The sequence below is a fragment of the Streptomyces sp. TRM68416 genome (assembly GCF_014596915.1).
In the GTDB taxonomy this organism is placed as follows: domain Bacteria; phylum Actinomycetota; class Actinomycetes; order Streptomycetales; family Streptomycetaceae; genus Streptomyces.
On record NZ_JACVWU010000031.1, the window covers coordinates 57672 to 100110 of the forward strand.

General features: G+C 70.8%; 30 protein-coding genes (1 of these 30 running past the window's edge). 21 read left to right on the plus strand and 9 right to left on the minus strand.

The annotated features are described in order from the left end of the window. Both ICC28_RS35290 and ICC28_RS35295 read right to left on the minus strand, forming a co-directional pair. Window positions 1-182, minus strand: partial view of a trypsin-like serine peptidase gene (locus tag ICC28_RS35290; protein WP_188292899.1) — the beginning only. Its footprint begins 1027 nt before the window's first position; the window shows 182 of its 1209 coding nt (coding positions 1-182); the start codon lies at window positions 180-182; the stop codon falls past the left edge of the window. Between the two features lie 193 nt (window positions 183-375). Continuing rightward, on the minus strand, window positions 376-1602 hold the full coding sequence (locus ICC28_RS35295; protein ID WP_188292900.1) for a trypsin-like serine peptidase: 1227 nt from the start codon (window positions 1600-1602) through the stop codon (window positions 376-378). Window positions 1603-2170: 568 nt separating this feature from the next. On the opposite strand from ICC28_RS35295, the gene ICC28_RS35300 reads away from it, so the two are divergent. Beyond that, window positions 2171-3283 (plus strand): hypothetical protein, encoded by a 1113-nt coding sequence (locus ICC28_RS35300; protein ID WP_188292901.1) that lies wholly within the window; start codon window positions 2171-2173, stop codon window positions 3281-3283. Between the two features lie 505 nt (window positions 3284-3788). Here the strand turns inward: ICC28_RS35300 and ICC28_RS35305 are convergent. Next, window positions 3789-4355, minus strand: coding sequence for a hypothetical protein (locus tag ICC28_RS35305; protein WP_223190349.1), 567 nt, complete (start codon window positions 4353-4355; stop codon window positions 3789-3791). Between the two features lie 572 nt (window positions 4356-4927). Here ICC28_RS35305 and ICC28_RS35310 point away from each other — a divergent pair. The 4 genes from ICC28_RS35310 (at window position 4928) to ICC28_RS35325 (ending at window position 11998) form a co-directional block, all read left to right on the plus strand. Further along, the gene (locus ICC28_RS35310) at window positions 4928-6328 is read left to right on the plus strand and encodes an aminotransferase class III-fold pyridoxal phosphate-dependent enzyme (RefSeq protein ID WP_317454154.1); all 1401 of its coding nucleotides are present in this window, start codon (window positions 4928-4930) and stop codon (window positions 6326-6328) included. 463 nt (window positions 6329-6791) lie between these two features. Continuing rightward, on the plus strand, window positions 6792-8756 hold the full coding sequence (locus ICC28_RS35315; RefSeq protein WP_188292902.1) for an IucA/IucC family protein: 1965 nt from the start codon (window positions 6792-6794) through the stop codon (window positions 8754-8756). Between the two features lie 116 nt (window positions 8757-8872). Beyond that, window positions 8873-9676, plus strand: a complete 804-nt coding sequence (locus ICC28_RS35320) for a GNAT family N-acetyltransferase (RefSeq protein ID WP_188292903.1) — start codon at window positions 8873-8875, stop codon at window positions 9674-9676. 333 nt (window positions 9677-10009) lie between these two features. After that, window positions 10010-11998, plus strand: coding sequence for an ATP-dependent DNA helicase (locus ICC28_RS35325; RefSeq protein WP_188292904.1), 1989 nt, complete (start codon window positions 10010-10012; stop codon window positions 11996-11998). A gap of 148 nt (window positions 11999-12146) precedes the next feature. Here the strand turns inward: ICC28_RS35325 and lexA are convergent, their stop codons facing one another. Further along, window positions 12147-12926 (minus strand): transcriptional repressor LexA, encoded by a 780-nt coding sequence (gene lexA, locus ICC28_RS35330; RefSeq protein ID WP_093720509.1) that lies wholly within the window; start codon window positions 12924-12926, stop codon window positions 12147-12149. 576 nt (window positions 12927-13502) lie between these two features. On the opposite strand from lexA, the gene nrdR reads away from it, so the two are divergent. Further along, window positions 13503-14063: a transcriptional regulator NrdR gene (gene nrdR / locus ICC28_RS35335; RefSeq protein ID WP_188292905.1), complete on the plus strand. Its 561-nt coding sequence runs from the start codon at window positions 13503-13505 to the stop codon at window positions 14061-14063. A 162-nt stretch (window positions 14064-14225) separates the two neighbouring features. Beyond that, complete coding sequence (locus tag ICC28_RS35340) at window positions 14226-17123, plus strand: vitamin B12-dependent ribonucleotide reductase (protein ID WP_188292906.1); 2898 nt, start codon at window positions 14226-14228, stop codon at window positions 17121-17123. Window positions 17124-17228: 105 nt separating this feature from the next. Here ICC28_RS35340 and ICC28_RS35345 read toward each other — a convergent pair whose 3' ends face one another. Next, a complete protein-coding gene (locus ICC28_RS35345) occupies window positions 17229-17762 on the minus strand; it encodes a TerD family protein (RefSeq protein ID WP_188292930.1) in 534 nt (177 codons plus the stop codon). Window positions 17763-17916: 154 nt separating this feature from the next. Between ICC28_RS35345 and ICC28_RS35350 the strand changes: the two genes are divergently transcribed. The 3 genes from ICC28_RS35350 to ICC28_RS35360 all read left to right on the plus strand — a co-directional run bounded on the left by ICC28_RS35350 (window position 17917) and on the right by ICC28_RS35360 (window position 20217). Continuing rightward, window positions 17917-18522 carry a YdbC family protein gene (locus tag ICC28_RS35350; RefSeq protein WP_188292907.1) on the plus strand — a complete coding sequence of 202 codons (606 nt, stop codon included), beginning with the start codon at window positions 17917-17919 and terminating at the stop codon, window positions 18520-18522. A 111-nt stretch (window positions 18523-18633) separates the two neighbouring features. After that, entirely contained in the window at window positions 18634-19293 is a 660-nt protein-coding gene (locus ICC28_RS35355) for a histidine phosphatase family protein (RefSeq protein ID WP_188292908.1), read from the plus strand. Window positions 19294-19305: 12 nt separating this feature from the next. Continuing rightward, entirely contained in the window at window positions 19306-20217 is a 912-nt protein-coding gene (locus tag ICC28_RS35360) for an ADP-ribosylglycohydrolase family protein (protein ID WP_188292909.1), read from the plus strand. A gap of 385 nt (window positions 20218-20602) precedes the next feature. Here the strand turns inward: ICC28_RS35360 and ICC28_RS35365 are convergent, their stop codons facing one another. Continuing rightward, window positions 20603-22150 (minus strand): MFS transporter, encoded by a 1548-nt coding sequence (locus ICC28_RS35365; RefSeq protein ID WP_188292910.1) that lies wholly within the window; start codon window positions 22148-22150, stop codon window positions 20603-20605. A 184-nt stretch (window positions 22151-22334) separates the two neighbouring features. On the opposite strand from ICC28_RS35365, the gene ICC28_RS35370 reads away from it, so the two are divergent. From ICC28_RS35370 to ICC28_RS35380, 3 genes are all read left to right on the plus strand, one after another. Further along, on the plus strand, window positions 22335-22958 hold the full coding sequence (locus ICC28_RS35370) for a TetR/AcrR family transcriptional regulator (protein WP_188292911.1): 624 nt from the start codon (window positions 22335-22337) through the stop codon (window positions 22956-22958). Window positions 22959-23041: 83 nt separating this feature from the next. Continuing rightward, window positions 23042-23743 (plus strand): ribonuclease HII, encoded by a 702-nt coding sequence (locus tag ICC28_RS35375; protein WP_188292912.1) that lies wholly within the window; start codon window positions 23042-23044, stop codon window positions 23741-23743. Window positions 23744-23811: 68 nt separating this feature from the next. Continuing rightward, complete coding sequence (locus tag ICC28_RS35380) at window positions 23812-24450, plus strand: hypothetical protein (RefSeq protein ID WP_188292913.1); 639 nt, start codon at window positions 23812-23814, stop codon at window positions 24448-24450. Between the two features lie 312 nt (window positions 24451-24762). Here the strand turns inward: ICC28_RS35380 and ICC28_RS35385 are convergent, their stop codons facing one another. Together ICC28_RS35385 and ICC28_RS35390 are read right to left on the minus strand one after the other, a co-directional pair. Further along, complete coding sequence (locus tag ICC28_RS35385; RefSeq protein WP_188292914.1) at window positions 24763-25389, minus strand: hypothetical protein; 627 nt, start codon at window positions 25387-25389, stop codon at window positions 24763-24765. 432 nt (window positions 25390-25821) lie between these two features. Then, window positions 25822-27987, minus strand: a complete 2166-nt coding sequence (locus ICC28_RS35390) for a RecQ family ATP-dependent DNA helicase (protein ID WP_188292915.1) — start codon at window positions 27985-27987, stop codon at window positions 25822-25824. 118 nt (window positions 27988-28105) lie between these two features. Here ICC28_RS35390 and ICC28_RS35395 point away from each other — a divergent pair, with 118 nt between their 5' ends. From ICC28_RS35395 to ICC28_RS35425, 7 genes are all read left to right on the plus strand, one after another. Then, complete coding sequence (locus tag ICC28_RS35395) at window positions 28106-29698, plus strand: DUF4192 domain-containing protein (RefSeq protein ID WP_188292916.1); 1593 nt, start codon at window positions 28106-28108, stop codon at window positions 29696-29698. An 827-nt stretch (window positions 29699-30525) separates the two neighbouring features. Further along, window positions 30526-32445: a glycogen debranching N-terminal domain-containing protein gene (locus ICC28_RS35400; protein WP_188292917.1), complete on the plus strand. Its 1920-nt coding sequence runs from the start codon at window positions 30526-30528 to the stop codon at window positions 32443-32445. A 131-nt stretch (window positions 32446-32576) separates the two neighbouring features. Beyond that, a complete protein-coding gene (locus tag ICC28_RS35405; protein WP_188292918.1) occupies window positions 32577-33335 on the plus strand; it encodes an NUDIX hydrolase in 759 nt (252 codons plus the stop codon). A 139-nt stretch (window positions 33336-33474) separates the two neighbouring features. Next, window positions 33475-35517: an ATP-binding cassette domain-containing protein gene (locus ICC28_RS35410; protein ID WP_188292919.1), complete on the plus strand. Its 2043-nt coding sequence runs from the start codon at window positions 33475-33477 to the stop codon at window positions 35515-35517. A 163-nt stretch (window positions 35518-35680) separates the two neighbouring features. After that, window positions 35681-36568, plus strand: coding sequence for a FadR/GntR family transcriptional regulator (locus ICC28_RS35415; protein WP_188292920.1), 888 nt, complete (start codon window positions 35681-35683; stop codon window positions 36566-36568). Between the two features lie 432 nt (window positions 36569-37000). Then, window positions 37001-38536, plus strand: coding sequence for an RNA polymerase sigma factor (locus tag ICC28_RS35420; protein WP_188292921.1), 1536 nt, complete (start codon window positions 37001-37003; stop codon window positions 38534-38536). Window positions 38537-38671: 135 nt separating this feature from the next. Next, entirely contained in the window at window positions 38672-39532 is an 861-nt protein-coding gene (locus tag ICC28_RS35425; protein WP_188292922.1) for a serine protease, read from the plus strand. A 114-nt stretch (window positions 39533-39646) separates the two neighbouring features. Here ICC28_RS35425 and ICC28_RS35430 read toward each other — a convergent pair whose 3' ends face one another. Then, complete coding sequence (locus tag ICC28_RS35430; protein ID WP_188292923.1) at window positions 39647-39877, minus strand: hypothetical protein; 231 nt, start codon at window positions 39875-39877, stop codon at window positions 39647-39649. Window positions 39878-40323: 446 nt separating this feature from the next. Between ICC28_RS35430 and ICC28_RS35435 the strand changes: the two genes are divergently transcribed. Next, the coding region (locus ICC28_RS35435) for a type IIA DNA topoisomerase subunit B (protein ID WP_188292924.1) at window positions 40324-42439 on the plus strand (2116 nt) is incomplete at its 3' end.

Consider the following 42439-nt stretch of genomic DNA (forward strand, 5'->3'; position numbering starts at 1 on the left):
ACCTTGCCGTCGCCGCCGTCGGCAGCCGCGGAGGCGGTGGCACCGGCCTGATCGCTCGCCGTGTCCTTGCTCGAACCGCCTCCGCAGGCGGTCGCGGTCAGCGCCAGGGCCGCGAGCAGCCCGCCCCCGGCGAGGAGGGTACGGCGGCGCCGGGACGCCGTGGGTGTGGGTGTGGAACGCATGGTGCGGTGACCCCCGTTGGAACTGTGAATGTCATGAGCTTGCCAGGCGTGCGCGGCGGTCGGCCGTTGACGGCTCCCGGCACCGCGCACGCGGCGACACCCCACTATGCCTGTGGAGTTGAGGGCGAACGGCGGTGGGACCGTGAAGGTTTCCCGATCACGTCCCACCACCGCCCGGCGAACTACCCGGCCGTCACTGGCCGGCGAACTTCTGGCTGACCTCGTCGTACACGCCCTTGGCCTCGTCACCGAGACGCGGACCCGCCAGCCACCCGGACTCCACCGGGCCGATCGAGGTGTTGGACACCAGCGCGGGCTTGCCGTCCGAGCCGGTCGCGATCCAGCCACCGCCCGACGAACCGCCGGTCATGGTGCAGCCGATGCGGTACATCGTCGGGTCCGAGGCGCTGAGCGACAGCCGGCCCGGCTTGTCCTGGCACTGGAACAGCTTCTGACCGTCGTACGGCGGCGCGGCCGGGTAACCGATCGCGGTGAGGCTGTCGATCTTCGGCGCGGACGGCGCGGCGAAGTCCACCGGCAGCGCGGCCCCGACCGTCTCCTCCAGCGACTTGCCGCCGCTGCCCTCCTCGGGCGTCACATGGATGACGGCGAAGTCGTACGAGGCGCCGTCCCCGCCGGTCGCACCGCCCTGCTCGATCCACTGGTCAGAGGTCTGCACCCAGTCACCCCACCAGACGCCGTACGGAGCGACCTGCTCCCGCGTGGCGTTCTCCAGCTGCGCGGTCTCCATACCGTCGTTGTTGTACGAGGGCACGAACGCGATGTTGCGGTACCAGCCGCCGCTCTTGCCGGCGTGCACACAGTGGCCGGCCGTCCACACCATGTTGGACTTGCCGGGGTTGGCCGGGTCCGCCACGACCGTCGCCGAGCACACCATCGTGCCCTCGGGGGAGTCGAAGAACACCTTGCCGGCCGTCGGAGCGCTGTCGTGGTACTTGACCGGCACGCCCTTCGCGTCCACCGGGGCGGGCGTCGGGTCGGTCACCCCCTGGTCGTCGGCGATGTCGTCCTCGTCGACACCCTGGTCGGGTTCCTCGGCCTCCCGCATGCGGTCCGGGTCCCACAGGTCCTCGATGATCGGGTTGACGAAGTCCTCGGCCTCGCGCAGCCAGTCGTCCTTGTTCCAGTTCTTCCAGGCACCGTCCTTCCACTTGTCGATGTCGATCCCGTGCTCCTTGAGCCGGTCCTTGATGTCGTCAGGGATCGTGATCTTGTCGTCACCCGCGGCGGCCGTCGCGGAGGCCGCACCGCCGCCACTCGCGTCGGCGTCGCCCGACTCACAGGCGGTGGCGGTGAGGGCGAGCGCCGCGGCGAGGGCAACGGCCGCGGGCACAGGGGAGGTTCTGCGGCGTGCGGCCCTCCCACGCCGGGTGGTGAACGACGGCCGTATCGATCGCATGATCTGACTCCCCCTGGGGTGAACGAACTTGGTGCAGCTGCCGCGGACACACGCCGATCACTCGGATCCCACACGCTGATGCCACGGCGACTCGGAACGGCAACACACACTATGCGCTCGCCGTGGGTGAGTTCCGACGGAACGGCAACGGTTTCGCTACGGGATGTCTGACCTGGCAATTGTCCGGAAGCTGAGCCGGCGGCGACCACGTCGGCCTTGGGGCCGGATCTCCGGTTCCGGTCGACCGGGGATCCGCCGCCGCACTGCCGCGTACACGATGACGGCGCGGCTGCCAGGCCGCCGGAAGGACGTGCAGCTTCTTGCCGTGCAGGGCGAGGACGTGCTTGCCGCTGGCCGGGTAGAGCGTGCCGTTGCCGACGTAGAGCTCAGTGAACCGTGCGAAGAGCAGCCCGAGTTCACGCACAGGTGATCGGCCGCGGTCCGGTACGTTGACCGCCCCAGGGCGGTCGCCGGGACCGCGGACCCGACGGGGACAACGTCGTGAACCGATCGATGCGCTGATCGCGTCGTACGGTCGTACGTGAGGAACTACGGGGGACGGGCGGACATGCCGATGTATCGCGGGGGCGGCCTCAGCCCCTGGAAGCTGGTGCTCGTGGCGCTGCCACTGTTCGTGGCGGGCGTGGCGGTGCCCGCCGCCATGCTGCCGTCGGCGCTGGCGGACGAACGGGCCTATACCGAGGCCGAGCCGTGCCCGAAGAGAGCGGTGGGAGCGGGAGCGGTGGGAGCGGGAACCGTGGGGGCGGACTGTCTGCTGACCCGGCAGGCCTCCGTGGCCGCCAAGGACGTCACCGGCAGCGGCGACAACAAGAAGTACTTCCTCGTCATCGGCTTCCCGGACGGCACCCAGGAGCGGGTGAAACTCCGGAAGAACAACCACGGCAAGGTCGAGACGGGCGAGCCGGTCACCGCCGTCTCCTGGCGCGACGAGATCCGCGAGATCACCACACGCGACGACGAGCGGCTGGCCACCTGGACGTATCCGGTCGGCTCGTACATCCCGCTGTTGATCGTGGCCGTGATCGGGACGCCGTCGGGCGCCTCGATCCTGTGGACGGCCTACTGGTCGCGGAGGCTGCGCCGGGCCGGCCGCAGCCTCGTCTCCACCGGCCGGTGGCGCACCTCGGTCCCGCTCGCGACAGCAGCGCTCTACGGCGTCGCGGCGACGATCGCGATCGCGGTCACGCCAAGCTTCATGGCCGCGGTCGGCGCCGCGAGCGTGGTGGCTGTCGCCGCCGTCCCGCTCGCCGCCCTGGTCTGGCACAGGCAGCGGAAGAACACCGGGGCGAAGGCGGCCGACCTGCTGGCCGCGACCGGCGTCAGCGTCCCCACGGCGGAGACGGTGATTCCCGCGCGGGTGTCGGGCGAGGTTCCGTACAGCCGTGTGGACTGCGACTACCTGGTCCTCGCGCCGGGCGGTCTGGCGGTCACCCCCGATGCGCGGGGCATGAGTTGGCGCCTTCCCCTGCCCTGGTCCCTGACCTTCGTCCGCCTGCACCGCGCGGAGTCGGTCGGTCGCGCCCGCGTCCCCGGTGTCGGCAGCCCGCTGCTGGTGGAGTGCCGCGACGGCGACCGCGAAGTGCTGATCACGGCGAACCGCAACCATGTGCCGTGGATCCTGGGCGCGCTGCGGCCGCAGCCCCAGGGCTCGGCGAGATAACGGCCCTTGGACGAGGCGGCGTTCGACGCCCTCTACGCCGGGAGCGTGGGGCCGCTCATCGGCCGGCTGTACGCCATGACCGGCGACGCAGCCGAGGCGCAGGACGTGCTCCCAGGAGGTTCGGCGGCCACCTGCTTCACCTGCTTCACCTGCGTCGCCTTCGGCGCCGTCGTCCTGACCGGATGCGGCGAGGACGGCAAGGACCTCGCGGCCTCCCTCACACCGGTCGTCGCGACGGCGGATGCGCGGGCGTCGGCGAGCAGCACGTCACCCTCGGCCGACCGCCCCCGTGGGCCGGAACCAAGCAGTTCGTCACCATCGACAGAGCCTGGACCGGGGACGGAGCGCCCCATCTGGCGGTGCGGCCCGCCCAGAAGGAGGACAACACCCAGTTCGACACCCGGGAGATCACCCCCGGCATGGGCGACGTTCACCACCCGATTGAGGCATGCGTCGGTTCACTGATGCAGTTCCCACTCGCCAACTCCCGCCACCGCAAGGTTGCTCAGCGACCGGCAACGTCCCGTTGGAAGGCGAGGGGAGCGGAAGCCGCCGACGTCAAGTACGTGGTGGGGAACTTCCGTCTTGCCCCTGCCCGGTGCCGCTTTGCATACGACCAGGTCACCGCGGTCATGAGAACCGGGATGGCGAACAACGGGGCGAATGCGAGGCCCCAGACGGTCTGTGCCGCACCGCTCGACATGTACGTCCGGCTCTCGACCGTGACGGCGACCACGAGTTGCCACAGCGCCACCAGGATCAGGACGGCCGACGCGGTCCAGGCCAGCGCGGCGAGGGTCCGTGGGCGCAGCGGCCGCCACCGGTCGCTGACGAGGAGCAGCGGGAACAGGGCGGCCAGCTCGCCGAAGACGGAGAGGCCAACGACGTACGCAATGCCCCAGCCCGGGATGTCAAAGACGTCCCGCAGGACCTGGTCGCTGTAGCCGACATAGACCCCGGAGGCCAAGGCGATGCGCCACAGGCCGGACGGAACGGCGCACAGGGCTATGGCGTGGGCGGCGCGACGGGCCCACACAGGCGCCACGGGGACAGGAGCGGTTGCTGTGGTCATGATCTCCATGCTGCCCGCAGACACAGCAGCCGCGCGTCGTCCGTAACGACGGCTCTTCTCCACCGTACGGCTGAGGAGCGGACCCGCCGTGGGAAGGACGGAGCGGGAGTCCAACTGCTGGACAGGCGGGTTCTCCAGCCACCCGGCGATTGGGGACAACACGATCGACACCGGTGAGCGTTCCCGCTCACGGCACTGGGCGGAGCGGGATGCCCGTCACGGCAAGGATCTTGAGGCAACCCGTAACTCCGGGGGCGGTCCGGGGTTGGTAGCGGTTGGGGGCCTGCTGGGTGGGTGCGGTCCCCTGCGCTCAATTCCTCCGAGCTTCGAGTGAAGACTCGCGGGGGTGCGTATGTCGGGAGGGGCCAGGACGGCGAGCGACCTGCTCGCCCCAGGACAGCGGGAGGACGGGGAGCGGTGACGGTGATCGAGTCTGCCCACGGGCGGTTGCCCGGAGCGGCGGGGAGCGAAGCAGGTGCGCATTCGTCGGGCGTGAGTCGAAGGACGAGCGGGGGCCGAGGGCTGGGTGGGAGCCGGTGATCGAGTGTGAGCTGAGGGACGAACGCGGGCCCGTGGCTGGGCGCGAGTCGGTGGGGGAGCGTTCGCTGCAGGACGGGATTCTGCGGCGGCAGTCGGCGCGCGAGCCGGCGGCACGCACCTACGCGCGCGCTCTGCCGATCGTGCCCGTACGCGCGCGTGGACTGACCATCGAGGGTGCGGACGGCCGCCGATACCTGGACTGCCTGTCGGGGGCGGGGGCGCTGGCCCTCGGCCACAATCACCCCGTGGTCCTGGAGGCCATCCGCAAGGTCCTCGACTCCGGCGCACCCCTGCACGTCCTCGACCTCGCGACCCCCGTCAAGGACGCCTTCATCACCGAGCTGCTCCGCACCCTGCCACCGGCGCTCGCCGCACACGCGCGCGTGCAGTTCTGCGGACCGGCCGGAACCGACGCGGTGCAGGCTGCCGGGAGGCTCGTCCGCGCCGCGACGGGCCGCACCGGCCTGCTCGATTTCACCGTCACCCACCACGGGGCGACCGCCACCGCCGACGATCCACCGGTCGTCGGCCTCACCTGCCCGCAGGACGCCCGCAACCCGTTCGGTGCCGACACAGACCACGACCTCGAACTCGCCGCCCGCTGGGTCGAGTCCGTCCTCGACGACCCCGAGCACGGCGTGCCCCGGCCCGCCGGGATGCTCCTGGAGCCCGTACAGGGCCACGGCGGCGTGGTCCCCGCGCCCGACGCCTGGATGCGACGCATACGACAGATCACCGACGACCGGTCCGTCCCACTGATCGTCGACGAGGTGCAGACCGGTGTCGGACGCACCGGCGCCTTCTGGGCGGTGGAGCACAGCGGTGTCACCCCTGACGTGATGGTGCTCTCGCGAGCCATCGGAGGCAGCCTTCCGCTGGCCGTCCTGGTTTACCGCGACGACCTCGACATCGGGGAGCATGGCGTCCGCGCGGACACCTTCCCCGGCAACCAGCTCGCCATGGCCGCCGGCACGGCGACGCTCGCCTACGTCCGCGAGAACGGACTGGCCCGACGAGCGGAACACCTGGGCGCCCGCCTTCTCCACCGACTTCGCCAACTTGCCGCGCAGTTCGAGTGCATCGGGGACGTGCGGGGACGCGGCCTGATGATCGGGGTCGAGATGGTGGACCCGGGTGCGGAGCCGGGCCACGCGGGCGGTGTGGGCGCGGCGGCTGGCTCCGCCCCTCGGCCTGCCGCTTCCGTACTTGCGGCGGCCGTCCAGCGAGAGTGCCTTCGCCGCGGGCTGATCGTCGACATCGGCGGTCACTGCAACAGCGTCGTACGCCTCCTCCCGCCGCTGACCATCAGCGACGAGCAGGCCGCCGCGGTCCTCGACCGGCTGTCCGACGCCGTGGAGGCCGTCGCGCGCGGTCACCGGGATCGCCGGGCTCCCCGGGCCCGCCCGAAGCACACGGACCGGCGCGACGGCTGACGGGCCCACAACGGGCGGCCCCTCCAGCCGATGGCTCGACCACCCGCGAGACCGCACCGCCCGACGGCACCGCTTCAACACCTGCCACCACTTCTCCAACAGAACCACCTCTCTAGGAACAGACGTGAACTCCACCCCCGCATCCGACGACCGGCCCGCCACAGGCCCCCGGGACCTCGCCGAAGCCGGGCTCCCCAACACGACGCCGCACACCACCCCCGCCGCAGCGGTCCCCCGGAAGCCGGGGAGCGGCGGGCGGCGAGGGGACGCGTCGCCTGCGGTACGGGGTGGGGGCGCGGGGGCTGTCGCACGGGGAGGGGACATGGAGGCTTCGGTGCGGGCGAGGGAGGCGGAGTCCGCCGTACGGCGAGAGACGACGGAGCGTTCGGTGAGGGGAGCGCGCGCGGATGCTGATGCAGCACCAGGGAGTGCGCCCTCGTGGGGAGGCGCAGAGAGCGCTCCGATGCCCGGAGCGACGGGACGCGCACCGTCACACGAAGCGGTACCTCCGAGCCGTCCGGAGCGTACTCCGGCGCAGGGCGGCGCCCCGGACGTGGAGCGAGTCCGCCGCCCCTCGGGCGGCCCCCCGGCGTTTGCCGACCCGTACAGCGCAGCTCAGGCCGCCGCGGTGGACAACCTGCTCCGCTGCTGGGTGAGAGAAGCGAACCTTCCCGCTCCCTCCGACGGAACCCTCCGCATCCCCCTCCCCGCCAGCGGCACAGCCCTGCTCGCCCCGGTCCGCTACTGGTCCCCGACGGGCTGGCACCAGTTCGGCCCCCCGCTACTGGCCGACGCACCCGAGCAGTCCCCGTCGGCCGACGCGACGACGATCGCCGCTCTGCTCGCCCGAGAAACAGCCGGCGGGAGTGATGCAGCGGCAACCCCCGCCTCCCGGCCCGCCCACTCCTCGGGAGCGACCGGCGCGCCGGTGAACGCAGGTCCTGCTCCCGCCCATCGAGCCGACCTCGTCGCCCGGGTCGCCGACTCCGTCCGCCGAACCGCCGTGTTCATCAGCGAACGCCGGAACCGCCCCGCCGACGGGCCCGACCTCTTCCTGAACGCCGAGCAGGCTCTCGTCCTGGGCCACCCTCTGCACCCGGCCCCGAAAAGCCGCGAAGGCATCTCCGAGTCCGAAGCACCGCTGTACTCACCTGAGTTGCGCGGCTCCTTTCCCCTGCACTGGATCGCCGTAGCTCCCGCCGTGCTCGCCACCGACTCGGCGTGGACCGAACGCGGCCGACGCATCGCCGCACCCCAGCTCACCACCCGCCTCGCCGGCCCCGATCTACCGTTGCCCGACACATACGCGGCCCTCCCTGTGCACCCCTGGCAGATGCGTGAGGTCCGCCACCGGCCCGCGGTCGCCGCCCTGTTCGACGCAGGGTTGCTTCGAGACCTCGGTCCCCATGGCGTCCCGTGGCACCCCACCTCCTCGGTACGCACCGTCCACCGGTCCGGTGCACCCGCGATGCTCAAGCTGTCGCTGGGCCTGCGTATCACCAACTCCCGTAGAGAGAACCTCCGCAAGGAACTGCACCGCGGTGTCGAGGTGCACCGGCTGCTGCGCAGTGGCCTGTCCAGGCGCTGGCAGGCCGCCCATCCGGGGTTCGACATCGTCCGCGACCCGGCCTGGCTCGCCGTGGACGGACCGGAGGGCGGGCCGCTGCCCGGACTCGACGTGATGATCCGGCACAACCCGTTCGACCCCGCCGACGACGTGTCCTGTGTCGCCGGGCTCGCCGCGCCCCGCCCGTACACCGCCGAGTCGGCCAGGAGCGGGAAGAATCGCCGTCCGGCGGCGCTTACCGTGCGCTCCCGCCTCGCCGACGTCGTCACCCGTCTCGCCGGGCGAACCGGTCGGCCCCGAGGCGCCGTGGCCGCCGAGTGGTTCCTGCGCTACCTCGAACAGGTCGTCAGGCCCGTGCTCTGGCTGGACGCGGAGGCGGGCATCGCGCTGGAGGCCCACCAGCAGAACACGCTGCTCGTGCTGGACGCCGACGGCTGGCCCGCCGGCGGTCGCTACCGCGACAACCAGGGCTACTACTTCCGTGAGTCCCGACGCGAGGAACTCGACGCCCTCCTGCCCGGTATCGGTGAGCACAGCGACACCTTCGTCCCCGACGAGGTCACCGACGAGCGCTTCGCCTACTACCTCGGTATCAACAACGTGCTCGGCCTCATCGGCGCGTTCGGCTCCCAGGGCCTCGCCGACGAACGGCTGCTGCTCGCGGCCTTCCGGCGCTTCCTGGGCGACGTGGCTTCCGGCCCGGGCCGACTGAGCACCCCACTGCCCACCCTTCTGCTCGACTCGCCTGTCCTGCGCTGCAAAGCCAACCTCCTCACCCGCTTGCACGGCCTCGACGAACTCGTCGGCCCGGTCGACACGCAGTCCGTCTACGTCACCATGGCCAACCCACTCCATTCCTGAACGCCGTTCGTGAACCTGGCCCCAGCCTCCGACCACCCGTCCCGCTTCATCTCATCCCAACTCCCTTCATTGCTTGAGGAACATGACCCACCCCGCCTCCTGAGAGGAGCGTCGCCGTGCCTCCCGCCGATGCAAGTGCCGACGCCGGTATTGGTATTGACCCCGCCGCCTCTGCCGGCGCCGACACGCACCCTCGTACCGGCTCCCCCGGGGACGGCGAGGACACGCTGGACCTGCGTCTGCCCGCCGAACTTCTCGCGCTGTTGGCCACGACGGAGGCGGGCACCCACGGGAAAGGCAGCGAAGGCGACGGTCCCGTCCCGCCCGCTGCCGTCCGTACTGTCGGCGACGACCTGCTCGACAGCGTCGGCGACTGGGGTCCCATCGCCACGGCCGTGGGCGTGTTCCACCTCGTCCCGGTGCGCATCGAACGGGATCTCCCCCTCATCAGCGGCTGGATGAACGACCCCGCCGTCGCCGCCTTCTGGGAGCTGGCCGGCCCCCGGAGCGTGACCGAACAGCACGTACGCTCGCAACTCGCCGGCGACGGACGCAGCATGCCCTGCATGGGCGTGCTGGAGGGCACGCCGATGAGCTACTGGGAGATCTACCGGGCAGACCTCGACCCGCTGGCCCGCCACTGTCCCGCCCGACCTCACGACACCGGTATCCACCTCCTCATCGGCCATGCCGCCGACCGAGGACGAGGCCTGGGCACGGCTCTTCTCCGAGCCGTCGCCGACCTCGTACTCGACAGACGCCCCGCCTGTGCGCGCGTCGTCGCGGAACCCGACATCCGCAACACCCCCTCCGTCTCCGCCTTCCTGAGCGCCGGCTTCAGGTTCTCCGCCGAGGTGGACCTGCCCGCCAAGCGGGCCGCCCTCATGGTCAGAGACCGGTCCTTGCGCGATCTGCTGTGACGCCGTGCGACGACATCGTCATTTCTGGTACACCGCTCGGGCCGCGCAGGTTCCCGTTCGCGGCGAACAAATTTCAGGGCGAGTGGAGCGAGGGCGGGGGGAGTCGCGTGGGCCGGAAGCACACCGGGCCGGGCCAGGCCGTTCCGACGCGATCCGCCTCGATTCGATCCGCCCTGACGCGGCATCCCACCCCAACACCTCACACCTCACACCTCACCCCTCACGCCTCCCCTTTTCCGCCCCCACCGCCCGAGGACGTCCGGTCTTGATCCAGACCGCCGCCACCCCCGTGATCACCCGTTTGTCAGTGCCGGGCCGTAGGGTGGTCGCGCTATGACGAAGCCCTCACTCCCCGAACTCCTGCATGCTGCCGTCACTGCTGTCGGCGGTACGGAGCGCCCCGGCCAGGTGACCATGGCCGAAGCCGTCGCGGAGGCGATCGACGACGGTTCCCACCTGCTCGTCCAGGCAGGCACCGGTACCGGAAAGTCGCTCGGCTACCTCGTGCCCGCGCTCGCGCACGGGGAGCGCGTAGTCGTTGCGACGGCCACGCTGGCCCTGCAGCGCCAGCTCGTGGAGCGCGACCTGCCGCGTACGGTCGACGCGCTCCACCCGCTGCTGCGCCGCCGCCCGGAGTTCGCCATGCTCAAGGGCAGATCGAACTACCTGTGTCTGCACCGTCTCCACGAGGGCGTGCCGCAGGACGAGGAAGAGGGGCTGTTCGACCAGTTCGAGGCGGCCGCGCCCACCAGCAAGCTGGGCCAGGACCTGCTGCGGCTGCGCGACTGGTCGGACGAGACGGAGACCGGCGACCGCGACGACCTCACGCCCGGTGTCTCCGACCGTGCCTGGGCCCAGGTCTCCGTCTCCTCGCGGGAGTGCCTGGGCGCCACGAAATGCGCGTACGGGGCCGAGTGCTTCGCCGAGATGGCCCGCGAGCGTGCCAAGCTCGCAGAGGTCGTCGTGACGAACCACGCGCTGCTCGCGATCGACGCCATCGAGGGCGCCCCGGTCCTGCCGCAGCACGAGGTGCTCATCGTCGACGAGGCCCACGAGCTGGTCTCCCGGGTCACCGGCGTCGCCACCGGCGAGCTCACTCCGGGCCAGGTCAACCGTGCCGTGCGCCGCGCGGCCAAGTTGGTCAACGAGAAGGCCGCCGACCAGCTCCAGACCGCCGCCGAGGGCTTCGAGCGGCTGATGGAGCTGGCTCTGCCCGGCCGCTTGGAGGAGATCCCCGAGGATCTCGGCTACGCGCTGATGGCCTTGCGCGACGCCTGCCGCACGGTGATCTCCGCGATCGGGGCGACCCGTGACAAGTCGGTGCAGGACGAGGACGCGGTCCGCAAGCAGGCGCTGGCTTCCGTGGAGACCGTGCACGATGTGGCGGAGCGGATCACGAACGGCTCCGAGTGGGACGTCGTCTGGTACGAGCGGCACGACCGCTTCGGCGCCTCCCTCCGCGTCGCCCCCATGTCGGTTTCGGGGCTGCTGCGCGAGAAGCTGTTCACAGACCGTTCGGTGACCCTGACCTCCGCGACGCTGAAGCTGGGCGGCGACTTCAACGGCGTCGGCGCCTCCCTGGGACTCGCTCCCGAAGGCACCGAGGGCGACGACGTTCCGCAGTGGAAGGGCGTCGACGTCGGCTCGCCCTTCGACTATCCGAAGCAGGGCATCCTGTACGTCGCCAAGCATCTGTCGCGACCCGCGCGGGACGGCGACCGGGCGGACATGCTGGATGAGCTCACCGAGCTGATCCAGGCGGCCGGGGGCCGTACGCTCGGGCTGTTCTCCTCGATGCGGGCCGCCCAGCTCGCCGCCGAGGAGCTGCGCTCCCGCATCCCCGAGTTCCCGATCCTCCTTCAGGGCGAGGAGACGCTCGGCGAGCTGATCAAGAGCTTCGCGGCCGACCCGAGGACCTGTCTCTTCGGCACGCTCTCGCTCTGGCAGGGCGTTGATGTGCCCGGACCCAGCTGCCAACTCGTCGTCATGGACAAGATTCCGTTCCCGCGCCCCGACGATCCGCTGATGAGCGCTCGCCAGAAGGCGGTGGAGGACGCCGGAGGCAACGGTTTCATGGCGGTGGCGGCGACCCACGCGGCGCTGCTCATGGCCCAGGGCGCCGGTCGCCTCGTCCGCGCCTCGGGGGACCGCGGCGTGGTCGCCGTACTGGACCAGCGACTGGCCACGGCTCGGTACGGGAGCTATCTGAAGGCGTCACTGCCCGACTTCTGGTACACCACGGACCGTCAGCAGGTCCGCAGGTCGCTGGCGGCGATCGACGCGGCAGCGAAGCAGGCGGAAACGCAGGCCGGAGACGAGTGAGCGGTGGTGGGCCCCTCCCGGCCCCGGGAGGGGCCCACCACCGCTCAGCAGCGGCCTGTCATCTCAGGCCGGACAGCGCAGGGCCCCGGAACCGGCGCAGGGGTTCCGGGGCCCGGTCGGATGGGCGAGCCTGCCGCGCGCGTTGCGCTCAGACGCGCCGCAGCACCGCGACCACCTTGCCGAGGATGGTCGCGTCGTCGCCGGGGATCGGCTCGTAGGCCGAGTTGTGCGGGAGGAGCCAGACGTGGCCGTCCTCGCGCTTGAAGCGCTTGACCGTGGCCTCGCCGTCGAGCATCGCGGCCACGATGTCGCCGTTCTCGGCGACCGGCTGGCGGCGGACCGTGACCCAGTCGCCGTCACAGATCGCGGCCTCGATCATCGAGTCGCCGACGACCTTCAGGACGAACAGCTCGCCGTCGCCGACGAGCTGCCGGGGGAGAGGAAAGACGTCCTCGACGGACTCCTCCGCGAGGATGGGGCCACCGGCGGCGATGCGGCCGACCAGCGGGACGTACGACGCGGCAGGCTTGCCGGCGGTGTCCGTGGGCTGCACGGAGGCTGCCTGGTCCGAGCCGCGCACCTCGTACGCGCGGGGGCGGTGCGGGTCGCGGCGGAGGAAGCCCTTGCGCTCCAGTGCCATGAGCTGGTGTGCGACCGAGGAAGTGCTGGAGAGGCCGACCGCCTGGCCGATCTCGCGCATCGACGGCGGGTAGCCGCGGCGCTGCACGGAGTCCCTGATGACCTCGATGACCCGGCGCTGCCGGTCGGTGAGCCCGGAGCTGTCGGCCCGGATGCCTGGAGGTCGGCCCGGCAGGGAGCGCTTGTGCCCGTCGGGATTCGCGGCTTCGTTCATCGCATGCACCGGCTCAAGTCGGCCCTGGGAGCGGTCCTGGGCAGTGATGGTGGCACTGTCTGCGGTGGTGGTCACGTCGTCGGCCCCTCTCGATGGTCTCCCTGCTGGACAACGGTAGTTGCTTTCGAAAGGTTGCGCCAAACACACGTTCGAGTGAAAAATCGCGCTTCACCTGACGCGATCATGTGTCTGGGTGTATGGCTGACGCGGCGCCTGACGGACAAAAGGGCCTATTGCTGTACTCTTCACCGCCGGGGTGGCGACCTCGCGGCTGCCGCTCCAGTCTGCCATCCGGCGTCCGGCCGACCGGGACCCGACCCTCATCTGTGCGGGAGTCCCACGTCGCCTCCCTGTCGCGCTCACCGTATCTCCGCATGAGCGGCAGCGGTACGGCTGTGCGCCACCGAGTTGCGCCGTGTCGCGGCGGGGCGCCTGTTGCGGAGGCGTCCGCCCGTACGGGCGCGACACGCGCGCGTGGCGTGTATGTATGAGCCAATCCCCACATCTAGTGGTTGGATTGCTGCAGTGGCCCAGAAGTTGTGGTCCCCCGGGTCTTCGGACCCTCGGCGATCGCCTATGCTTGGGGCTGCTTCGAGGGGCCCGTGAGGTCCAGCGAGGCTATTGAGTCTGCTGTGAGGAGGGTTGGAGTCCATGCACTGCCCCTTCTGCAGGCACCCCGACAGCCGTGTGGTCGACAGCCGTACGACCGACGACGGCACGTCGATCCGCAGGCGCCGCCAGTGCCCTGACTGCTCCCGTCGTTTCACGACCGTGGAGACGTGCTCGCTCATGGTGGTGAAGCGGTCCGGAGTCACCGAGCCCTTCAGCCGTACCAAGGTCATCAACGGTGTGCGCAAGGCATGCCAGGGGCGGCCTGTCACCGAGGACGCGCTCGCCCAGCTCGGCCAGCGGGTCGAGGAGGCGGTACGGGCCACCGGCAGCGCCGAGCTGACCACCCACGACGTGGGGCTGGCCATACTCGGCCCGCTGCAGGAGCTCGACCTCGTCGCCTATCTGCGATTCGCCTCCGTCTACCGGGCGTTCGACTCGCTTGAGGACTTCGAGGCCGCCATCGCGGAACTCAGGGAACAGACGGGACGACCCGCCGCGGACGACGAGGACCGTGGAGCGGCTGTCGCGGGGAGCCAGGAAGACGAGCGCGGGTCCGGAGGGACTGCACAGGTCCCCGTGCCCGCCAACGCCGCCGACTGACCGACGGCGGATCCGGGACCAGGACCCCGGGTCCGGCCGCGCGGCGGCGACCGAAGACCTGTTGCGGGCGGCAGCGTGAGGTGCCCGCAACACCAGACAGAACACCGTGCCACGGGAACATCGGGGCACTTCAGGGCGTTTTAGCCCGTACAGGGAGGCGGCATGACAGAGACGGCGAGCGGTCCGGCACGAGGTTCCCGAGCGAAGGGCGCCAAGGCCACCAAGGGCCTGCGTATCGAGCGCATCCACACCACCCCGGGCGTGCACCCGTACGACGAGGTGCAGTGGGAGCGCCGTGACGTCGTCATGACCAACTGGCGCGACGGCTCGGTCAACTTCGAGCAGCGTGGCGTCGAGTTCCCCGACTTCTGGTCGGTGAACGCGGTCAACATCGTCACCAGCAAGTACTTCCGCGGTGCCGTGGGCACCCCGCAGCGCGAGACCGGCCTCAAGCAGCTGATCGACCGCATCGTGAAGACGTACCGGAAGGCCGGCGAGGACTACAAGTACTTCGCCTCGCCCGCCGACGCGGAGATCTTCGAGCACGAGCTGGCGTACGCCCTCCTGCACCAGATCTTCAGCTTCAACAGCCCCGTCTGGTTCAACGTCGGCACGCCCCAGCCCCAGCAGGTCTCCGCCTGCTTCATCCTCGCCGTCGACGACTCCATGGAGTCGATCCTCGACTGGTACAAGGAAGAGGGCATGATCTTCAAGGGCGGCTCCGGCGCCGGCCTGAACCTCTCCCGCATCCGCTCCTCCAAGGAGCTGCTGTCCTCCGGCGGCAACGCCTCCGGCCCGGTCTCCTTCATGCGCGGTGCCGACGCCTCGGCCGGCACCATCAAGTCCGGCGGTGCCACCCGCCGCGCCGCCAAGATGGTCATTCTCGACGTCGACCACCCCGACATCGAGGACTTCATCGAGACCAAGGTGAAGGAAGAGGAGAAGATCCGCGCCCTGCGTGACGCGGGCTTCGACATGGACCTGGGCGGCGACGACATCACGTCCGTCCAGTACCAGAACGCCAACAACTCGGTCCGCGTGAACGACGAGTTCATGAAGGCGGTCGAGCAGGGCGGCAAGTTCGGCCTCCGCGCGCGGATGACCGGCGAGGTCATCGAAGAGGTCGACGCCAAGGCCCTCTTCCGCAAGATGGCCGAGGCCGCCTGGGCCTGCGCCGACCCGGGCATCCAGTACGACGACACCATCAACCACTGGCACACCTGCCCGGAGTCGGGCCGTATCAACGGCTCGAACCCCTGCAGCGAGTACATGCACCTGGACAACACGTCCTGCAACCTCGCCTCGCTGAACCTGATGAAGTTCCTCAAGGACGACGGCAAGGGCAACCAGTCCTTCGACGTCGAGCGCTTCTCCAAGGTCGTCGAGCTCGTCATCACCGCGATGGACATCTCCATCTGCTTCGCGGACTTCCCGACCCAGAAGATCGGCGAGAACACGCGCGCGTTCCGTCAGCTCGGCATCGGCTACGCCAACCTCGGTGCCCTGCTGATGGCGACCGGCCACGCCTACGACTCCGACGGCGGCCGTGCCCTCGCCGGCGCCATCACCTCCCTGATGACCGGTACGTCGTACAAGCGCTCCGCCGAGCTCGCCGCGGTCGTCGGCCCGTACGACGGCTACGCCCGCAACGCCCAGCCGCACCTGCGTGTCATGAAGCAGCACGCGGACGAGAACACCAAGGCCGTCCGCATGGACGACCTGGACACGCCGATCTGGGCCGCCGCCACCGAGGCCTGGCAGGACGTGCTCCGTCTCGGCGAGAAGAACGGTTTCCGTAACTCCCAGGCGTCCGTCATCGCCCCGACCGGCACCATCGGTCTGGCGATGTCCTGCGACACCACCGGCCTCGAGCCCGACCTCGCGCTGGTCAAGTTCAAGAAGCTGGTCGGCGGCGGCTCGATGCAGATCGTCAACGGCACCGTCCCGCAGGCCCTGCGCCGCCTGGGCTACCAGGAGGAGCAGATCGAGGCGATCGTCGCCCACATCGCCGAGCACGGCAATGTCGTCGACGCCCCCGGCCTCAAGCACGAGCACTACGAGGTGTTCGACTGCGCCATGGGCGAGCGCTCCATCTCGGCGATGGGCCACGTCCGCATGATGGCCGCGATCCAGCCGTGGATCTCCGGCGCCCTGTCCAAGACGGTCAACATGCCGGAGTCGGCGACCGTCGAGGAGGTCGAGGAGATCTACTTCGAGGCCTGGAAGATGGGCGTCAAGGCGCTCGCGATCTACCGCGACAACTGCAAGGTCGGCCAGCCCCTCTCCGCGAAGACCAAGGAGAAGGAGAAGGCCGAGGTCACGGCGAAGGCCGAGGCGACCATCCGCGAGACGGTCGAGAAGGTCGTCGAGTACCGTCCGGTCCGCAAGCGCCTCCCCAAGGGCCGTCCCGGCATCACGACGTCCTTCACGGTCGGCGGCGCCGAGGGCTACATGACCGCGAACTCCTACCCGGACGACGGTCTCGGCGAGGTCTTCCTGAAGATGTCGAAGCAGGGCTCGACCCTCGCGGGCATGATGGACGCCTTCTCCATCGCCGTCTCTGTCGGCCTCCAGTACGGCGTTCCGCTGGAGACGTACGTCTCGAAGTTCACCAACATGCGCTTCGAGCCGGCCGGTATGACGGACGACCCGGACGTGCGGATGGCCCAGTCGATCGTCGACTACATCTTCCGCCGCCTGGCGCTGGACTTCCTGCCCTTCGAGACGCGCTCCGCGCTCGGCATCCACTCCGCCGAGGAGCGCCAGCGCCACCTGGAGACCGGCTCGTACGAGCAGTCCGACGACGTCGAGGTCGACGTCGAGGGACTGGCGCAGTCGGCGCCCCGCGCCCAGGAGCTGAAGGCCGTCGCCACGCCCAAGGCCGAGGTCGAGGCGGCCAAGCCCGCCCCGAAGCAGGCCCACACCAGCGCCGAGCTGGTGGAGATGCAGCTGGGCATCCAGGCCGACGCCCCGCTCTGCTTCTCCTGCGGTACGAAGATGCAGCGCGCCGGTTCCTGCTACATCTGCGAGGGCTGCGGCTCGACCAGCGGCTGCAGCTGACCGTCGGGCCGGGGGTCACCCCGCCTGACGGGTAGTCCCTGACGAGGAGGGGCGCCGACACTCGGTCGGCGCCCCTCTCTGTCGTAGCCGTCGGCAGCGCCCGGGTCAGGGCTGGTGCGTCCTGCCCATGGTCTGCGTGAAGGTCGCGGGGTCGCCCTCGAAACCGTGCACACCGGGGTGGAAGTCCCAGCTGCCGTCCTCCTGCCGCTCGAACTCCGCCACCGTGGCCGCCGTAGCGCCGAGGACGCTGCCGAAGTCGTCCGTGGCCAGTTCGGTGTAGCCCTCGCGGATACGCAGTCCCGGATTGGCCACGCCGACGAACGTACGTGAGGCGGAGCGCTGCTGGATGATGACACCGACCACCACGCGCGCGTACCGGCTGTCGAGCCGGTTGAGTTCCACCGTCATGATCTCGTCCCAGCCGAAGCCCTTGCCGTCGTGGCTGTCGCGGTTGAGATAGATGGTGCCGTCGGGGGAGCGGCTGTCGAAGTGCACCACGAAGGCCGGGGTGCCGTACGGATCGCTCGCCAGGTATGTCGCCGCGACGAGGTCCAGGTCGGTCGGCGGCTGTCCCGCGGGACTGGGGTCCCATCTGAGCGCGATCTCGACCTTCCGGATCCCCTTGTTGAGGCCGTTCACCAGATCCCCTTCCCCGTTCGCCAGGTGCTCGTGGCCTGAACTGCCGGGCAGACCAGGCCGATTGTCCATCCTGCCACGCACGCGCGTGCCTGCGCGGCAGAGCTGTCCGCGCGAGGGTGACCGACGCCACGCTCCGTGGCCTTACCATGGCGCGGTGCTGGTCAAGTGGATTCGCTGCACCGTGGTGGACCGCCGCGGTTTCGAGCGGGGGCAGCGAAAGTGGGCGGGGCTTCTGGGGGAGCCGGGGTTTCGGGGACAGGGAGGCGGCTGGAGCCGGGGGCGGCCCGGAGTGGCGCACATCTTCGCCTTCTGGGAGAGCCGTGCCTTCTACGACTCCTTCATGGCGCGTTCCCACGACCGGCTGGCGGCGTCGCAGTCCGGGACGTTCAAGGACGCGCAGGTCAAACTGTTCGATCACCGTTTCGACGTGAAGACCGGTTTCGAGCCGCGCTTCACCGACGCCGACCTGCTGCGGGTCGCGCACTGCCGGGTGCACGAGGAGCGGGCCGAGCACTTCACCCTCATGCAGGAGAAGGTCTGGAACCCCGCGATGGCCGGTTCGCCCGGCATGGTCCGCGGGCTGTTCGGCGAGGCGCCGGGCCACGAGTTCCTGGTGCTGTCGATGTGGCTCTCGGCAGCCGAGCACGGCAAGTACCGGACCGAGCGGGTGGAGCGACTGGCCCTGCGAGCCCAGACGGAAGCCGACGTCGCCTCCCTTACGGGGGACATCGTGGACCTGGAGTCCACCTGGACGGTTTGACCCGGGAACGGGGCCGCCGGGTGTGGCCCCTGGTGCAGGAATTGTGTGACCTACGCCGTATGGAGCCCGTACGGGTGCTCGAAGGGGCGTCAACCGATCTAGGGTCTTGGCATGGCACGACCACGGCGCATCGTCCTTGTCCGGCACGGAGAGTCAACGGGCAATGTTGATGACAGCGTGTACGAGCGCGAACCCGACCACGCGCTGGCCCTGACCGAACGGGGCTGGCGGCAGGCAGAGGAGACGGGCAAGGGGCTGCGCGAGCTGTTCGGCCACGAGCGCGTCAGTGTGTACGTCTCCCCCTACCGCCGTACGCACGAGACGCTGCGCGCCTTCCACCTCGACCCCGAGCTCATACGCGTGCGGGAGGAGCCCCGCCTGCGCGAGCAGGACTGGGGGAACTGGCAGGACCGCGACGACGTACGTCTTCAGAAGGCCTACCGCGACGCCTACGGACACTTCTTCTACCGCTTCGCCCAGGGCGAGTCCGGCGCCGACGTCTACGACCGGGTCGGCGGCTTCCTGGAGAGCCTGTACCGCAGCTTCGAGGCCCCCGACCATCCGCCGAACGTGCTGCTGGTGACACACGGACTGGCGATGCGGCTGTTCTGCATGCGCTGGTTCCACTGGACGGTCGCGGAATTCGAGTCGCTGTCGAATCCCGGGAACGCGGAGGTGCGGATGCTCGTTCTCGGGGACAACGGCAAGTACGCGCTTGACCGGCCTTTCGAACGCTGGCGAGATCCGGAACCGTACGGAATCACCGGATAGAGTGGCAGAGCGATGACCGCTGATTCCTCCCCCGACGGGCGCCTGGACCGCGCCCTCGCCAGCCTGCGCGGACTGTCGGTGGGCGACGCGCTGGGCTCACAGTTCTTCGTCCCGGTGAACTACCCGCTGCTGAAGCGCCGTGAGCTGCCGGACGGCCCCTGGCAGTGGACGGACGACACGGAAATGGCCTGTTCCGTGGTCGCGGTCCTGGCCGCCCACCACCGCATCGACCAGGACGCGCTCGCCCTCTCCTTCGCCGAGCACCACGACTTCGACCGGGGCTACGGCCCCGCCGTGAACCGCCTGCTGCGGCTGGTCAGGGAGGGTGGCGACTGGCGCGAGCTCGCCGCAGGGCTCTTCAAGGGCCAGGGATCCTGGGGCAACGGCGCGGCGATGCGGATCGCCCCGCTGGGTGCCTGGTACGCGGACGATCCGGAGCAGGCGACCCACCAGGCCGAGATCTCCGCCTACCCCACCCACCAGCACCGAGAGGGCGTCGTGGGTGCCATGGCCGTCGCCGCGGCTGCGGCGCTGGCCGGCGCTCCCGGCGGTCCGCCCAGTGCCGGTGAACTCCTCGACGGCGTGATCGCACTCGTCCCCAAGAGCGCCGTCGGCGCGGGCCTGCGCAGGGCCCGCGACATGCTGGACTACGGTGATGCCGGCACCGTCGCGGCGGTGCTGGGGTGCGGACGACGGACGACGGCCCACGACACCGTGCCCTTCGCCCTCTGGTCCGCCGCGCGTGCCCTCGGTGACTACGAAGAGGCATTCTGGACGACCGCGCAGGCCGGGGGCGACGTGGACACCACGTGCGCCATCGTGGGCGGGGTGCTCGCCGCCGCAAAGAACGGCGTGCCGCCGACGGCATGGGTGGAGCGGACCGAGGCTCTCCCGGAGTGGACCACGGGTGGGTGCGGTGGCTAGCGGAGTTTCCGCTGTTGCGTGACGGCTCCTGGCCCCAGGGTTCCGGCTCGCGGGCGCTGCCCCGTGATCCTTGATCGCCGCAGCGCGACCTCGTCCTCAGTACGCGGTCGGAGCGCCCTTCTCGGCGGAAACTCTCCGTACATATTGGGAACTCTGCGTGACCGTGCGCTCGTTCTCGTGACATGCGCCGTGTGATGCAGGGGCTCACACGGACAGACTTCGCGGGAGGGGGCAGGCGGTGGACGTGCGCGTGGGGCTGGGCCTGTTTCTTGCGTGGGTGGCTTTCGTGCGGGTGCGGTGGGCGCGGATGACCGGGCCGTCGCCCTCGCCGTCGGTTCCCCGGGCGAGGCCTGGCCATCCGCGGTCCTGTGACAGTCCGGCCGGATCAACCGGCCATGGGACCCGCTGTACCCGACAGGGCTTCCAGGTCGCTCTTGCGGACCCGGATCACCAACCAGGCGGTGGCGAGGGCGAGGACGCCCATGGCGGCAGCCGCCACAAAGCCCGTCGAGATGCCCTGGGTGAGCACCTCGTGCCCCCAGGGGCCGGGCAGTTGCTGGGTCTGGGCGAACTCCGCCTTCTGCTCCGGGGAGGCGTCCGCCATGAACTTCGGGACTTGCTTCTCCGCCTCGTCCCTGCTGGCCGAGCCGAACACCGTCGTAAGGATCGAGAGGCCCAGCGAGCCGCCCACCTGCTGGGTGGCGTTCAGCAGTCCGGACGCCGCGCCGGCCTCGTGCTGGGCGACTCCGGAGACCGCGGTGATCGTCAGGGTCACGAAGTTCAGCCCCATGCCGAAACCGAACAGCAGCATCGGTCCCAGAACGCCGCCCACGTACGTGCTGTCGGAGCTGATCAACGACTGCCAGGCCAGTCCGAGCGCTGTCAGGGTCGAGCCGGCGATCATGAAGGGCTTGGGTCCGAGCACCGGCAGGAAACGCTGCGACAGTCCCGCGCCAAGGGCGATCACGACGGTGACCGGCAGGAAGGCGAGGCCCGCCTCGATCGGGCTGTACTCCAGCACGTTCTGCACGAAGAGAACGATGTAGAAGAACATGCCGAACATCGCCGCGGCCAGACTCAGCATGATCACGTACGTGCCGGAGCGGTTGCGGTCGGCGAACATCCTCAGCGGGGTGATCGGCTCTTTGGCTCGGGACTCGATGAAGGCGAAGGCCAGCAGCAGCACCACCGCGGCGACGAAGGACCCGATGGTCAGAGTGTCCCGCCAGCCCTCGTCCGCCGCCCGGATGAACCCGTAGACGAGGGACGCCATGCCGGCCGTCGACGTCAGGGCGCCCGCGATGTCGAAGCGGCCGGAGTGGCGTTCGGACTCGTTGATGTAGAGCGGCGTGAGTACGGCGATCAGGATGCCGATCGGCACGTTGACGAACAGCACCCACCGCCAGTCGAGCCATTCGGTGAGCATGCCGCCGGCGAGCAGGCCGATGGCTCCACCGCCCGCCGACACCGCGGCGAAGACGCCGAAGGCCCGGTTCCGTTCCGGGCCTTCGGGGAACGTGGTGGTGATGAGTGCCAGCGACGTGGGCGACGCGATCGCGCCTCCCACCCCCTGGAGGACGCGTGCAGCCAGCAACTGCCAAGGTTCCTGGGCGAGTCCGCCGAGCAGCGAGGCGAAGGTGAAGAGCAGGATGCCGGTCATGAAGACCCGGCGGCGGCCAAGGATGTCACCTGCGCGGCCACCGAGAAGCAGCAGGCCACCGAAGGTGAGCGTGTAGGAGCTGACGACCCAGGTGAGGTCGGTCGTGCTGAACTTGAGCGCGTCTTGAATGTGCGGGAGTGCGATGTTCACAATCGTCGCGTCGAGTACCACCATGAGTTGGCAGGCCGCGATGACGGTGAGTGCGATGCCGGGGCGTCCCTGTCGGCGGGCCGCACCTGGTTTCTGGTCCTGAATCAACTGAGAGGTTGTCACTATGGGTCCCCCACAAGTGCGTTAGTGAACGCTCGCGTTCACTGTCGCGTCAACGGTAGTGAGTCCCCAGTAGTGAACGCAAGCGTTCACTTAATTTGTTGTCGCGTGGCCTTCCCCCTTTCGCGGCCTCGCGATGTCCGTCCGTTCCCCGCACTTCCGCTTTCCCTGTTCGTTGGAGACGCCGATGGTTACCTCGCGCTGGACGGCCGCCCCCGCTCAGGCGGCCTCGCCCCGCCGGCGGGGCGCCGTGCTCGAACGTGCGATCCTCGATGCCGCGCTGGAGCAGCTCAGTACGGTCGGCTGGAACGGCCTCACGATGGAGGGTGTCGCCGCCGGAGCCCAGACGGGCAAGGCCGCGGTCTATCGCCGCTGGCCGTCCAAGGAGGATCTCGTCGCCGACGCGCTGCGGGCCGGGCTGCCGCGCATGGATGCCGTGCCCGATCTGGGCAGCGTGCGCGAGGACCTGCTCGCGCTGTGCCGTCTGGCGCGTGATGCCATGTACTCCCGCCCCGGTATCGCGCTGCGCGCGGTCATTCACGAGTGCGATCAACTCCAGGCCGAGCGCTTCCACAGTGTGATCTTCGAAGGTGTCGTCGAGCCGACCCTGACACTGCTTCGCGAGGTCATAACCCGTGGAATCCAACGCGGCGAGGTGCGGCCCGATGCGGCGAACAGCTACGTCATCGATGCCATCCCGGCCATGATGATGTATCGCGCCAAGATGTGCGCGAGCGAATGGAACGACCAGGATCTGGCGGAAATGATCGACCAGCTGATGCTGCCGCTGCTCAGGCCGGGCGCGGACTGACCGCGGGGTTCGGAAAGGCGTGGCGTCACTCGGGGAAACCGGGGTATCGCCGGGTGATCCGGGCGGCGTACGCTAAGGGCGCCATGCCGTACGAACCACCTACTCACACCGTCGAGCGCTCTCTTCGCGCAACGACCGGAGCGAAGATCATTGCCGGTGTCGACGAGGTAGGGCGCGGCGCCTGGGCCGGCCCCGTCACCGTCTGTGCAGCGGTCACCGGACTGCGTCGGCCCCCCGATGGCCTCACCGACTCCAAACTGCTCACCGTCAAGCGTCGCAACGAGCTTGCCCTGGAGCTGCAGAAGTGGGTGACGTCCTATGCCCTGGGGCATGCGTCCCCGGAGGAGATCGACGCCCTTGGGATGACGGCCGCGCTGCGGCTGGCTGCCGGGCGGGCTCTTGAGTCGTTGCCGGTCCGTCCCGAGGCGGTGATCCTCGACGGGAAGCACGACTACCTCGGCGCCCCCTGGCGGGTCCGCACGGTGATCAAGGGGGACCAGTCGTGTGTGGCGGTGGCGGCGGCTTCGGTGATCGCCAAGGTTCAGCGCGACAAAATGATGGCCGAACTGGGTATCGACCATGCAGACTTCGGTTTCGCGGACAATGCCGGGTATCCGTCGCCCGTGCACAAGGCCGCACTGGAGGAGCGGGGCCCCACCCCGTACCACCGATTGTCGTGGGCGTATCTTGATGCGCTGCCCCGGTGGCGGCATCTCAAGAAGGTCCGCAGCTGGGCGGAACGGAGTGTTCCGGAGATCGAGGGACAGCTCGGCTTCGATTTCTGACCGTTCCGTTCGCACTCATGTGCCACCCGTTCACGTGAGCCGCACCAACGTTTGATAAATATCAGCCCATGCCTCTCATTCCCGAGGAGCCTCAGATTCACGAGAGTGCCCAGGGTCCCCGCGCCACGCCGGCCAGCGGCCGCACCGCGCCGACCCCCCGCCCCGTACCCGGACCCCGCCCCGCGGCTCCGCCCCGTCCTGGTCGCCCCGGGCCCCTGCGGCCCACGGCACCGGCGCAACGGACGCCCCGTGACGCGACTCCGGCCAAGCCCGGACCCGCCGGTCCGGCTGTCCCCGCCTCCGCTCCGGCCTCGGCGACTCCGCAGATCCAGTTGATCCCGGCCTCGGCCGAGGGTGCGCTCGATGCTGCCGAGGAAGCCGTCGACCTGCTGCTGGAGTCGGGCCGTGCCCCTGGCGACGTACTGGTGATCACTACCGGTGAGCAGCATCCGTGGGCCGCCCACGAGCTGTCCTTCGGCGAAGCCTCCTACTGGGCGCAGCACGACGCCGGTGACGACGTGTTCTACGCGGACGCCGCCGTCGCGGACCGTGCGGCCTCGCGTGCCGTGGTAGTGGTCGCCGTGAACGGTGGACCCGACACCACTGCGGCCGCAGCTCTGCCCCTGGCTCTCGGCCGGGCCGGCGCCCTGCTGATCGTCTGCGGTGACCCGCAGCAGATCAACTCGGTGCTGGGCGCGGGCGTCTGAGCCGTTTCCGGTTCGCCCGGGAGCGCAGGGGGAAGGCGCCGCTGCGGCGGCACCGCACGGTGGGGGTTTCCGCATGCGCGGGTGAGCGCTGAGGGCCTGTGCGCCCAGGCGCCCGGCCGCTTCGGCACGCCCTGTCGAGGTGTCGGCCGGTCGTTCTGCGCCGATGTATCGGCCGGTCGTCGTGGTGCAAGCCCGACGTGCGGGCTGGTCGCTGGGCGTGCGGACACGGTGGTTCGGTGGCGTCGTGCGGGAGACGGTCCTACCGATGGAGGAACGTTCCGTCGGAGGACTGTCGGAACCATGACCGTGGAGTCAGCGGGCGGCCGCCCGGCGCAGGATCTCCGAGGCGGCGCCACCCGTGCGCGGCAGGGGAGGCGGTGACTCGGAGGTGGCGAACGGCTCCGGCGCGGAATCCGCGTGGGGACGGCGTCCGCCCCGGCCCTCGCCGAGGACCTGCCAGCCGTCCCGTGTCAGCGTGATGTACGCACCACAGCGCAGGCCGTGCAAGGTGCAGGCGTCACGCAGGCCCCACATCCACGCTCCGTCCTCCTGCGTCCAACGCGCGTCGCCGTCACGGCAGTAGAGCAGGACGGCGGTGCGCACGGGCGTCCGCCGGCGCAGATCGTGCGGGATGACCCGGCGCAGCTGGGCGAGCAGGGCGTTGCGGAACATCCAGCCGTCGGCCGGAGCCGACCGGCGTGTGAACGAGGCGCTGGCCCGAAGCCGCTCGTCGGAGTCCAGGACGGCCACGACGGCCGTCTCCGGCTTGGGGTGGTGGCGCGCGTGCAGTCCGCTGACCACCTCGCGTGGATTGCGCAGCAGCGGGATCCCGGCAGCGGCCCACTCCGCGGGTTCGAGCATGCGGGCCAGAGGGGCGGCGGACAAGTCGGCAGAGGTCGACGTGGATGCCGCGGGTGACGGAGTGAATCCGAAGGTCACGGTCCTCCCTTCGGCTACACGCCCACACTGCGGGCGGGGTCGGATTCGGGGGAGCGCACACCGCAACGGAGCCCTGCCGGACCACGGACAAGTCGCGCGGGGAGCGGAGTTCAATTCTTCCTGTCGAACTTGGTTGCGGCAACGAGCAATTGGGGCCGCCGACCGGTATCTGGTGATCCGCGACTTATATCCCTACCCCGTGTGCCATCCTGCGATGCGTGGGGCAGCCGCGCTGGACGAGGAGCGCTCGAGGCCACTACCCAACTCTCCCTGAACAACGGCTGTCTGCGGCGGCACGAGCGGTCCGCGGCCAAGACAGCGCGCCATCGCAGTCCGCCATCGCTGTCCGCCATCGCAGTGAGCGGTGAGGGAGTGCGATGACGGTGCGCGACGACGGCGTGCGCTCGCGCGGTACCGGCCTGCGGCGCTCGATCAGCCCTGTACGGCCAGGACCAGAGGCAACACCCCCTGGGCGCCGGCCCGGCGGAGCATGCGGGCCGCGACCGCGAGGGTCCAGCCCGTCTCGGTGAAGTCGTCCACGAGGAGGACCGGGCCGTGCGCCCCCTCGAGGGCGGACACAAGTTCCGGCGGTACGGTCAGCGCCCCGTCGAGGGCCTTCAGCCGCTGTGCGCTGTTGCTCCGCGAGACCGGCGGGGTGTCGCCGGTGTACGTCACCGAGCCGAGCAGCGGCAGTCGGCCGATCTCGGCGATGTGTGCCCCCAGGGAGTCGATCAACCGGGGGCGGGTGCGTGAGGCGATGGTGACGACGCCCACGGGACGCGCCTGGGCGTCCGCCGCCCCCGAGGCCCAGCCGCCGGGTCCCTTGGCCCAGTCCACGAGGACGTCCACGACAGCCTTGGCCACGTCGTCCGGCACGGGACCGTCCGGAGCCTGCGGCGCGAACATCGGCCGTAGCCGATTGCCCCAGCCGATGTCCGAGAGCCGGCCCAGGGCCCGTCCGGGAGCGGCCTGCTCGCCGGGCGGAATGCGGCCCTTGAGCTCGACACCGATCGCCGGAAGCCCCGTCGGCCACATGCGGCGCGGCTCCACCTCGACGCCCGCCCGGCCCAGATCACTGCGTGCGGCGTCCAACGCCGCCGTGGACGTGTCCGCACCGAAGCGCGCGCCCGCGCAGTTGTCGCAGCGGCCGCAGGGCTTGGCGCCCTCGTCGTCCAGTTGGCGCTGCAGGAACTCCATGCGGCAGCCGGTCGTCGACGCGTACTCGCGCATCGCCTGCTGTTCGGCCTTGCGCTGGCGGGCCACCCAGTCGTAGCGCTCCGCCTCGTACGTCCACGGCTGCCCGGTGGCGATCCAGCCACCCTTGACCCGCTGGACGGCGCCGTCGACGTCGAGGACCTTGAGCATGGTCTCCAGGCGTGATCGGCGCAGCTCCACCAGCGGTTCCAGGGCGGGCAGCGACAAGGGCCTGTCCGCGCGCGAGAGGACGTCGAGCGTGCGGCGCACCAAGTCCTCGGAAGGGAAGGCGAGGGAGGCGAAGTACTGCCAGATCGCCTCGTCCTCCGGACCCGGGAGCAGGAGCACCTCGGCGTGCTCGACACCTCGTCCGGCACGGCCGACCTGCTGGTAGTAGGCGATGGGGGAGGAAGGGGAGCCCAGGTGGACGACGAAGCCGAGGTCGGGCTTGTCGAAGCCCATGCCGAGCGCGGACGTGGCGACCAGGGCCTTCACCCGGTTGGCGAGCAGGTCGTCCTCGGCCTGCTGCCGGTCGGCGTTCTCCGTCTTGCCCGTGTACGAGGAGACGGTGTGCCCCCGCTGCCGCAGGAAGGCGGTGACCTCCTCGGCGGCGGCCACGGTGAGCGTGTAGACGATCCCGGAACCCGGCAGTTCGTCGAGGTGATCGGCCAGCCACGCCATGCGGTGCGCGGCGTCCGGGAGCCGCAGCACGCCCAGGCTCAGGCTGTCCCGGTCCAGAGGGCCGCGCAGCACCAGGGCGTCGGACGTACCACCGGTGCCGAGCTGCTCGGCGACATCGGCGGTCACGCGCGCATTGGCGGTGGCGGTGGTCGCGAGCACCGGCACTCCCGGTGCCAGGTCGGCGAGCATGGTGCGCAGCCGCCGGTAGTCCGGGCGGAAGTCGTGGCCCCAGTCGGAGATGCAGTGGGCCTCGTCCACGACGAGGAGGCCGGTCGCGGCGGCGAGCTTGGGCAGGACCTGGTCGCGGAAGTCCGGGTTGTTCAGTCGTTCCGGGCTGACCAGCAGGACGTCGACCTGGCCCGCGGCGATTTCGTCCTGGACGGTGTCCCATTCCTCGGTGTTGGAGGAGTTGATGGTGCGCGCATGGATGCCGGCCCGGGCCGCGGCGTCGACCTGGTTGCGCATGAGCGCGAGGAGCGGGGAGACGATCACGGTCGGGCCGCTGCCCCGGGCCCGGAGCAGTGCCGTGGCCACGAAGTAGACCGCGGACTTGCCCCACCCCGTGCGCTGGACGACCAGGGCCCGACGTCTGTCGGCGACCAGCGCCTCGATCGCCAGCCACTGGTCCTCGCGCAGTCGTGCCGCGCCGGTGGCGTCCCCGACGAGGCGGGCGAGGACCGTATCGGCAGCCGCCCGGAGTTCCGCGTTGTTCGTGTGCTCCATGCGTCCCATACAACAGGAAGGCACCGACAATCCGAGCCTGCTGTGGATTTGACGTGTCCCTGATTGGAGTTATCCACAGGGCAAAGCGGAATCTCGCAATTCGCGAGATCGTCTGCGCATGACGAATCACGGCGAAACCGCTGGAAACCCCGAAAACAGTCACTTCATCCGCCACCACAAGCCCTTCGACCCCACCGACTCCCTCCCGCAGGACACCGACGCCGGGGCCGCCCACCGCACCGATCGCCTCGAGTGCAGTGCCTACGCGGGGCACGGCGCCCCACAGGTCACCCTGCGCACCCCCGCCGAACTGGCCGACGCGCTGCCCTACCTGCTCGGGTACCGCCCGGAGGACAGCATCGTGCTGGTCGCCCTCCACGACCGGGACGGGCGCGGACGCTTCGGAGGCCGGGCCCGGCTCGGCATCCCGACGAACCCGGAGGACTGGCCGCCCGCGGCCCGGCAGCTCGCCCACGGACTGGTGATCGGCAGCGAACGCCGAGGCGCCCGGCCCGAGCAGATGGTCGCCTACCTCTGCCAGGAACCGGCACCGGGCGAGACCGGCCGAGACGTCATGGAGCGGCTGCGGCCCCTGGCCCAGAAGCTGCGCACCGAGTGCGGACACCTCGACGTCCCGGTGATCGAGGCCCTGTGCATCTCGGACGGCCGCTTCTGGTCGTACTGCTGCGCCGACGAACGCTGCTGCCCACCGCAGGGCACCTCGATGGGCCTGCCCGGCACCTCCGTGCTGGCCGCAGCCGCCACCTACGCCGGTCTGCAGGTGCGCGGCACACTGCGGGAGCTGCGCGCCAGGCTGTTTCCCTGGGAGACCGCGGCCGCCCTGGAACAGGAAGTCGCCCTGGACACCGCCAGCATGTCCCTGGTCCCCAGGCTCCTCGACGGCGTCGGCCGCGGCGAAGTGGCCGCGGAAACCATGGAACTGGCGGCGCGGGTCATGAAGCGCCTCGCCGACGCACCCGCTCTCGCCGGCGCGCTCACGTCGGACCTCCGCGACGATGGACTCCTCACCCACGACGAAGCGGCCGCGCTGATCCTCGGCCTGCAGGACCGCGCGACCCGCGATCGCGCCGCGGAGTGGATGGAGGGCGACGAGGCCGCACCTGCCCTCCGGCTCTGGCGGGCGTTGGCGCGCCGCTGCGTCGGCCCGTACGGCGAGCACGCCGCGGCGCCGCTCACCCTCGCCGGCTGGGTCGCCTGGTCCACGGGTGACGACCTGGAGGCCAGGGAGGCGCTCGCGATGGCACTCGGCGCGGATCCCGGCTACCTCTTCGCCCGCCTCCTGCACCAGGCCTGCAACGAGGGCCTGGACCCCGAGTCGATCCGCCGCTGCCTGCGCGCGGAACGCACGGGCCGTGCGGCAACGCCGACCGAGCCACTCGACGCCGTGCAGAGCAACCCTGATGCCGTGGCACCCGCCACCGCATCCACAGCACCGTCGCAGACGTCCGGGCGGCAGGGCGAGCGTGCCCCGACACCGGCCGACGCCGCCGCGGGACCGGCCGCAGCAGAAGGACGGCGCAAGGCAACAAGGGTGCCGCGCCCACGCTCACCCAAGGCAGGCACGCACCCCCTGTCCGCGCGGCCTGCCCGGACACGTCCGCGCCCTTCGGGCAAAGACGTCGTGCGCCGCCGTGGCACCTGCCCCGGAGCGGCCCGCCCGGAGAGCACGGATACCCAGGGGGAGGAGTGAGCACCCGCACAGCACAGACCACGCGGTGCTGTCCGCTCGACGGCGGTCGTCCGATGATCCACGGAGCACCGCGAACCGTGCTCGCGGCGGATTCGGGGAACCGCCGCCATTCGGTCGGGTTACCCGCTCTCGGGCGTGACCCGGAGGAGCGTCACCCCGTTCACCTGAGTGGCGGATCGCCTGGACCGGGCGTGCCGCCGCCCTGCCCAGGTACCTCCGGAACTCCCACCCGGCGCCGCACACGCCCGAGGCGCACAGCGCGCAGAGGAAGCCGCCCCATGCATCAGCCGACTCCGCCCTTCGCCGCCGACGACCACTCGCCCGCCGGCCGGTCCAGGGCACCCGTCGGCCCGGACCACGGCAGGCCGCGCCCCCCGGACGGCACGGACCCGACCGGCCCGGGCTTTCCGCGCCCCGGCCCGGCGCCGCGCGGACGCGAACAAGGCTCTCCCGACTTCGGCATGGGCTCGTTCGGGCACGCCTCGGCCCTGCCGGATCGCGACCAGGGAGCATCTCGCGGACATACCTCGGAATCTGGCGGCTTTCAGCAGGAGCCCACTGAGCGTGCGGCAGGATCCACTGAGCGTGCGGCAAGATCCGGTGTGCGTGCGGCAGGACCCGCTGTGCGTGCCGCAGGGGCCGCCGCACCGGATTTCCGTTCCCGCACCGCAGCACCCCCCGTCCCGGACCCTGCGGGCCCCGACCGAGCATTCCCACCCCGCTCCCACCGCCCGCCACCACCCCCGGCCGGCTCCCCTCCCGTACAGCCGCAGCCACCGGCGCCGCAACCACGCCGCCCCATCGACCTGCCGTCCACCCACACCGCCATGATCTGCATCGCCCTCCCCGGACTCGCGATCTCCACCGATCAGGGGCAGCTGACCGGGCAGGGGCTGGAAGGGTTCTACCGAGCGGGCAAGCGGGTGCTCTCCCGGTGCCAGGTGCGCGTCGCGGGTCGCGAACCGCTCGCGATCCACGCCCGGATGACCGCCGCGGACCAGGCCCGCTTCGTCGGCACCCTGCGGGCCTCCCCGGACTCCGGTCCGGATCCGGACGTCGTGGTCGAGCGGATCCGCCACGCGGAGGGCACCGAGCGGATCACGCTCCGCAGCGCGGCCGTCCGCCCCCTGCGCCTGCCGGTCGAGGTCGCCCTCGGGACGGATCTGGCACCTCTCGGCGCCATCGCCTCCGGCGCCACCGGGCCCGAACTGTCCGCCAGCGTCCACGACTCCGGCCTGCGCTGGTCGAGCGCCGCGGGAAACGCCTGCGTGACTGCCGAGCCGCCGCCTTCCGACGCGCTGGCCTCGGCGGGGCTGCTGCGCTGGGAGTTCGAGCTGCCACCCGGCGGCAGCGCGAGCGTGGAACTACGGGTGCGACCGGACGGGGCGGGGCCCGTCCGGGCCGTGGGCCGGGCGGCGACGACCCCCCTGGCCCCGGCGCGGGCCGCGGGTGACCACCCGGGCGTCCAGGCCCTGCTGCGGACGAGCGTCGAAGACCTCCAGGCCCTGCTGCTGCGCGATCCGGCCCACCCCTCCGACAGCCACCTCGCCGCAGGTGTGCCCTGGCGCTGCGGCCTGGCCCCGGCAGAGGCGCTCGCTGCGGCCCGGATGGCGCTGCCCCTCGGTACCCGGCTCGCCACGGGCACGCTGCGCACCCTGGCCCGCACCCAGCTCCAGGCACCGGCGCCCCGAGCCGGAATGATCCCGGGTCCGCGCCGGGACGCGGGCACGCATCTGCCGCCGAGCTGTACGGGTACGGAGGCGACGCTGCTCTTCCCGGTCCTGCTCGCGGAGGCGCGCCGCTGGGGGCTCCCCGAGCAGGAGGCGGAGGAACTGCTGCCGTCCGCCGAGCAGTGCCTGGCCTGGCTGCGCAACAGCGTGGGCGACGGCACGTATCTGTGCGACCCGCAGCCCGGAGGGCCCGCCCGCTGCGAAACCCAGGCACACGCCCATCGTGCGGCGCTGCTGGGCGCGGATCTGCTCGACTCGTCCGGCAGGCCGGGCGGCGCCTGGCTGCGGGAGTGGGCCAGGAGTCTGCGGGCGTCGTTCCAGCAGGAGTTCTGGATCGACGACCTAGGGGGCGGCCGACCGGCGGCAGCCCGTTTGTCGGACGGGCGCCTCGTGCCGCATCTGGGCGCGAGCGCCGTCCACCTCCTCGACACCGGCCTGCTGGGCGGCGGCGAACAGGCGCCCGGGCTGCTCGACAAGGTGCAGACCGAGCAACTCGCCCGGTTGCTCGGCGGCCCGGCCATGGACTCCGGCTGGGGGCTGCGCGGTCTGGGCGCGAAGGAGGCGGGACACAACCCGTTCGGTCACCGCAGTGGTGCCGTACGGGTCCACGAGACGGCTGTCGCCGTGGCGGGCCTGATCGCCGCCGGATACGAGAAGGAGGCGAACGCGCTGCTGCGCGGCACCCTGGCAGCGGCCGAGGCCTTCGGGCACCGCATGCCGGAGATGTACGCGGGGGAGCAGCGCACCGACGGGAGCGCTCCTCTTCCCCACCCGGCGGCCTGCCGGCCGGCCGCCACCGCGGCGGCGGCCGGGGTGCAGCTTCTGACCGCGCTCGTGGGGATCCGCCCCGATGCCCCGGCAGGGACGGTCACCCTCCGCCCGGCACGCAGCGCACCGCTCGGGGAGATCGTCCTCACCGGTCTGCGGGTCGCCGGAGCACCTTTCTCCGTGCGGGTCGGCCGACTGGGCCTCGCCATGGTCGAGGAGGCGGCCGACGGGCTGCAACTGGGGGTGTGACCTCCGGGGACGGTCCCGGCCACGACCGCCCGGAACGGAAGCGGAGCCATGTCCCGCAGCGCAATGGATCAGCCATCGATGCGACCGACGAGGGGAGTGTTTATCGTCAGGAAGACGACTATGATCGCCGCATGCCCTACGACCCGTCAGCCTTTCCGCCCTTCGCCGTCACCGTGGACCTGGTCGTGCTGACCGTGCGCCGCCATGCCCTGTGCGCGCTGGCGGTACGCAGGGGCGAGCCGCCGTTCCAGGGGCGCTGGGCCCTCCCCGGCGGATTCGTGCGGGCCGATGAAGACCTGGCCCAGGCGGCCGCGCGCGAGCTGGCCGAGGAGACCGGCATGCGCGCCCACGACCCCGCCGTGCCCGTCCAGGACAACGGTGCGCACCTGGAGCAGCTCGCGACGTACGGCGACCCCAAGCGCGACCCGCGCATGCGCGTGGTCAGCGTCGCCCACCTCGCACTCGCCCCCGACCTGCCCGCCCCCCGCGCGGGCGGCGACGCCAGCAACGCCCGCTGGGCACCGGTCGAGGAACTGCTCCAGCAGGGCGGCTACGGCCGTGACGGCGAACCCGTGGCGCCGCTCGCCTTCGACCACGCACAGATCCTGGCGGACGGGGTGGAGCGCGCCCGCTCCAAGATCGAGTACTCGTCGCTTGCCACGGCGTTCTGCCCCACCGAGTTCACCGTCGGCGAGCTGCGACGCGTCTACGAGGCCGTCTGGGGTGTGGCCCTCGATCCGCGCAACTTCCACCGCAAGGTGACCGGCACCCCCGGCTTCCTCGTTCCCACCGGCGGCACCACCACCCGGCAGGGCGGACGCCCCGCCCAACTCTTCCGGGCCGGCGGAGCCACCTTGCTCAACCCTCCGATGCTGCGCCCCGAAGTCTGAGGCGAGGACCGGAAGGGAGGGTGTCCGGACCGGGCCGGGAGAGCGAACGGCGAACCGGGGCCGAGTCGGCCGACTGCCGCCCGGGGAGCGGGCCTTGCGGTACCCGAAAAAACGGACATAGCGCGCTATCTTGCTTCGGGTGATCCAGGCCTTCGGACTGACCAGCAACCCGCGCAAGGAGCTTCCGCCCGCCGTCGACGACGTCTCCTTCGAGGCGCGCGCGGGCCATGTCACCACGCTGCTCGGTGCACCCGCGGCGGGCAAGACGACGGCGCTCAGACTCATGCTCGAACTCCAACAGGGCCGTGGGCTCACCTACTTCAGAGGCCGTCCACTGCACCGGATCGCCCATCCGTCACGTGAGGTCGGTGTGCTCCTGGGCGATGTGCCGGGACATCCGGCCCGCTCGGTCCGCGGTCACCTGCGCATGCTGTGCGCCGCGGCCGGCGTTCCGGTGCGCCGTGCCGACGAAGTCCTGGAGGTCGTCGGCCTGGTCAGCCTGCGCGACGAACGCCTGGGCACGCTCTCACGCGGTATGGACCGCCGCCTCGGACTGGCCTGCGCGCTGCTCGCCGATCCGCACACCCTCGTGCTCGACGATCCCGCCGACGGACTGTCCGCCCGGGAGAGCCGTTGGCTGCACGGTGTGCTGCGCGCCCACGCCACCCAGGGTGGCACGGTGCTGCTGACCACCGCCGACCCCAAGGAGGCGGCGCGCACGGCCGACCGGGTCATCACACTGGAACGGGGCCGACTCGTCGCCGACCAGGAGGCCGCCGACTTCGCCCGCACCCGCCTGCGCCCCCGCGTCGCCGTCCGTACCCCGCACGCCGCCCGCCTCGCGGCACTGCTCGCCAAGGAGGCCCGCACCGCACAGCGCTCCGTCGAGATCGTCCGCGAGGAGGGCAACCGTCTCGCCGTGTACGGCAGCACCTGCGCCGACGTCGGGGAGCTTGCCTTCCGGCACGGCATTCTCGTCCACCAACTCGCGGACGAAATCGGGGACATGGGACCTGGTGCCCCAGCGGCGAAAGAGCCCGATCCCCCGCAGCCGGCAGTTCAGGGCACCGCACCCGCCCACGACACGGCCCGGCCGTTCGTCTATTCGCCCGCAACCGGCCGGCCGTCCGTCTATTCGCCCGCGACCGGCCGGGCGTGCGTCGATTCGCCCGCGACCGGCCGGGCGTGCGTCGATTCGCCCGCGACCGGCCGGGCGTGCGTCGATTCGCCCGCAACCGGCCGGCCGTCCGTCGATTCGGCCACAACGGACCGGACATCCGCCGACGCACCCGCAGCGTCGCCGCCCGCGCAGACCCAGCCGGACGTCCGCCCCCGGCAGCCGCCCCGCCCCTCCGGCCCCCGCCCCCTCGCCCCCCTCCCCTCCCTCCCGCCGCCCATCTCCGTACGCCCCGCCCCCAGCCCGCTGCGTCCGCTCCGCTACGAACTTCGCCGGGCCGCCGGAGTCGGCACGGGGTTCCTCATCGGGGCCGCCGTGCTCGTGGTGTCCGCCCTCACCGCCGTACTGCTGGCCCGCATCGGGCACACCCCGCAGCCGCGCCTGCTGGCCGCGTGGCCTCGGGAACTGCCGCTGCCGCCCGCGGCGCTCGGCGCGGGGCTGCTCGGCGCGCTCGCCTTCGGCGACGAGTTCCGCCACCCCGCCCTGGCGGCGGACCGCGGTACCGTGCCCCGTCGGCTGGGACTGCTCGCCGCCAAGCTCCTGGTCTCCGGGGGCACCGCGCTGCTCCTGGCCCTTCTCACGCTGGGATGCGACGCCGAAGTGCTCTATCTCGTCTACGGACGGGAGCTCGCGCAGGTTCCCGCGGACTGGCTCGCGCTGAGCGCGAGTTGGATCGGACTGGTGGTCGGCTGTGCCTGGGCCGGGGTGCTGGCCGCCGGAGTCTTCCGGTCCGCCTCGGCCGGGTTCGCCGCGGTGGTCGCCGTACCTGTGATCGTCGTACCCCTCGTACAGAAGGCCGTGGAGGGAGCTGCCGTGCGAACGGCGGCCGGGTTTCCGCTGCGGGTGCGTGAGGTGCTGCTGACGCAGTGGCCCTTCGGCGGTGAGCGCTGGCTGGCGGCCGCCGCGCGCCTGGTCGCCCAACCCGTCGGCGGCGCACTGACGTTGTCGCTGACCGCCCTGCTCTGCGCGTATCTGCTCACAACCCTGCGCTCCCGGGCCCGATGACGACCGTCCGCGCCCTTTCCGGATCCGGCGTGTGCGCAACTCCCCGTGGAAAGCCCATTTCTTTCCGATAAGGCGTCAATTGCGACGGGGTGAGCGATCACCCTTTCGTGTGCTTTTCACCAAAGACCTCAAGGCAGTTGGAGAGGGCGCCGACAAAGGATCCGTGAGTACCCTTGCGCACACCATGATGACCGCCGCCCGCGCCGCCGATTCCGGTCTGGCCGGCCCGGGCGAACTCGACCGCTACCCCTACGCCGAGGCCCCTGTCGCCGACCGCGTCGGAGCCCCCTCCTGGGAGGGCGCGGAGCCGGAGCTGGGCCGCGTGGGCCGGCGCGCCGCGGGCAGCCGCGGGCGCGGGCTGCACGGCCAACTCGTCCAGCAACTCGGCCAGATGATCGTCTCCGGCGACCTGGGAGCGGACCGCCCGCTGGTGCCCGAGGAGATCGGCCAGCGTTTCGAGGTCTCCCGTACCGTCGTGCGTGAGTCGCTGCGCGTGCTGGAGGCCAAGGGGCTGGTCAGCGCCCGGCCGAACGTCGGCACGCGCGTGCGTCCCGTCAGCGACTGGAATCTTCTCGACCCGGACATCATCGAATGGCGGGCTTTCGGGCCGCAGCGCGACGACCAGCGTCGCGAGCTGACCGAGCTGCGCTGGACGATCGAGCCGCTGGCCGCGCGGCTCGCCGCCGGGCACGGGCGCGAGGACGTGCAGCAGCGCCTGGCCGACATGGTGGAGATCATGGGCCACGCCATGGGGCAGGGCGACGCGCTCACCTTCTCCCGCGCGGACGCCGAGTTCCACTCCCTGCTCATCCAGGTCGCCGGCAACCGCATGCTGGAGCACCTTTCCGGGATCGTGTCCGCCGCGCTTCAGGTCTCCGGCGGCCCGGTCACGGGCTGTGACCGGCCGAACGAGGCGTCCCTGGCGCACCACGCGAGGATCGTCGACGCCCTCGCCGCCGGAGACGGCGCGGGGGCCGAGGCGGCCACGCGGCAGCTGCTCACCGTCCACCCCGAGGTGGAGCGCGTGGTGCCCGCCCCGCGCGAGCACTGACCGCGCACCCGCGGGCGGCGCGGCCCTGGGATGCCTCCCCCCTCCTGTGGCATCGCCGGGCCGGCGAGCCGCCTCCCGTCGGACCCCGCAGGATCCCGGGTGATCCTGCGGGGTCCGACGGTGCGACCAGGCGGCGACACCCGTGCCCTGCCTCGGGCGCAAGCCCTCATTGCCCTTATCCGACCGTGTCTGACAGGTTTTGAACGCTTACGGGGTGTGACTCGGGACACGCAGATTGGGCGTAACGCTCGTGGGAACAACGCGATGACCTAAGAGGTGACAGCCGCGGAGGGAATACGGACGCCATACAAGGCGCTGTGCATCTTCCCGGCCCCCGCCCGCGCCGTCGGCCCATCCCCAAGGCCGGTGGTCGGCTCCTGTCCGCCGTGGACGGGGCCGGAAGCCGTTTTCCAACGTTCCGAGAGGTTGTTCGTGTCGGCCAGCACATCCCGTACGCTCCCGCCGGAGATCGCCGAGTCCGTCTCTGTCATGGCGCTCATTGAGCGGGGAAAGGCTGAGGGGCAGATCGCCGGCGATGACGTGCGTCGGGCCTTCGAAGCTGACCAGATTCCGGCCACTCAGTGGAAGAACGTACTGCGCAGCCTCAACCAGATCCTCGAGGAAGAGGGTGTGACGCTGATGGTCAGTGCCGCGGAGCCCAAGCGCACCCGAAAGAGCGTCGCAGCGAAGAGTCCGGCCAAGCGCACCGCCACCAAGACGGTCGCGGCGAAGGCGGTGACCACCAGGAAGGCCACCGCCACCGCCACGCCGGCGGCTCCTGCCGCCGACGCCGCCGCCGTCGAGGACGAGGCGCCCGTGAAGAAGGCCGCCGCCAAGAAGACGACCGCCAAGAAGGCGGCCACGAAGAAGACCGCCGCCAAGAAGACGGCGGCGAAGAAGACCGCCGCCAAGAAGGACGACGTCGAGATCGTCGAGGACGAGGTCCTCGAGGAGGCCAAGCCCGGCGAGGGCGAGCCCGAGGGCGCCGAGAGCGCCGGATTCGTGCTCTCCGACGAGGACGAGGACGACGCGCCCGCGCAGCAGGTCGCCGCGGCCGGTGCCACCGCCGACCCGGTCAAGGACTACCTGAAGCAGATCGGCAAGGTCCCCCTGCTCAACGCCGAGCAGGAGGTCGAGCTCGCCAAGCGCATCGAGGCGGGCCTGTTCGCCGAGGACAAGCTGGCCAACGCCGACAAGCTCGCCCCGAAGCTCAAGCGCGAGCTGGAGATCATCGCCGAGGACGGGCGCCGCGCCAAGAACCACCTCCTGGAGGCCAACCTCCGTCTGGTGGTCTCCCTGGCCAAGCGCTACACCGGCCGCGGCATGCTTTTCCTGGACCTCATCCAGGAGGGCAACCTCGGTCTGATCCGCGCGGTCGAGAAGTTCGACTACACCAAGGGCTACAAGTTCTCCACGTACGCCACCTGGTGGATCCGTCAGGCCATCACCCGCGCCATGGCCGACCAGGCCCGCACCATCCGTATCCCGGTGCACATGGTCGAGGTCATCAACAAGCTCGCGCGCGTGCAGCGCCAGATGCTCCAGGACCTGGGCCGCGAGCCCACCCCGGAGGAGCTGGCCAAGGAACTCGACATGACCCCCGAGAAGGTCATCGAGGTCCAGAAGTACGGCCGCGAGCCCATCTCGCTGCACACCCCGCTGGGCGAGGACGGCGACAGCGAGTTCGGTGACCTCATCGAGGACTCCGAGGCCGTCGTCCCGGCCGACGCGGTCAGCTTCACGCTCCTCCAGGAGCAGCTGCACTCGGTCCTCGACACCCTGTCCGAGCGCGAGGCGGGCGTCGTCTCCATGCGGTTCGGTCTCACCGACGGTCAGCCGAAGACCCTCGACGAGATCGGCAAGGTGTACGGCGTGACGCGCGAGCGCATCCGCCAGATCGAGTCCAAGACCATGTCGAAGCTGCGCCACCCGTCGCGTTCCCAGGTGCTGCGCGACTACCTCGACTAGGTCGCGGCCCTACGACGCCGAAGGCCCGGTTCCCCGAGAGGGAGCCGGGCCTTCGTGTGCTCGCGCGCGGGTGCGCGGCGGGGCGCGCTGGATCACTCTGGGTCTCCCACGACCACCTGTGAGTGAGGAGCATCCATGCGTCGTCCCTTCGTCCGGCTGCTGGCGGGACCGCTGGTCCTGGCGGCAGCCGTGGCCGCCATACCGCGCGCGTCCGCCGCCCCCGTCGCCCCCGACAGTGTCGTCGTGGGCGGCTTCCCGGTGGACGTGTCGGACAGTCCCTGGACCGTCGCGCTGTCCAGCCGTGACCGGTTCGGAGGTATGCGCGCGGGCCAGTTCTGCGGCGGTGCGGCCGTCGGCCCGCACACCGTGCTCACCGCGGCCCACTGTCTGCGCGAGGACGTCCTGGGCTCCCCGCCGGACCAGGTCGGCGACCTGAAGGTCATCGCGGGCCGCACGGATCTGCGCTCGGACGAGGGCAAGGAGATCGCCGTACGCGAGACGTGGGTGAACCCGGAGTACGACGACGTCACCAACGCCGGGGACTTCGCCGTACTCAAGCTGGCCGAGCCCCTCCCGGAGGGGTCGGTCATCGCGATGGCGCCCGCCGGTGACCCGGCCTACGGGGCGGGAGCACCCGCCATGGTCTACGGATGGGGAGACGTCACCGGGCGAGGTGACTACGCGCGGAGTCTGCGGGCGGCACGCCTGCACGTGCTGTCCGACCGGCAGTGCGAGAGGGCCTACCCGAACACCGGCGGGGACGCGTACCTCGCCGAGAGCATGCTGTGCGCCGGAGAGGTGACCGGCGGCCGGGACGCCTGTCAGGGTGACAGCGGAGGGCCGCTGGTCGCCGAGGGCCGGCTGGTCGGGCTCGTGTCCTGGGGGCGCGGCTGCGCACTCCCAGGAAGCCCCGGGGTCTATGCGCGCGTCTCCCACATCCTCGCGGCCCTGCGCTGGGACGTCCGGGGCGCGGGAGGGCCGCTGACAGCCTTCTGAGGCGGCCCGAGCGGCTCGGCCACAACGCGTACGGGCGGCTGCCCCTGAAAGGTCAGGGGCAGCCGCCCGTACGCCGGCCTATGCCTGGAGCTGGCTCGTCGTGGACGCGATCGGTCAGCGGTCTTCTTCGGAGGCGGTCGCGGGAACGGCCGTCAGCCGCTCCGTCTCGTCCTGTATCTCAGCGGCGATCTTCTTGAGTTCCGGCTCGAACTTGCGGCCGTGGTGGGCGCAGAAGAGCAGTTCTCCGCCGCTCAGCAGGACGACGCGCACGTACGCCTGGGCGCCGCAGCGGTCGCAGCGGTCAGCGGCCGTCAGCGGGCTCGCGGGGGTCAGAACAGTAGTCACGTCGCCTCTTCTCTAGCTCGACGAGCTGTCGTACCAGGGTCAACATCCAACCAGCCTCAAAACGTTCCCGCTCGCGGCTTCTCCCAGAGAGAAATTTTTCCGGGGTGGCTGGCTGCTGCCGGGTTTGGCGGCGAATGTGCCGTATTGCGTGTCTGTGGTGCTTACGGTTTCGCGCTGTCGGTCATGGTCGGGTCCCTCCGGCCGGCTTGCCGGTTTGTTCATGAGGACGTGCCCGGAGCCTAAATGGTTCATGCCTGTAAGGGAACGTGATATGTACTTCACCCCATCGAGGGATCGAACACTCATGCGACTCTGGACTAGTCTGTGTTCCACACGAGGGTGGCGTTACACCGGCTCTACCAGGCCTCGGTACCCTCTTGGCGGCGACCGAAGCCGTGCCCTTACCCAGAAGGGCCCCACCTGAAATTCAGCGAGGAGCGAACCGCGTGACCGCCGAGACGTCCGTGCCGTCCACAGCGCTGCTGGCAGGAGCAGACCGGGACGGTTCCAACTACACCGCGCGGCACCTGCTCGTCCTCGAAGGGCTTGAGGCCGTACGCAAGCGCCCGGGCATGTACATCGGCTCGACCGACAGCCGTGGCCTGATGCACTGCCTGTGGGAGATCATCGACAACTCCGTCGACGAAGCCCTGGGCGGATACTGCGACCACATCGAGGTGATCCTGCACGACGACGGCTCCGTCGAGGTGCGGGACAACGGCCGGGGCATCCCGGTCGACGTCGAGCCCAAGACCGGCCTCTCCGGCGTCGAGGTCGTCATGACCAAGCTGCACGCCGGCGGCAAGTTCGGCGGCGGCTCCTACGCGGCCTCCGGCGGCCTGCACGGCGTCGGTGCCTCCGTGGTGAACGCCCTGTCCGCCCGGCTCGACGTCGAGGTGGACCGCGGCGGCCACACCCACGCCGTCAGCTTCCGGCGCGGCGTCCCGGGCGCCTTCGCCGCCATCGGGCCCGACGCCAAGTTCGACGCCACGGGCGGTCTGCGCAAGGCCAAGAAGATCCCCAAGAGCCGCACCGGCACGCGCGTGCGTTACTGGGCCGACCGCCAGATCTTCCTCAAGGACGCCAAGCTCTCGCTGGACACGCTCCACCAGCGCGCCCGCCAGACCGCGTTCCTCGTCCCCGGCCTGACCATCGTCGTCCGCGACGAGTACGGCCTCGGCGAGGGCGGCAGCAAGGGCGAGGAGTCCTTCCGCTTCGACGGCGGAATCAGCGAGTTCTGCGAGTACCTGGCCACCGACAAGGCCGTCTGCGACGTCCTCCGCTTCACCGGTCAGGGCACCTTCAAGGAGACCGTCCCGGTCCTGGACGACCACGGTCAGATGACCCCCACCGAGGTCACCCGCGAACTCGGCGTCGACGTCGCGCTGCGCTGGGGCACCGGCTACGACACGACGCTGAAGTCCTTCGTCAACATCATCGCCACGCCCAAGGGCGGCACCCATGTCGCCGGCTTCGAGCAGGCGGTCACCAAGACGATGAACGAGGTGCTGCGCACCAAGAAGCTGCTGCGCGTCGCCGAGGACGACATCGTCAAGGACGACGCCCTGGAGGGCCTCACCGCGGTCGTCACCGTGCGCCTGGCCGAGCCGCAGTTCGAGGGGCAGACCAAGGAGGTCCTCGGCACCTCGGCGGCCCGCCGCATCGTGAACACCGTGATCAGCAAGGAACTCAAGGCGTTCCTGACGTCCACGAAGCGCGACGCCGCCGCCCAGGCCCGCGTGGTCATGGAGAAGGCCGTCGCCGCCGCCCGTACGCGCATCGCGGCCCGCCAGCACAAGGACGCACAGCGCCGGAAGACCGCCCTGGAGTCCTCCTCCCTGCCCGCCAAGCTCGCCGACTGCCGCAGCGACGACGTCGACCGCAGTGAGCTGTTCATCGTCGAGGGGGACTCCGCGCTCGGTACCGCCAAGCTCGCCCGGAACTCCGAGTTCCAGGCGCTGCTGCCGATCCGCGGCAAGATCCTCAACGTCCAGAAGTCGTCCGTCACGGACATGCTGAAGAACGCCGAGTGCGGCGCGATCATCCAGGTCATAGGAGCGGGGTCGGGCCGTACTTTCGACATCGACGCGGCCCGCTACGGCAAGATCATCATGATGACCGACGCCGATGTGGACGGCTCCCACATCCGCTGTCTGCTGCTGACGCTGTTCCAGCGCTACATGCGCCCCATGGTCGAGGCCGGCCGGGTCTTCGCCGCGGTGCCGCCGCTGCACCGCATCGAGGTCGTCCAGCCCAAGAAGGGCCAGGACAAGTACGTGTACACGTACTCGGACCGCGAGCTGCGGGACACGCTCATGGAGTTCCAGAGCAAGGGCATCCGGTACAAGGACTCGATCCAGCGCTACAAGGGCCTCGGCGAGATGGACGCCGACCAGCTGGCCGAGACGACGATGGACCCGCGCCACCGCACCCTGCGCCGTATCAACCTCTCCGACCTGGAGGCCGCCGAGCAGGTCTTCGACCTGCTGATGGGCAACGACGTGGCGCCGCGCAAGGAGTTCATCTCCAGCTCGGCGGCGACGCTGGACCGCTCCCGCATCG

Bases quoted from the DNA above. Each gene is read 5' to 3' on its own strand.
- ICC28_RS35295 (WP_188292900.1), bottom strand. From the start codon at position 1,602: ATGCGATCGATACGGCCGTCGTTCACCACCCGGCGTGGGAGGGCCGCA.
- ICC28_RS35300 (WP_188292901.1), top strand. From the start codon at position 2,171: ATGCCGATGTATCGCGGGGGCGGCCTCAGCCCCTGGAAGCTGGTGCTC.
- ICC28_RS35305 (WP_223190349.1), bottom strand. From the start codon at position 4,355: ATGACCACAGCAACCGCTCCTGTCCCCGTGGCGCCTGTGTGGGCCCGT.
- ICC28_RS35315 (WP_188292902.1), top strand. From the start codon at position 6,792: ATGCCCGGAGCGACGGGACGCGCACCGTCACACGAAGCGGTACCTCCG.
- ICC28_RS35325 (WP_188292904.1), top strand. From the start codon at position 10,010: ATGACGAAGCCCTCACTCCCCGAACTCCTGCATGCTGCCGTCACTGCT.
- nrdR (WP_188292905.1), top strand. From the start codon at position 13,503: ATGCACTGCCCCTTCTGCAGGCACCCCGACAGCCGTGTGGTCGACAGC.
- ICC28_RS35340 (WP_188292906.1), top strand. From the start codon at position 14,226: ATGACAGAGACGGCGAGCGGTCCGGCACGAGGTTCCCGAGCGAAGGGC.
- ICC28_RS35355 (WP_188292908.1), top strand. From the start codon at position 18,634: ATGGCACGACCACGGCGCATCGTCCTTGTCCGGCACGGAGAGTCAACG.
- ICC28_RS35360 (WP_188292909.1), top strand. From the start codon at position 19,306: ATGACCGCTGATTCCTCCCCCGACGGGCGCCTGGACCGCGCCCTCGCC.
- ICC28_RS35370 (WP_188292911.1), top strand. From the start codon at position 22,335: ATGGTTACCTCGCGCTGGACGGCCGCCCCCGCTCAGGCGGCCTCGCCC.
- ICC28_RS35375 (WP_188292912.1), top strand. From the start codon at position 23,042: ATGCCGTACGAACCACCTACTCACACCGTCGAGCGCTCTCTTCGCGCA.
- ICC28_RS35380 (WP_188292913.1), top strand. From the start codon at position 23,812: ATGCCTCTCATTCCCGAGGAGCCTCAGATTCACGAGAGTGCCCAGGGT.
- ICC28_RS35390 (WP_188292915.1), bottom strand. From the start codon at position 27,987: ATGGAGCACACGAACAACGCGGAACTCCGGGCGGCTGCCGATACGGTC.
- ICC28_RS35395 (WP_188292916.1), top strand. From the start codon at position 28,106: ATGACGAATCACGGCGAAACCGCTGGAAACCCCGAAAACAGTCACTTC.
- ICC28_RS35400 (WP_188292917.1), top strand. From the start codon at position 30,526: ATGATCTGCATCGCCCTCCCCGGACTCGCGATCTCCACCGATCAGGGG.
- ICC28_RS35405 (WP_188292918.1), top strand. From the start codon at position 32,577: ATGCCCTACGACCCGTCAGCCTTTCCGCCCTTCGCCGTCACCGTGGAC.
- ICC28_RS35425 (WP_188292922.1), top strand. From the start codon at position 38,672: ATGCGTCGTCCCTTCGTCCGGCTGCTGGCGGGACCGCTGGTCCTGGCG.